General features: G+C 71.5%; 55 protein-coding genes and 2 riboswitches (1 of these 57 cut by a window edge). Of the genes, 21 read left to right on the forward strand and 34 right to left on the reverse strand.

Annotated features, from left to right (window positions below; all coding sequences use genetic code 11):
- Window positions 1-164, reverse strand: the 5' portion of a protein-coding gene (locus RBJ77_RS35275) for an SAV_6107 family HEPN domain-containing protein (protein WP_255972215.1). It extends 400 nt beyond the left edge of the window; the window shows 164 of its 564 coding nt (coding positions 1-164); the start codon lies at window positions 162-164; its stop codon lies beyond the left edge, outside the window.
- A 161-nt stretch (window positions 165-325) separates the two neighbouring features.
- Here RBJ77_RS35275 and RBJ77_RS35280 point away from each other — a divergent pair, with 161 nt between their 5' ends.
- From RBJ77_RS35280 to RBJ77_RS35300, 5 genes are all read left to right on the forward strand, one after another.
- The gene (locus tag RBJ77_RS35280) at window positions 326-1,144 is read left to right on the forward strand and encodes an ATP-binding cassette domain-containing protein (RefSeq protein WP_372348718.1); all 819 of its coding nucleotides are present in this window, start codon (window positions 326-328) and stop codon (window positions 1,142-1,144) included.
- On the forward strand, window positions 1,116-3,200 hold the full coding sequence (locus RBJ77_RS35285; protein WP_372348719.1) for a YhgE/Pip family protein: 2,085 nt from the start codon (window positions 1,116-1,118) through the stop codon (window positions 3,198-3,200). Before RBJ77_RS35280 ends, RBJ77_RS35285 begins: the two co-directional genes overlap by 29 nt.
- Before the next feature lie 35 nt (window positions 3,201-3,235).
- Window positions 3,236-3,862 (forward strand): TetR/AcrR family transcriptional regulator, encoded by a 627-nt coding sequence (locus RBJ77_RS35290; protein ID WP_372348720.1) that lies wholly within the window; start codon window positions 3,236-3,238, stop codon window positions 3,860-3,862.
- Between the two features lie 349 nt (window positions 3,863-4,211).
- Window positions 4,212-4,823: a DUF4126 domain-containing protein gene (locus RBJ77_RS35295; RefSeq protein ID WP_372348721.1), complete on the forward strand. Its 612-nt coding sequence runs from the start codon at window positions 4,212-4,214 to the stop codon at window positions 4,821-4,823.
- Between the two features lie 43 nt (window positions 4,824-4,866).
- A complete protein-coding gene (locus RBJ77_RS35300; protein WP_372348722.1) occupies window positions 4,867-6,363 on the forward strand; it encodes a phytoene desaturase family protein in 1,497 nt (498 codons plus the stop codon).
- Window positions 6,364-6,448: 85 nt separating this feature from the next.
- Here the strand turns inward: RBJ77_RS35300 and RBJ77_RS35305 are convergent, their stop codons facing one another.
- The 6 genes from RBJ77_RS35305 to RBJ77_RS35330 form a co-directional block, all read right to left on the reverse strand.
- Window positions 6,449-7,318, reverse strand: coding sequence for a hypothetical protein (locus tag RBJ77_RS35305; RefSeq protein WP_372348723.1), 870 nt, complete (start codon window positions 7,316-7,318; stop codon window positions 6,449-6,451).
- Between the two features lie 45 nt (window positions 7,319-7,363).
- Window positions 7,364-8,284 carry a methylenetetrahydrofolate reductase [NAD(P)H] gene (gene metF, locus RBJ77_RS35310; protein ID WP_372348724.1) on the reverse strand — a complete coding sequence of 307 codons (921 nt, stop codon included), beginning with the start codon at window positions 8,282-8,284 and terminating at the stop codon, window positions 7,364-7,366.
- Between the two features lie 85 nt (window positions 8,285-8,369).
- The gene (gene thiE, locus RBJ77_RS35315; protein WP_372348725.1) at window positions 8,370-9,017 is read right to left on the reverse strand and encodes a thiamine phosphate synthase; all 648 of its coding nucleotides are present in this window, start codon (window positions 9,015-9,017) and stop codon (window positions 8,370-8,372) included.
- Window positions 9,018-9,098: 81 nt separating this feature from the next.
- Window positions 9,099-9,464 carry an Rv2175c family DNA-binding protein gene (locus tag RBJ77_RS35320; protein WP_372348726.1) on the reverse strand — a complete coding sequence of 122 codons (366 nt, stop codon included), beginning with the start codon at window positions 9,462-9,464 and terminating at the stop codon, window positions 9,099-9,101.
- A 134-nt stretch (window positions 9,465-9,598) separates the two neighbouring features.
- Window positions 9,599-10,831 (reverse strand): NAD(P)/FAD-dependent oxidoreductase, encoded by a 1,233-nt coding sequence (locus RBJ77_RS35325; protein ID WP_372348727.1) that lies wholly within the window; start codon window positions 10,829-10,831, stop codon window positions 9,599-9,601.
- Window positions 10,832-10,923: 92 nt separating this feature from the next.
- Window positions 10,924-11,271 carry a hypothetical protein gene (locus RBJ77_RS35330; protein WP_372348728.1) on the reverse strand — a complete coding sequence of 116 codons (348 nt, stop codon included), beginning with the start codon at window positions 11,269-11,271 and terminating at the stop codon, window positions 10,924-10,926.
- 52 nt (window positions 11,272-11,323) lie between these two features.
- Window positions 11,324-11,437: riboswitch (TPP riboswitch) on the forward strand.
- Here RBJ77_RS35330 and thiO point away from each other — a divergent pair.
- The 5 genes from thiO (at window position 11,435) to RBJ77_RS35355 (ending at window position 16,545) form a co-directional block, all read left to right on the forward strand.
- The gene (gene thiO, locus RBJ77_RS35335; RefSeq protein ID WP_372348729.1) at window positions 11,435-12,604 is read left to right on the forward strand and encodes a glycine oxidase ThiO; all 1,170 of its coding nucleotides are present in this window, start codon (window positions 11,435-11,437) and stop codon (window positions 12,602-12,604) included. (Overlaps the previous riboswitch by 3 nt.)
- On the forward strand, window positions 12,601-12,801 hold the full coding sequence (thiS, locus tag RBJ77_RS35340; protein WP_372348730.1) for a sulfur carrier protein ThiS: 201 nt from the start codon (window positions 12,601-12,603) through the stop codon (window positions 12,799-12,801). Before thiO ends, thiS begins: the two co-directional genes overlap by 4 nt.
- Window positions 12,802-12,808: 7 nt before the next feature.
- Entirely contained in the window at window positions 12,809-13,603 is a 795-nt protein-coding gene (locus RBJ77_RS35345; RefSeq protein ID WP_372348731.1) for a thiazole synthase, read from the forward strand.
- An 89-nt stretch (window positions 13,604-13,692) separates the two neighbouring features.
- On the forward strand, window positions 13,693-15,630 hold the full coding sequence (gene pknB, locus RBJ77_RS35350) for a Stk1 family PASTA domain-containing Ser/Thr kinase (protein WP_372348732.1): 1,938 nt from the start codon (window positions 13,693-13,695) through the stop codon (window positions 15,628-15,630).
- Between the two features lie 51 nt (window positions 15,631-15,681).
- Window positions 15,682-16,545 carry a deoxyribonuclease IV gene (locus RBJ77_RS35355; protein WP_372348733.1) on the forward strand — a complete coding sequence of 288 codons (864 nt, stop codon included), beginning with the start codon at window positions 15,682-15,684 and terminating at the stop codon, window positions 16,543-16,545.
- Between the two features lie 25 nt (window positions 16,546-16,570).
- Here RBJ77_RS35355 and RBJ77_RS35360 read toward each other — a convergent pair whose 3' ends face one another.
- Complete coding sequence (locus RBJ77_RS35360) at window positions 16,571-17,203, reverse strand: sulfite oxidase-like oxidoreductase (protein WP_372348734.1); 633 nt, start codon at window positions 17,201-17,203, stop codon at window positions 16,571-16,573.
- 175 nt (window positions 17,204-17,378) lie between these two features.
- On the opposite strand from RBJ77_RS35360, the gene bfr reads away from it, so the two are divergent.
- Window positions 17,379-17,858, forward strand: coding sequence for a bacterioferritin (gene bfr / locus RBJ77_RS35365; RefSeq protein WP_372348735.1), 480 nt, complete (start codon window positions 17,379-17,381; stop codon window positions 17,856-17,858).
- Here bfr and RBJ77_RS35370 read toward each other — a convergent pair whose 3' ends face one another.
- Together RBJ77_RS35370 and RBJ77_RS35375 are read right to left on the reverse strand one after the other, a co-directional pair.
- On the reverse strand, window positions 17,859-18,098 hold the full coding sequence (locus RBJ77_RS35370) for a bacterioferritin-associated ferredoxin (protein ID WP_372348736.1): 240 nt from the start codon (window positions 18,096-18,098) through the stop codon (window positions 17,859-17,861).
- A gap of 157 nt (window positions 18,099-18,255) precedes the next feature.
- Entirely contained in the window at window positions 18,256-19,608 is a 1,353-nt protein-coding gene (locus tag RBJ77_RS35375) for a class II 3-deoxy-7-phosphoheptulonate synthase (RefSeq protein WP_255972182.1), read from the reverse strand.
- Between the two features lie 284 nt (window positions 19,609-19,892).
- Between RBJ77_RS35375 and RBJ77_RS35380 the strand changes: the two genes are divergently transcribed.
- On the forward strand, window positions 19,893-21,782 hold the full coding sequence (locus RBJ77_RS35380) for an anthranilate synthase family protein (protein WP_372348737.1): 1,890 nt from the start codon (window positions 19,893-19,895) through the stop codon (window positions 21,780-21,782).
- Here the strand turns inward: RBJ77_RS35380 and RBJ77_RS35385 are convergent.
- The 5 genes from RBJ77_RS35385 to RBJ77_RS35405 are packed head-to-tail and all read right to left on the reverse strand — an operon-like array spanning window position 21,725 to window position 26,637.
- Window positions 21,725-22,729 carry a 2-hydroxyacid dehydrogenase gene (locus RBJ77_RS35385; protein WP_372348738.1) on the reverse strand — a complete coding sequence of 335 codons (1,005 nt, stop codon included), beginning with the start codon at window positions 22,727-22,729 and terminating at the stop codon, window positions 21,725-21,727. The genes RBJ77_RS35380 and RBJ77_RS35385 overlap by 58 nt on opposite strands.
- Window positions 22,730-22,775: 46 nt before the next feature.
- Entirely contained in the window at window positions 22,776-23,804 is a 1,029-nt protein-coding gene (locus RBJ77_RS35390) for a 6-phosphofructokinase (protein ID WP_372348739.1), read from the reverse strand.
- Between the two features lie 52 nt (window positions 23,805-23,856).
- On the reverse strand, window positions 23,857-24,558 hold the full coding sequence (locus tag RBJ77_RS35395; protein WP_372348740.1) for a response regulator: 702 nt from the start codon (window positions 24,556-24,558) through the stop codon (window positions 23,857-23,859).
- A gap of 29 nt (window positions 24,559-24,587) precedes the next feature.
- Window positions 24,588-25,829 (reverse strand): MacS family sensor histidine kinase, encoded by a 1,242-nt coding sequence (macS, locus tag RBJ77_RS35400; protein WP_372348741.1) that lies wholly within the window; start codon window positions 25,827-25,829, stop codon window positions 24,588-24,590.
- A gap of 37 nt (window positions 25,830-25,866) precedes the next feature.
- Window positions 25,867-26,637 carry a lysophospholipid acyltransferase family protein gene (locus RBJ77_RS35405; RefSeq protein ID WP_372348779.1) on the reverse strand — a complete coding sequence of 257 codons (771 nt, stop codon included), beginning with the start codon at window positions 26,635-26,637 and terminating at the stop codon, window positions 25,867-25,869.
- A gap of 191 nt (window positions 26,638-26,828) precedes the next feature.
- Between RBJ77_RS35405 and RBJ77_RS35410 the strand changes: the two genes are divergently transcribed.
- The 4 genes from RBJ77_RS35410 (at window position 26,829) to RBJ77_RS35425 (ending at window position 30,062) form a co-directional block, all read left to right on the forward strand.
- Window positions 26,829-27,647, forward strand: a complete 819-nt coding sequence (locus RBJ77_RS35410; protein WP_372348780.1) for an alpha/beta hydrolase — start codon at window positions 26,829-26,831, stop codon at window positions 27,645-27,647.
- Window positions 27,648-27,711: 64 nt separating this feature from the next.
- Window positions 27,712-28,287 (forward strand): hypothetical protein, encoded by a 576-nt coding sequence (locus tag RBJ77_RS35415; RefSeq protein ID WP_372348781.1) that lies wholly within the window; start codon window positions 27,712-27,714, stop codon window positions 28,285-28,287.
- 148 nt (window positions 28,288-28,435) lie between these two features.
- Window positions 28,436-29,050: an RNA polymerase sigma factor gene (locus RBJ77_RS35420; protein ID WP_255972170.1), complete on the forward strand. Its 615-nt coding sequence runs from the start codon at window positions 28,436-28,438 to the stop codon at window positions 29,048-29,050.
- On the forward strand, window positions 29,043-30,062 hold the full coding sequence (locus tag RBJ77_RS35425) for a CU044_5270 family protein (protein WP_372348742.1): 1,020 nt from the start codon (window positions 29,043-29,045) through the stop codon (window positions 30,060-30,062). The genes RBJ77_RS35420 and RBJ77_RS35425 overlap by 8 nt, the downstream gene beginning before the upstream one ends.
- Here RBJ77_RS35425 and RBJ77_RS35430 read toward each other — a convergent pair.
- The 6 genes from RBJ77_RS35430 to RBJ77_RS35455 form a co-directional block, all read right to left on the reverse strand.
- Entirely contained in the window at window positions 30,059-30,829 is a 771-nt protein-coding gene (locus tag RBJ77_RS35430) for an endonuclease/exonuclease/phosphatase family protein (RefSeq protein ID WP_372348743.1), read from the reverse strand. The two genes, RBJ77_RS35425 and RBJ77_RS35430, sit on opposite strands and share 4 nt — an antisense overlap.
- A 68-nt stretch (window positions 30,830-30,897) precedes the next feature.
- On the reverse strand, window positions 30,898-31,851 hold the full coding sequence (locus tag RBJ77_RS35435; RefSeq protein ID WP_255972164.1) for an ROK family glucokinase: 954 nt from the start codon (window positions 31,849-31,851) through the stop codon (window positions 30,898-30,900).
- 53 nt (window positions 31,852-31,904) lie between these two features.
- A complete protein-coding gene (locus RBJ77_RS35440) occupies window positions 31,905-32,387 on the reverse strand; it encodes a DUF5304 domain-containing protein (RefSeq protein WP_372348744.1) in 483 nt (160 codons plus the stop codon).
- Window positions 32,388-32,466: 79 nt separating this feature from the next.
- Complete coding sequence (locus RBJ77_RS35445) at window positions 32,467-33,567, reverse strand: ArsA family ATPase (protein ID WP_372348745.1); 1,101 nt, start codon at window positions 33,565-33,567, stop codon at window positions 32,467-32,469.
- Window positions 33,568-33,649: 82 nt separating this feature from the next.
- Window positions 33,650-34,087 (reverse strand): SRPBCC family protein, encoded by a 438-nt coding sequence (locus RBJ77_RS35450; protein ID WP_372348746.1) that lies wholly within the window; start codon window positions 34,085-34,087, stop codon window positions 33,650-33,652.
- Between the two features lie 80 nt (window positions 34,088-34,167).
- Complete coding sequence (locus RBJ77_RS35455) at window positions 34,168-34,929, reverse strand: metallophosphoesterase (protein WP_255972156.1); 762 nt, start codon at window positions 34,927-34,929, stop codon at window positions 34,168-34,170.
- Between the two features lie 298 nt (window positions 34,930-35,227).
- Between RBJ77_RS35455 and RBJ77_RS35460 the strand changes: the two genes are divergently transcribed.
- Window positions 35,228-37,024 (forward strand): long-chain fatty acid--CoA ligase, encoded by a 1,797-nt coding sequence (locus tag RBJ77_RS35460; protein ID WP_372348747.1) that lies wholly within the window; start codon window positions 35,228-35,230, stop codon window positions 37,022-37,024.
- Between the two features lie 263 nt (window positions 37,025-37,287).
- On the opposite strand, the gene RBJ77_RS35465 is transcribed toward RBJ77_RS35460, so the two are convergent.
- Window positions 37,288-38,439, reverse strand: a complete 1,152-nt coding sequence (locus tag RBJ77_RS35465; protein ID WP_372348748.1) for a glycosyltransferase family 4 protein — start codon at window positions 38,437-38,439, stop codon at window positions 37,288-37,290.
- A 92-nt stretch (window positions 38,440-38,531) separates the two neighbouring features.
- Between RBJ77_RS35465 and RBJ77_RS35470 the strand changes: the two genes are divergently transcribed.
- A complete protein-coding gene (locus RBJ77_RS35470) occupies window positions 38,532-39,776 on the forward strand; it encodes a glycosyltransferase 87 family protein (protein WP_372348749.1) in 1,245 nt (414 codons plus the stop codon).
- On the opposite strand, the gene RBJ77_RS35475 is transcribed toward RBJ77_RS35470, so the two are convergent.
- Window positions 39,737-41,044: an MATE family efflux transporter gene (locus RBJ77_RS35475; RefSeq protein ID WP_372348750.1), complete on the reverse strand. Its 1,308-nt coding sequence runs from the start codon at window positions 41,042-41,044 to the stop codon at window positions 39,737-39,739. The two genes, RBJ77_RS35470 and RBJ77_RS35475, sit on opposite strands and share 40 nt — an antisense overlap.
- A 103-nt stretch (window positions 41,045-41,147) precedes the next feature.
- On the opposite strand from RBJ77_RS35475, the gene RBJ77_RS35480 reads away from it, so the two are divergent.
- Window positions 41,148-41,675, forward strand: coding sequence for a PadR family transcriptional regulator (locus tag RBJ77_RS35480; RefSeq protein WP_372348782.1), 528 nt, complete (start codon window positions 41,148-41,150; stop codon window positions 41,673-41,675).
- Window positions 41,676-41,678: 3 nt separating this feature from the next.
- Here the strand turns inward: RBJ77_RS35480 and RBJ77_RS35485 are convergent, their stop codons facing one another.
- From RBJ77_RS35485 to RBJ77_RS35505, 5 genes are all read right to left on the reverse strand, one after another.
- Window positions 41,679-42,884, reverse strand: coding sequence for a hypothetical protein (locus RBJ77_RS35485; protein ID WP_372348751.1), 1,206 nt, complete (start codon window positions 42,882-42,884; stop codon window positions 41,679-41,681).
- A gap of 35 nt (window positions 42,885-42,919) precedes the next feature.
- A complete protein-coding gene (locus tag RBJ77_RS35490; protein WP_372348752.1) occupies window positions 42,920-43,954 on the reverse strand; it encodes an NlpC/P60 family protein in 1,035 nt (344 codons plus the stop codon).
- Between the two features lie 214 nt (window positions 43,955-44,168).
- A complete protein-coding gene (locus RBJ77_RS35495) occupies window positions 44,169-45,194 on the reverse strand; it encodes an NlpC/P60 family protein (protein ID WP_372348753.1) in 1,026 nt (341 codons plus the stop codon).
- Window positions 45,195-45,489: 295 nt separating this feature from the next.
- On the reverse strand, window positions 45,490-46,851 hold the full coding sequence (locus tag RBJ77_RS35500) for an NYN domain-containing protein (protein WP_372348754.1): 1,362 nt from the start codon (window positions 46,849-46,851) through the stop codon (window positions 45,490-45,492).
- 32 nt (window positions 46,852-46,883) lie between these two features.
- Window positions 46,884-47,123 carry a hypothetical protein gene (locus tag RBJ77_RS35505; protein WP_338695757.1) on the reverse strand — a complete coding sequence of 80 codons (240 nt, stop codon included), beginning with the start codon at window positions 47,121-47,123 and terminating at the stop codon, window positions 46,884-46,886.
- A 134-nt stretch (window positions 47,124-47,257) separates the two neighbouring features.
- On the opposite strand from RBJ77_RS35505, the gene RBJ77_RS35510 reads away from it, so the two are divergent.
- Together RBJ77_RS35510 and RBJ77_RS35515 are read left to right on the forward strand one after the other, a co-directional pair.
- Entirely contained in the window at window positions 47,258-48,001 is a 744-nt protein-coding gene (locus tag RBJ77_RS35510) for a rhomboid family intramembrane serine protease (RefSeq protein WP_372348755.1), read from the forward strand.
- A complete protein-coding gene (locus RBJ77_RS35515) occupies window positions 47,998-48,279 on the forward strand; it encodes an Lrp/AsnC family transcriptional regulator (RefSeq protein WP_372348756.1) in 282 nt (93 codons plus the stop codon). The genes RBJ77_RS35510 and RBJ77_RS35515 overlap by 4 nt, the downstream gene beginning before the upstream one ends.
- A gap of 25 nt (window positions 48,280-48,304) precedes the next feature.
- On the opposite strand, the gene RBJ77_RS35520 is transcribed toward RBJ77_RS35515, so the two are convergent.
- The 6 genes from RBJ77_RS35520 to RBJ77_RS35545 form a co-directional block, all read right to left on the reverse strand.
- Window positions 48,305-49,714, reverse strand: a complete 1,410-nt coding sequence (locus RBJ77_RS35520) for an aminotransferase class V-fold PLP-dependent enzyme (protein WP_372348757.1) — start codon at window positions 49,712-49,714, stop codon at window positions 48,305-48,307.
- A 219-nt stretch (window positions 49,715-49,933) separates the two neighbouring features.
- Window positions 49,934-50,051, reverse strand: a riboswitch (SAM riboswitch).
- Between the two features lie 105 nt (window positions 50,052-50,156).
- A complete protein-coding gene (trpD, locus tag RBJ77_RS35525) occupies window positions 50,157-51,221 on the reverse strand; it encodes an anthranilate phosphoribosyltransferase (RefSeq protein WP_372348758.1) in 1,065 nt (354 codons plus the stop codon).
- A gap of 147 nt (window positions 51,222-51,368) precedes the next feature.
- Window positions 51,369-53,006, reverse strand: coding sequence for a cytochrome bc complex cytochrome b subunit (locus RBJ77_RS35530; protein ID WP_372348759.1), 1,638 nt, complete (start codon window positions 53,004-53,006; stop codon window positions 51,369-51,371).
- Window positions 53,003-54,064: a Rieske 2Fe-2S domain-containing protein gene (locus RBJ77_RS35535; protein ID WP_372348760.1), complete on the reverse strand. Its 1,062-nt coding sequence runs from the start codon at window positions 54,062-54,064 to the stop codon at window positions 53,003-53,005. The genes RBJ77_RS35530 and RBJ77_RS35535 overlap by 4 nt, the downstream gene beginning before the upstream one ends.
- Window positions 54,061-54,870 (reverse strand): c-type cytochrome, encoded by an 810-nt coding sequence (locus RBJ77_RS35540; RefSeq protein ID WP_372348761.1) that lies wholly within the window; start codon window positions 54,868-54,870, stop codon window positions 54,061-54,063. The genes RBJ77_RS35535 and RBJ77_RS35540 overlap by 4 nt, the downstream gene beginning before the upstream one ends.
- A gap of 81 nt (window positions 54,871-54,951) precedes the next feature.
- Complete coding sequence (locus tag RBJ77_RS35545) at window positions 54,952-55,572, reverse strand: heme-copper oxidase subunit III (RefSeq protein WP_372348762.1); 621 nt, start codon at window positions 55,570-55,572, stop codon at window positions 54,952-54,954.
- Window positions 55,573-55,644 lie beyond the last annotated feature (72 nt).

A 55,644-nucleotide genomic window follows, 5' to 3' on the forward strand; every position in this document is an offset into this window, starting at 1 on the left:
AGTCCGGCGCGGGCCTGGGCGAGCAGGTCGAGGGCGGCGGGTGGCGCGCCCGCCCGGCGCAGTACCGGGTGGACGTCACTCGCCGGTCCGGTCAGTGAGGGGGCAGGGCCGGTGGCGGCGCGGCGGCGTGCGGCTGCTGCGGTGGATGCCTGATGTCCAGCCATGACGAACCTCCTGTCGTCGTGTGACGGCGCAGTGGCCGTATGTGCCCATCGTGGAGTACGCCACTGACAATCGGCCCTGACCTGGGCTTTTGCCTCGATCGAAGGTTCGGGCTAGTTTTTGCACTGACCAGTCAGTTCAAAAAGAGGGGTCAGGGGGGGCCATGAACGGTCCGCAGGGCGGGGCCGCGCCAGGCGGCGCAGCCGTCACCGCCGAGGGGTTCGGGCTGAAGGGGCCGCGCGGCTGGGCGTTCCGCGGCGTCGACATCGACGCGCCCGCCGGGTCCCTGGTCGCGGTCGAGGGACCGTCCGGCAGCGGCCGCACCTGTCTGCTGCTCGCGCTGACCGGACGCATGCGCCCCGCGGAGGGCGCGGCCGAGGTCGCCGGGTTCCGGCTGCCGAAGCAGATGAGCGCCGTGCGCCGGGTGAGCGCACTCGCGCACGTGCCCGGGGTCACCGACCTGGATCCGGCCCTCACCGTGGCCGAGCACCTGCACGAACGGGCGCTGCTGCAGCGGCGGTTCGACGGCACGCTGCGCGGACTCCTCAGGCCGCGCGCGGAGCGGACCGCCGAGGCGAAGCTGCGGATCGACACCGCGCTGACCGCCGCCGGGCTCGACCGCGAGGCCCTGCCCAAGGGCTCCCGCACCGCCGTGCGCGACCTGGAGCGCGTCGAGGCGCTGCGCCTCTCCCTCGCCCTGGCCCTCGTCGGCCGCCCCCGCCTGATCGCCGTCGACGACACCGACCTGAAGCTGTCGGACGCCGAACGGGCCGAGGTCTGGGACGGGTTGCGAGCGATCGCCGACGCCGGCACCACCGTCGTGGCCGTGTGCAGCGAGGCCCCTCAGGGCGCGGTCGTCGTGTCGACCGCCGCCCCCGTCCGCACGACGGATCCCGAAGACAACCCCGAAGAGCGCTCCGAAGAGACGACCGACACCGACAAGGAGGCGGCCGATGCGCTCGCCGAAGCTGGCCGCGCTTGAGCTCAGGCGCTTCGGCAGGGGGAAGCTGCCGCGCGCCGCGCTCGTCGCCCTCCTGCTGCTGCCGCTGCTCTACGGGGCGCTGTACCTGTGGTCGTTCTGGGACCCGTACGGGAAGCTCGACAAGATCCCCGTCGCGCTCGTCAACGACGACCGGGGGGCGACCGCCGCGGGCCGGAAGATCAGCGCCGGCGACGAGATCACCAAGGGGCTGTACGACAGCGACACCTTCCAGTGGCACGAGGTCGGCGCCGCGCAGGCCGAGAAGGGCGTCGAGGACGGCACGTACTACCTGTCGCTGACCATGCCGCGGGACTTCAGCAAGCGCATCGCGTCGAGCTCCGGGAACTCTCCGGAGACCAGCGCCCTTCAGGTGCGTACGAACGACGCGAACAACTACATCGTCGGGCAGATCTCCCGGACGGTCTTCTCCGAGGTGCGCTCCGCGGCGTCCACGAAGGCGTCGCGCTCCTTCCTCGACAAGATCTTCATCTCCTTCTCGGACATCCACGACGCGACCAAGAAGGCCGCGGACGGCGCGGACCAGCTCAAGGGCGGCATCGGCAAGGCCAAGAAGGGGTCGAAGGACCTCGCCGACGGCCTGAAGGACGCCAAGAAGGGCAGCGGCGACCTGGCGAGCGGCCTGAAGAAGCTCGACAAGGGGGCCGGCGACCTGGAGACGGGGTCCCGTCAGGTCTCCGACGGCACCCAGGTGCTCGCCGACAAGGTCAACGGCGCCGCCGACAAGGTGCGCCCGTTCCTGAAGGACAACAAGAAGGCGATCGGTGACACGGCCCGGCTGGTCGCCGACTCCGCCGCGGGGGTCCGGCACAACCTGGACACCCTGGTGAAGCTCGCGCCCGCCGCGCACAAGGGAGCCCACGCGGGATCGGACGTCCTCACCGCGATCTACGAGCGGCGCTGCGAGAAGGCGCTGCTGGACGACCCGGCCTGTCCTGACCTGAAGAAGGCGAAGACGGCGGCCGAGGACGTCGCCACCGTCTCCGACGACCTGAACACCCTCATCCAGGACGAGCACGGCGACCTGGACCTCATGGACAGCCATCTGGCGACCCTCCAGAAGCAGTCCGAGGCGCTCGCCGAGCGCGCCCCGACGCTCGACCAGGACGTCGAGACCGCGGTCGCCCAGATCAACAAGCTCAACAAGGGCGCGGGCCGGGTCGCCACGGGCGCCGAGAAGCTGCACACGGGGCTCGGCACGGCGAAGACCGGATCCACCGAACTCGACTCCGGCGTCGGCAGGTTGAAGACCGGGGCGAACGATCTCAACGGCGGCATGTTCAAGCTGGCCGACGGCTCGGGGAAGCTGGCGGGCGGGCTGCACGACGGCGTCCAGAAGATCCCCGACTACGACAAGAAGGACCGCGACCAGCGCACCGGGGTGATGGCCGACCCGGTCCAGCTCGCCTCGCAGTCGCTGCACAAGGCGCCCAACTACGGGACGGGCTTCGCGCCCTACTTCATCCCGCTGTCCCTGTGGGTGGGCGCGATGGTCGCCTACATGCTGATCGCCCCGCTCAACCGGCGGGCGCTCGCCGTGGGCGCCTCCTCGTGGCGGGTGGCTCTCGCGGGCTGGCTGCCCGTCGCCGCCCTCGGCCTCCTCCAGGTGGCGGCCCTGATGTCCGTACTGCACTGGGCCCTGGGCCTCCAGATGCTGCACGCGGCGGGCACGGTCGGCTTCCTGTGCCTGGTCACGGCCTGCTTCGCGGCCATCGTCCAGTGGCTGAACGCACGGTTCGGGGCGGCGGGCCGGATCCTCGTGCTCGCGTTCCTGATGCTGCAGCTGACGTCGGCGGGCGGCACGTACCCGGTGCAGACGAGTCCCGGCTTCTTCAACGCGCTGCACCCGTTCCTGCCGATGAGCTACGTCGTCGAGGCCCTGCGGCGACTGATCTCCGGCGGCGGGCTCGGCCCCGTGTGGCAGGCGTGCGCGGTCCTCGCGGCGTTCACGGCCGGCGCGCTGGCGCTGACGGCCCTGACGGCCCGTCGCAAGCAGGTGTGGACGCTCGACCGGCTGCACCCCGAGCTGAGCCTGTGAGCGCGCCCGCGAGGCGGCCTGTGACAATCAGGGCCATGGAAAGCAGCACACGGCGCCAGGCCACCCGGCAGAAGCTCTATGAGGCCGCTGTCACGCTCATCGCGGAGCAGGGCTTCTCCGCGACGACGGTCGACGAGATCGCCGAGCGCGCCGGGGTCGCGAAGGGCACGGTCTACTACAACTTCGCCAGCAAGTCGGTCCTCTTCGAGGAGCTGCTGCGCCACGGCGTCGGGCTCCTCACCACCTCCTTGCGGGACGCGGCGCAGAAGACGGACGAGCGGGGCGGCAGCAAGGTCGACGCCCTGGACGCGATGATCCACGCGGGCCTGGTCTTCATCGACCGGTACCCGGCCTTCACGCAGCTCTACGTCGCGGAGCTGTGGCGCACCAACCGCGCCTGGCAGTCCACGCTCGCCGTGGTCCGCCAGGAGGCGGTGGCCGTCGTGGAGGACGTGCTGCGCGGCGCCGTGGAGAGCGGCGAGCTGAGCGAGGAGATCGACGTGCCGCTCACGGCGGCCGCCCTCGTGGGCATGGTCCTCGTGGCCGCCCTGGACTGGCAGGCGTTCCAGCCGGAGCGCTCCCTGGACGACGTGCACGCGGCGCTGTCGCTGCTGCTCCAGGGGCGGGTGGGCGGCGGTCAGCCGCTGACCGGCAGGGCCTGACCCGCACGTGAAGCGCCGGTCCGGCAGGGCCTGTGGTCATTCTCAGGCCTCACCGGACCGGCGCATCCCCCGTTGTTCCCCCGTCGGGCCCCGTCGGGTCTCCCCCGGGTCCCCCGTGCCTCGCTCCCACCCTGACGGGCGAGAGGAGCGGCCAGGAGCACCGCGCCCGTTCCGCCGCCCCGTGTCGGCGGTACCGGAACCGTGCCCCTCTCCGTGCCCACCACTCTCCCGTCCGCGCAGGTCGGACCCCATCCGTGTACCTACTCATCTCACCGACTAGGTACGGATACTCAGACCTGCGTGCTCATCCCCAGGCACGGAGAGTTCTCCACTGGTTACGATCTTGTCCGTGTCCGTACTCCCCCTGGTGTTCACCAGTGGCTGGGCGAGCGGCATCAACGCGTACGCGGTGGTCCTGCTGCTCGGCATCTTCGGCGCGACCGGGCTGACCGACGAGGTCCCCGAGTCGTTGCAGCGACCCGATGTGCTGATCGTGGCGGGAGTGCTCTTCCTGTGCGAGGCCGTCGCCGACAAGATCCCGTACGTGGACTCGGTGTGGGACACGGTGCACACCGTGATCCGGCCGGTGTCCGGGGCGGTCGTGGGGGCGCTGCTCGCCGGGCAGAGCGGGTCGCTGTCCGATCTCGCTGCGGGCGCGATCGGCGGGTCGACGGCGCTGGCCAGCCACACCGTGAAGGCCGGCACCCGGATGGCGATCAACACCTCGCCCGAGCCGGTGTCGAACTTCGTGATGAGCTCCGCCGAGGACCTCGGGGTCGGCGGCATCCTGACGTTCGCGATGTTCCATCCGGAGGCCGCGGCGATCATCGCGGCGGTGCTGCTGTTCCTCGGCCTGGTGCTGCTGTTCTTCCTGATCCGGCGCATCCGCAGGTTCCTGCGCAGACGGGCCCAGCGGCGCGAGGAGAAGCGGCTCGCCCGCGAGGCGCCACCGCCGCCCTGACCTGCGAGCGGCGTTGTCGGTGGCGGCCGATAAAGTCCCTGGCATGGCACGAATTGCGGTGATCGGCGCGGGCATGGGCGCCATGGCGGCCGCCGCTCGGCTGGCCGTCGCGGGCCACCGACCGGTGGTCTTCGAGCGCGCGTCGACGTACGGCGGGGCGGTCGGCAGGTTCGAGCGCGACGGCTTCGCGTTCGACACCGGCCCGGGCCTGCTCCACCTGCCCGCCGTGTACCGCGACCTGTTCGTGAAGACCGGCAAGGAGCCCCTGGAGGACCTCGTCGGCCTCACCCAGGTCGAGCCCGCCGTGCGGCACGTCTTCGCGGACGGCACGACGACGGACCTGCCGAACGCGCGGCGTGCGGGGGTCGCCGAGGCCCTGGACGCGGCGGTCGGCGCGGGCGCGGGCGCGCGCTGGTCGGCGTTCATGAACCGGGCGCGGGAGGCCTGGGACCGCTCCCGGCGCCCCCTCCTCGAAGAGCCCCTCTGGCCGAACTGGCAGGTGCTCGCCGACCGCGAGCCGTACCCGGCGGTGGTCCGGCGGCGCCTGCTGCGCAAGGACCGCGCGGCGACGACGCTCGCCGGCATCGGCACGCTCGAACTCGGCGGCGATCCCCGCCTGGTGGCGCTCCTGGAGCAGTACGCGCTGGCGTACGGCCTCGATCCCCGCACGGCACCGGCGAGCGCCGCCGTGCTGCCGTACATGGAGCAGACCTTCGGGACGTGGGCGGTGACCGGCGGCCTGCGCGCCCTGGCGGACGCCGTGTACGCGCGCTGCCTGAAGCGGAAGGTCGAGTTCAGATTCGGTTCGGCCGTCACCCGCGTCGTGGTCCGGGACGGCCGGGCGGCGGGCGTGGAGCTGGCCGACGGGTCGGTGGAGGACGCCGAGTTCGTGGTGGCGGGCGTCGCCCCGCGGGTGCTCGACGGACTGCTGGCCGGGCAGGGCGTCCGGGGCGAGGTCCCGGCCCAGTCCGAGACGTCGTGGCCCAGCCGGCTCACGGTGCACCTGGCGCTGCGCGGGGCCGCGCCGGAGGGCACCGCGCACCGGACCGTGGTGCACAGCCCCGACCGGGACGCCGAGTTGGCGTGGCTCTTCGACGGCGGGGCGCGACCGCCCAGGCCGACGGTCACGGTGCTGCGCGCCGCTGACCCGGCCCAGGTGCCGGACGCCGGGCACGAGGCGGTCACCGTGACCGCGACGGTGCCCGCGCACGCGCGCGTGGCCGAGGCCGAGGTGGAGTCCGTCATCGCGGCGGCCGAGCGGGCCGTGCCCGGGCTGCGCGAGCGCCTGCTCTGGCACGAGGTCGCGACGCCTCAGGACATCGCCGCGGCGACCGGCGCGGACGGCGGCGCCGTGCCCGCGCCCGCGCTGGCCGCGGCCCAGGGCCGGCTGCTGCACCCGGCGAACGGCACGGAGCTGGCCGGTCTGTTCGCGGTGGGCGGCTGGTCTCACCCCGGCGGCGGACTGCCGCACGCGGGCATGTCGGGGGCGCTGGTGGCGGGCCTGATCGTGGAGGGCCCGGAGTTCCGCGGCTCCCAGTGAGCCGCGGACGGCGGAGCGGACCGCGGCAGCGGGCCGCGGTCGGGATTCAGTACCGGTTGCTCAGTACCGGTTGCGCCCGGTTGCTTCAGTACCGGTACTGCTGCTCGTTGTAGCCCGTGTCGTACCCGGTGTTCGGGTCGTGCTGCGGATAGCCGGGATAGGGCTGCTCGGGCGGGAGTTCACCGCCGTAGTTCTGCTCCTGCCCGTCCCCGCTGCGCTGCTGCGGAACCCAGACGCCGCCGGGCGGGGTGTCCGAGCCGTAGCCCGCGGCCGTCGCGTACGGGTCGGCGTACTGCTGCTGCCCGGTGGCGTACGGATCGCCGTACTGGGGCTGCTGGGGGTAGGTCTGGGCGCCGATGTACGGGTCGGAGTACGGCGCGGCGTACGGCTGCTGGCCGGTGTCGTAGCCGTAGCCCTGCTGCTGGTCGTAGCCGTAGGACGCGGTGTCGTAGCCGTAGTTCTGGGCGCCCTGCGCCGACTGCGCGTACGCGGTGTCGCTGTAGACGCCGTACTGGCCGGTGTCGTCCGGCATCGGCTCGGCCGCGTACACCGTGGTCTGCTCGGCCGGGGACTCCGGGGCCTGTGCGTACGCCTCCTGCGGCGCCTGCTCGTACTCCAGGTCGGAGACCTCGAGCGTGGGGTCCTGGTGGATGTCCTTGCGACGGCGCTTGTCGGCGCCCGGCTTCTCGGCACCTTCGGGGCCGTGCTTGAGCGCCCAGCCCGCCGCGAAGCCCCGGCGGAACGACAGCGTGACGTACGTCTGGCCGATCGCGAAGGCGATGGCGCCCACGCCGATGACGACCACCGACGGCATCAGGACGCCGAGGACGACTCCGACGAAGCCCACGAAGGCCAGCAGCCGCCAGCGCAGCCTCGCCTTGTACTGCAGCAGCACCTCACCGAGGAGCCAGAGTGCCACCAGCCCGAATGCCGCATAGAGGACCGCCCAGCCCATGTACGCCCCTCTCGTACGGCCGTATCCCCCTACGGGTACGGCCCATCAGGCCCGCTGGTCGTGCAGGCCCAGGTTCTCGTAGATTTCCAGCGTCGCCGTGGAGTTGTTGAGCGTAATGAAGTGCAGACCCGGCACTCCCTCGTCAAGCAGCTTGGCGCAAAACTCCGTAGCGAACTCGATGCCAATGGAGCGTACAGCGGCTGGATCGTCTTTGGCTGTGAGGATCCGCTCTTTCAGCGCCGGAGGGAAGTCGGCGTTGCTGAGCTTGGGCAGGCGCTCGAGCATGCGCACACTCGTCACCGGCATGCATTCCGGGATGATCGGGGTGTCGCAGCCCGCGGCGGCGACCTTGTCGCGCAGCCGCAGGTACTCCTCCGGGTAGAAGAACATCTGGGTGATCGCGTAGTCGGCGCCGGCCCGGCACTTGTCGACGAAGTGCCGCACGTCGGAGTCCCAGTCCGCGGAGCGGGGGTGCATCGCGGGGAACGCGGCGACGCCGACGCAGAAGTCGCCGGACTCCTTGATCAGTTCGACGAGTTCGGCCGCGTACGTCAGGCCCTCCGGGTGCGAGACCCAGTCACCCATCGGGTCGCCCGGCGGGTCACCGCGGACCGCCAGCATGTTCCGGATCCCGGCGTCGGCGTACTGGCCGATGATGTTGCGCAGTTCGGCCACCGAGTGCTCGACGGCGGTGATGTGGGCGACCGGCGTCAGCGTCGTGTCCCCGACGATCTGCTGCGTCTCCTTGACGGTGCCCGCGCGCGTGGAACCGCCGGCGCCGTACGTGACGGAGACGAAGTCGGGCGCGACCGCCTCGACCCTGCGCAGCGCGTTCCACAGGTTGCGCTCGCCCTTCGCGGTCTTCGGCGCGGAGAACTCGAACGAATACGTCGTCTTGCCGGTCGCGAGCATGTCGCGCACGGTGCGAGCGCGATCAGTCCTGGTGGAAGCGGTGCCAAGGGCCATACGGGCAGGTTACTGACGGAATCCGGTTGCCCCTAATCCCCGTCCACCCTGCGGACAGCGGGCCGGAACGCCTGTTCCCCACGGGTCACACGGTGCGCAGGCGCTTCGCGAACTCGGCCGCCGCGGCACCCGGATCGTCGGCCTCGGTGATGGCCCGGACGACGACGACGCGGCGGGCGCCGGCGTCCAGCACCTCGTCCAGGTTCCCGAGGTCGATGCCGCCGATGGCGAACCAGGGACGGTCGGTGCCGAGGCCCGCCGTGTACCGCACCAGGTCGAGGCCCGGGGCGTACCGGCCGGGCTTCGTCGGCGTCGGCCAGCAGGGGCCGGTGCAGAAGTAGTCCACGCCCTCCTGGACCGCGGCCGCGGCGGCCTCCTCGTCGGCGTGCGTGGAGCGGCCGATCAGGACGTCCGCGCCGAGGACCGCGCGGGCCGCGGGGACCGGCAGGTCGCCCTGGCCCAGGTGCAGCACGTCCGAGCCCGTCGCGTGGGCGACGTCCGCCCGGTCGTTCACCGCGAAGAGCTTGCCGTGGCGGCGGGCCGCTTCGGCGAACACGGCGAGGTGCTCGAGCTCCTCGCCCGCCTCCATGCCCTTGTCGCGCAGCTGCACGATGTCGACGCCGCCGGACAGCACGGCGTCGAGGAACTCCGGCAGGTCGCCCTGGCGCTTGCGCGCGTCGGTGCACAGGTACAGCCGTGCGTCGGCGAGCAGCGCGCGCTTGGAGTCGGCCATGGAAGTCCCCCCGTATGTGGTGCGGTGTCGGTGGCGTGCGCACCACACAGCCCGTGGTGCGCACGCCGGACGGTCGTCAGGTCAGACGGCGAGCGCCTGGGCGCGGCGCTTCACCTCCGTGCCGCGATTCTCGCTCAGCGCCTGCGCGGGGGTGCCCGGCAGGGTGTCGTCGGGAGTGAAGAGCCACTCCAGCATCTCTTCGTCGGTGAAGCCGTCGTCCCGCAGGAGCGTCAGGGTCCCGGTGAGGCCCTTGACGATCTTGTCGCCGTCGATGAAGGCGGCGGGCACGTGCAGTGCCCTGTTCTCACCACGGCGTACGGCGATCAGCTGGCCTTCCTTCACCAGCTGTCGCACACGCGTCACCTCGACACCGAACTGCTCGGCGATGTCGGGGAGGGTGAGCCAGTCGGGGACGAGAGCATCCGTCTTTGCGTCAATCTCGGTCACAGGACAAGCCTGCCATCCCGGACTGACACTCGGAAGCCGGGCCCCGCTGACCAGGCGTTCCGTGCGCGCGAACGGGTCGGTCGGGTCGGTCGGACCGCTCAGATCGCTCAGGCCGCTCAGGCCGGTCGGACCGCTCAGGCCACCGCGGCCTTGAGCGGCCGGGCGGGGTCGGCCAGCCGGTCGGGGTCCAGGACGGTGCCCGCCTCGATGAGCTTGCGCCCCTGCGCGAGGTCGCGGGGCTTGCCGACGGCCAGGACGGCCACGAGGGCGCCGTCCCGCAGCCAGCACACCGACCACGCCGCGCCGGCCGGGTCGCCGCGCCAGACCGTCGTGTCGGCGACCTCGTGGTGGCCGGCGTACTGCACGAAGCGGCCGAACTGCTCGGACCAGAAGTAGGGCACCGGGTCGTAGGCGGCCGGGGTCTCGCCGATGATGTTCGCCGCGACCGTGCGGGGCCCCTGCAGCGCGTTGTCCCAGTGGTGGACCATCAGGCGCTTCGCGTAGCGCGTCGACGGGAAGGACGAGCAGTCCCCCACCGCGTACACGTCGGGTACGGAGGTGCGCAGCCGCTCGTCCGCCACCACCTCGCGGTGGGCGCCCAGCTCGATGCCGGAGCCGGCCAGCCAGCGGGTGGCGGGGCGGGCGCCGATGCCGACGACGACGGCGCCCGCGGGCAGCCGCGTGCCGTCGTCCAGGACCACGGCCCCCTCCTCGACGCTCGCCACGCGCGCGTGGGTGCGCAGCCGGGCTCCGGCGTCCGCGTACCAGGCCGTCATGGGGGCGGCGATCTCCGCGGGCAGCGCCCCGGCCAGCGGTCGCTCGGCCGCCTCCACGACGGTGACCCGGCAGCCCGCCTCGCGGGCCGCTGTGGCGAACTCGGCACCGATCCAGCCGGCCCCGACGACGACCACGTCGCGCTGCTCGGCGAGGACCGGGCGCAGCCGCTCGGCGTCGTCGAGGGTGCGCAGCAGGTGCGTGCCGGGCGTGGCCTGCGCGCCCGGCAGCCGGACCGGCTCGGCGCCGGTGGCGACGACCAGGACGTCGTACGGCACCGGGCCGTGGGCCGTGTCCAGCTCGTGGTCGGCGGGGCGCAGGCCGGTGACCTCGCGGCCGAGTTCCAGGGTGACGCCGAGCGCCTCGAAGTCGACGTCGAAGGCCGAGCCCTCGGCCTTGCCGAGCAGGACGGCCTTGGACAGCGGCGGGCGGTCGTAGGGCTGGTGGGGTTCGGCGCCGATGAGCGTGACGGTGCCGGGGAACCCCTGTTCGCGCAGGGCCACCGCCGTCTGCACACCGGCCATGCCCGCGCCGACGATGACGACGTTCCGCTGCCCCGTGGGCGTCCCGTTCCCGCTCCGCTGCTCACTCACGGGATCACCTTAGGCACCTGATCTTGTGTCAGTCAGCGGCGTGGGCCACTCCCGGCCCGTGACGTCCTGCACACGTGTCACCGGTTTAGTGATCAAACCGGTGCGGTGATCTCCTCGACGACGCTGGTCCCGCTGCCCTCCTGCGACTCCCAGGCCCAGGTCTCGTCGAGCCGCAGGCGCCCGTCGGGCCGTTCGGACACGACGGAGACGCAGTGCCCGGAGGACGTGCTGCCGTCGGTCTTCAACTGGACGTAGCGGAAGTCGAGCCGGTCGCCGGCGCGGGTCCCCACGAGGTGTCCCCGCACGACGTCGCCGCCTTCGTAGTCGGCCCAGATCCGGCCGTCCTGCTCGTGGTAGCGGAAGCGCGTCCTGGTGCCCACCTGCCCCGGCGCCTGGTCGGCTACGGGGGCGAGGACGAGACCGTCGAGGGATCGGGCCACGGGCGGAGGCTCCCTTACTGGGGCTGACGGCGAAGAGTTAGGGTGGCCAACGTAAAGCACTCGCGGGAGCCCGTACGCAGCGGGCTGAGAGGGAGGCTGGAGCGGCCTCCGACCGTACGAACCTGATCCGGGTCATGCCGGCGAAGGGAGGGGCTGGACGCCCATGTCGCGTACGCCGAGCACCACCACCGACGCAGTCGTCGTCGGGGGCGGCATCATCGGTCTGGTCACCGCGTGGAGGGCCGCGCAGCGCGGTCTGTCCGTCGCGGTCGTGGACCCCGCACCGGGCGGCGGGGCCGCCCAGGTGGCGGCCGGGATGCTGGCCGCCGTCACCGAACTCCACTACGGCGAGCAGACGTTGCTCGGTCTGAACGTCGAGTCGGCGCGGCGCTATCCGGAGTTCGCCGCGGAGCTGTCCGAGGCGTCGGGCCAGGACCTCGGCTACCGCGCGTGCGGCACGCTGGCCGTCGCCCTCGACGCGGACGACCGGGCGCACCTGCGGGAACTGCACGCCCTGCAGCGGAAGTCGGGCCTGGAGTCCGAGTGGCTGTCGGGCCGGGACTGCCGCCGCCTGGAGCCGATGCTCGCGCCGGGCGTGCGCGGGGGCCTGCGGGTCGACGGTGACCACCAGATCGACCCGAGAAGGCTCGCGGGCGCCCTCGTGACGGCCTGCGAGCGGTCCGGCGTGGTCTTCCACCGGACGTGGGCCGAACGGCTCTCCGTCGCACGGGGCCGGGCCCGCGGGGTCGTCCTCGCCGACGGCGGCGAGTTCGCGGCGGACCAGGTGGTGCTGGCGGGAGGCAGCCGCAGCGGTCAGCTCGCGGGGGTCCCCGACGAGGTGCTGCCGCCGGTCCGGCCGGTCAAGGGCCAGGTCCTGCGGCTGACGGTGCCGAAGCGGTACGCGCCGTTCCTGAGCCGCACGGTCCGCGCCGTGGTCCGCGGCAGCCACGTCTACCTGGTGCCGCGCGTCAACGGCGAACTGGTCGTCGGCGCCACCACCGAGGAGCTCGGCTGGGACACCGAGGTCACGGCGGGCGGCGTCTACGAACTGCTGCGGGACGCCCACGAACTCGTCCCCGGCATCACGGAGCTGCCGCTGACCGAGACCCGCGCGGGCCTGCGCCCCGGCTCCCCGGACAACGCGCCGCTGCTCGGCCCGACGGCGCTGCCCGGACTCCTCCTGGCCACCGGCCACTACCGCAACGGCGTGCTGCTCACGCCGGTCACCGGCGACGCCATGGCGCAGGTCCTGGCCACCGGTGAACTCCCGGAAGAGGCCCGCCCGTTCACCCCCAGGCGCTTCAGCGGCGCCTCCTTGGAGCAGCCCGCATGAACGTATCCCTCAACGGTGAGCCGCGCGCGGTGGCGTCCGGCACCACCCTGGACGCCCTCGTGGCCACCCTCACCGCCGCGCACTCCGGTGTCGCGGCCGCGCTCAACGAGACCGTCGTCCCGCGCACCCAGTGGCCCGTCACGGCGCTCTCCGAAGGAGACCGCGTCGAAGTGCTCACCGCCGTACAAGGAGGCTGACTCGATCATGGCTGACGACGCTTTCGTCCTCGGCGGCACCACCTACTCCTCGCGCCTGATCATGGGCACGGGAGGGGCGCCGAGCCTCGACGTCCTGGAACGCTCGCTGACCGCCTCCGGCACCGAGCTCACCACGGTGGCCATGCGCCGGGTGAACGCCGACGTCCACGGGTCGGTGCTCTCGGTCCTGGAGAAGCTCGGCATCGGGGTGCTGCCGAACACGGCGGGCTGCTTCACCGCGGGAGAGGCGGTCCTCACGGCCCGCCTCGCGCGCGAGGCGCTCGGCACGGACCTGATCAAGCTGGAGGTCATCGCCGACGAGCGCACCCTCCTGCCGGACCCGGTCGAGCTGCTCGACGCCGCCGAGACGCTGGTCGACGACGGGTTCACGGTCCTGCCCTACACGAACGACGACCCGGTCCTCGCCCGGAAGCTGGAGGACGTGGGCTGCGCGGCCGTCATGCCGCTCGGCTCCCCGATCGGCTCCGGGCTCGGCATCCGCAACCCGCACAACTTCCAGCTGATCGTCGAGCACGCGCGCGTGCCGGTGATCCTGGACGCGGGCGCGGGCACGGCCTCCGATGTGGCGCTCGCCATGGAACTGGGGTGCGCGGGTGTGATGCTCGCCTCGGCGGTGACCCGCGCGCAGGAGCCGGTCCTGATGGCCGAGGGCATGCGGCACGCGGTCGAGGCGGGCCGCCTCGCGTACCGTGCCGGACGCATCCCCAAGCGCCATTTCGCCGCGGCGTCGTCCCCTTCGGAGGGGCAGGCGCAGCTGGATCCCGAACGCCCCGCGTTCTGATCGCACGCCCGGTCACAGCTCTGCTGCAGTACGGATCCGGTCCCGCCGCACGGGACCGGCCTGTCGGTGGCTCCTCGTAGACTCGCTGCGTGGACACGACCCTTCAGGACCCGTTGCTCGGGCATGTGCTCGACGGCCGGTACCGCATCGACGCACGCATCGCGGTCGGCGGGATGGCCACGGTCTACCGGGCCGTGGACACCCGCCTCGACCGGGTGCTCGCGCTCAAGGTGATGCACCCCTCGCTCGCGGCCGACGCCTCGTTCGTCGACCGCTTCATCCGCGAGGCCAAGTCCGTCGCCCGCCTCTCGCACCCCAATGTGGTCGGCGTGTACGACCAGGGCACGGACGGCGCGTACGTGTACCTGGCGATGGAGTACATCGCGGGCTGCACGCTCCGTGACGTGCTGCGGGACCGGGGAGCGCTCAGGCCGCGCGCGGCGCTGGACATCCTGGAGCCGGTCCTCGCCGCGCTCGGGGCGGCGCACCGCGCGGGCTTCGTGCACCGCGACATGAAGCCGGAGAACGTCCTGATAGGGGACGACGGCCGGGTGAAGGTGGCGGACTTCGGTCTCGTCCGCGCGGTGGACTCGGTCACGAACACGACGGGTTCGGTCCTCGGCACGGTGTCGTACCTGGCGCCCGAGCAGATCGAGGACGGCACCGCGACCGCGAGCGTGGACGTGTACGCGTGCGGGGTCGTGCTCTACGAGATGCTGACCGGCGCCAAGCCGCACTCCGGGGAGACCCCCGCCCAGATCCTGTACAAGCACCTGAACGAGGACGTGCCGCCGCCCTCAGCGCTGGTCCCCGGCCTCCCGTTCGAGCTGGACGAGCTGGTCGCGTCGGCCACCGCCCGCACCCCCGCGGTCCGCCCGCACGACGCGGTGGCACTGCTCGGCGACGTCAGGAACGCCCGGTCGGCGCTCAGTGACGCCCAGTTGGACGCGGTGCCGCCGCAGGCGCGCGACGCCGAGCACGCGGGCGCCGACGACCGTACGAGCGTGATCCCGCGGGCGATCCGGACGAACGCGGTGCAGCTGCCGCTGCCCGCCCCGGAGGACGAGCTCAACCGCACGAGCCGCCTGGCGACCCCGCCGCCGGCGCCGCCCGCGCCCGCCCGGCGCCCGGGTGGCCGCGGCCCGCGCCGCGGCGTGTTCCTGGTCGTCGCCGCGGTGCTGCTGGCCCTCGGCGTGGGAGCGGGCGTCTGGTACATCAACTCGGGGCAGTTCACGAAGGTCCCCGCCCTGCTCACCAAGACCGAGGCGCAGGCGAAGCAGCGGCTCGACGAGGCCGGGCTGCAGACCGGCCGGATCTCGCGCGCGTACAGCGACGCGTACAAGCGCGGCACGGTGATGGCCACCGACCCCGAGTCGGGTGCCCGCATCCGGGACGACGGCACGGTGAACCTGACGGTGTCGAAGGGCCCGGAGACCGTGGAGGTCCCCGATCTGAAGGGCACCGCGCTCACCACGGCGAAGAGCGACCTCAAGGGCCGGGGCCTGGTACCCGGCATGATCACCAGGGCGTTCAGCGAGGAGATCCCGAAGGGCTCCGTGATCAGCACGGACCCGGTGGCGGGCACGACCCGCAAGTCCGGTTCCGCGGTGGCCCTGGTCGTCTCCAAGGGCACGCCGGTCGACGTCCCCGACGTCACGGGCGACTCCGAGGACGACGCCGTCGCCGAGCTGGAGGAGGCCGGTCTGAAGGTGGAGATCGCCACGGACCGGGTCAACTCGGAGGAGGACAAGGGCGATGTGGCCGAGCAGTCCCCCGGCGCGGGCAAGCAGCTCGCCGAGGGCGACACGGTGACGCTGACGATCTCCAAGGGCCCCGTGATGGTCGAGGTCCCGGACGTCACGGGCAAGAAGGTCGACGAGGCGCACGCCGAGCTGGAGGCCGCCGGCTTCAAGGTCGACGAGGACCGCGGTCTGCTCGGTCTCTTCGGTGACACGGTGAAGGACCAGTCCGTGGAGGGCGGGGACGAGGCGCCCAAGGGGTCGTCGATCACGATCACCATCCGGTAGGGCCATGGGGCCGGGCGGGTGGCGCTCCGGCCCCATGACACCCTTGACCGGGTGAACAGCAGCATCCGCAACCCGATCGGCGGTCACGTCCCCGTGGCCGGCGGCCTCGCCTCCGTGGGGCTCTCCTACGCCCAGGAGCTGAAGGCCGAGACCGTCCAGGTCTTCGTGGCCAACCCGCGCGGCTGGGCCACTCCCCCCGGCAACCCGAAGCAGGACGACGAGTTCCGTGCCCGGTGCGCCGCCGAGGGCGTACCGGCGTACGTGCACGCCCCGTACCTGATCAACTTCGGCTCGCACACCGAGGCCACCGTCGACAAGTCCGTGGAGTCCCTGCGGCACTCGCTGCGCAGGGCCCGGGCGATCGGCGCCCTCGGCGTCGTCGTGCACACCGGGTCCGCGACGGGCGGCCGTGAGCGCGGGGTCGCGCTCGCCCAGGTCCGGGAGCGGATGCTGCCGCTGCTCGACGAGCTGACCCACGACGACGACCCGTTCCTGCTGCTGGAGTCGACGGCCGGGCAGGGCGCGTCGCTGTGCTCGCGCACCTGGGACTTCGGCCCGTACTTCGACGCCCTCGACCACCACCCCAGGCTGGGCGTCTGCCTCGACACCTGTCACATCTTCGCGGCGGGCCACGACCTGACGGGCCCGGCCGGCATGACGCAGACGCTGGACCTGCTCGTGGAGACGGTCGGCGAGGGCCGCCTCAAGCTGATCCACGCCAACGACTCCAAGGACGTCGTGGGCGCCCACAAGGACCGTCACGAGAACATCGGCTCCGGCCACATCGGCGCGGACCCGTTCCGCGCGCTCATGGCGCACCCGGCGACCGAGAACGTCCCGCTGATCATCGAGACGCCCGGCGGCAAGGAGGGGCACGCGGCGGACGTCGCCCGTCTCAAGGAGCTGCGCGGCTGAGGATCCCCACGCGGCGGGACGGGCCCTAGAGCTCGGGGCCTTCCCCGGGCTCTTCCTGGTACGAGTACCGCTGCTCACGCCACGGGTCGCCCACGTTGTGGTACCCGCGCTCCTCCCAGAACCCGCGCCGGTCCGCGGTCATGTACTCGACGCCGCGCACCCACTTCGGCCCCTTCCAGGCGTACAGGTGCGGGACCACGAGGCGCAGTGGGAAGCCGTGCTCGGCGGTGAGCAGTTCGCCGCCCTTGTGGGTGGCGAAGACGGTGCGCTCGGAGGCGAAGTCGGCGAGCCGCAGGTTCGAGCTGAACCCGTACTCGGCCCAGACCATGACGTGCGTGACATCGGGGTGGGGCGGGGCCAGCTCCAGGATCGTGGCGGCCCGCACGCCGCCCCATTCGGCGCCGAGCATGCTGAACTTCGTCACGCAGTGCAGATCGCCCACGACGGTCGCGTACGGCAGTGCCGAGAACTCCTCGTGGTTCCAGCAGTGCTTCTCGCCGTCGGCGGTGGCGCCGAAGACCCTGAACTCCCAGCGCTCGGGCCGGAACTTGGGCACCGGGCCGTAGTGCGTGACCGGCCAGCCGCGCTGCAGGCGCTGCCCCGGCGGAAGCTCCGGCTGCACTGCTCCCCCAGACTCGCTACCCACCGGATGACCCATGCCTCCATCCTGACAGACCCCGGGCAGTGGACGTGACCACGCGGCGCCCGACGGCCCGCAGTCGATCATCGATTCGGGCAACTCCTACTAAGCGTGCACTTACTGGACGCTTTTCTGCACCGATGCAAGGATGCGCGGAACCTGCCCAGTCACCCTCTTGGAAGGAGCCTCTGCGATGCAGGGCGACCCCGAGGTCATCGAATTTCTCAACGAGCAGCTGACCGCCGAACTGACGGCGATCAACCAGTACTTCCTGCACGCCAAGATGCAGGAGAACTTCGGCTGGACGAAGCTCGCGAAGTACACGCGGCACGAGTCGTTCGACGAGATGAAGCACGCGGAGGTGCTGACCGACCGGATCCTGTTCCTGGACGGTCTGCCCAACTACCAGCGGCTCTTCCACGTCCGGGTCGGCCAGACGGTCACCGAGATGTTCCAGGCCGACCGGCAGATCGAGGTCGAGGCGATCGACCGGCTGAAGCGGGGCATCGAGGTGATGCGCGGCAAGGGTGACATCACGTCCGCAAACATCTTCGAGTCGATCCTCGAGGACGAGGAGCACCACATCGACTACCTGGACACGCAGCTGGAGCTGGTGGACAAGCTCGGTGAGGCGCTCTACATCGCGCAGCTCATCGAGCAGCCCGAGAGCTGATCAGGCGGCTTCCGGGAGCTCCGCCCGCGGCGCGAGGGCGACGGCCGCTTCACCCTGCTCGACCAGCTCCCGACGGGGGCACGCGCCGCGTCCGAGGAGGGCCTGGATCCGGCGCACGCACGAACCGCAGTCGGTGCCGGCCTTGCAGGCCGAGGCTATCTGGCGGGGGGTGCAGGCACCGTCCTCCGCGTGCTTCTTGACCTGCGCCTCGGTGACCCCGAAGCAGTTGCAGACGTACACGCGGTTCCACCTCCCGGTCGGGACTCATAGGTAGTGCCGTCCCGATTGATCGGTGAGGCTAACCTAACCTTACCCGCCGGGTCGGAAGCACAAAAGTGCCGTGGGGCGCGGATCCCTGTGATCCGCGCCCCACGGCGTTACGTACGGTCAGTGAACGTCACTGGTCGCGGTACATCTCCGCCACCAGGAAGGCCAGGTCGAGCGACTGGCTGCGGTTCAGACGCGGGTCGCAGGCCGTCTCGTAGCGCTGGTGCAGGTCGTCGACGAAGATCTCGTCGCCGCCGCCCACGCACTCGGTGACGTCGTCACCGGTGAGCTCGACGTGGATGCCGCCCGGGTGCGTGCCGAGCGCCTTGTGGACCTCGAAGAAGCCCTTGACCTCGTCGAGCACGTCGTCGAAGCGCCGGGTCTTGTGACCGGAGGCCGCCTCGTACGTGTTGCCGTGCATCGGGTCGGTGATCCAGGCGACGGTCGCGCCGGAGGCGGTGACCTTCTCGACCAGCTCGGGCAGCTTGTCCCGGACCTTGTCGGCGCCCATGCGGACGATGAAGGTCAGCCGGCCCGGCTCGCGGTCCGGGTCGAGGCGCTCGATGTACTGCAGCGCCTCCTCGGCCGTCGTCGTCGGGCCGAGCTTGATGCCGATCGGGTTGCGGATCTTCGAGGCGAACTCGATGTGCGCGCCGTCCAGCTGACGGGTGCGCTCGCCGATCCAGACCATGTGGCCCGAGACGTCGTACAGGTTGCCCGTCCGCGAGTCGACGCGGGTCAGCGCCGACTCGTAGTCGAGCAGCAGCGCCTCGTGGGACGCGTAGAACTCGACCGTCTGGAACTCGGCCGGGTCGGTGCCGCAGGCGCGCATGAAGTTCAGCGCGTTGTCGATCTCGCGGGCGAGCTGCTCGTAGCGCTGGCCGGACGGGGACGACTTCACGAAGTCCTGGTTCCAGGCGTGCACCTGGCGCAGGTCCGCGTAGCCGCCCGTGGTGAAGGCACGCACCAGGTTCAGCGTCGAGGCGGACGCGTGGTACATCCGCTTCAGGCGCTCGGGGTCCGGGATGCGGGCGGCCTCGGTGAACTCGAAGCCGTTGACGGAGTCGCCGCGGTAGGTCGGCAGGGTGACGCCGTCGCGGGTCTCGGTCGGCTTGGAGCGCGGCTTGGAGTACTGGCCGGCGATGCGGCCGACCTTCACGACCGGCACCGAGGCGGCGTACGTCAGCACGGCGCCCATCTGGAGCAGGGTCTTCAGCTTGTTCCGGATGTGATCTGCGGAGACGGCGTCGAAGGCCTCGGCGCAGTCGCCGCCCTGGAGGAGGAACGCCTCTCCCTTGGCGACGGCAGCCAGTCGGGCGCGCAGCTGATCGCACTCGCCCGCGAAGACGAGCGGCGGATACGACTCGAGCTCCGCGATCACGTCGCGCAGAGCCTCGGCATCGGGGTACTCGGGCTGCTGCGCCGCGGGCAGGTCTCGCCAGGTGTTGCCAGCGCTTGCGCTGGTCTTAGCGTTCACGGTCACCTCGCCAACATTACGGGTTCATGTCTCGCGTCCATTCCACCGCTCATCTTTTGAGACGGACCAGACACGTCTGAGCCGGACCCGCCGGCATCGGGTACGGTGACGCTCATGTTCGCGCAGCTTCTGAACCGCACCTGGTGGTGGACCGCACATCCGGCGGCCCACTGACTGCGCGTATCCGAATCCGCGAAGGCCGCCCGAGGGGCGGCCTTCAGTGTTTTCCGACACGACAGCGGCTGTTCCTCCTGAACCGACTCTCCGAAAGTCACCGGAAGGAACCAGCCGTGTCGCTGACCGACCTGCTCGCCGACGAACGTCCCTTCGCCCTGCTCCGCCGCCGCACCCCCGGCCGTGACCACGACACCGTCGAGGTCCTGATCGGCCGGGTCGGCGTGCACGAGAAGCTCGCCGACGTCCCGGAGGGCCTCGCCCTGGTCCCCTTCCGGCAGATCAGGGAGCGCGGCTTCGACGTCCGCGACGACGGCACCCCGCTCGCGGTCCTGGTGCCCGAGGAGTCGTACGAGCTGCCGCTCGCCGAGGCCCTTCAGCAGCTGCCGCGGCACGACGTCCGGGTCAGGGACGGCGGGTTCGACGTCGACGACGACACGTACGCCGGCATCGTCGGCCGGGTCCTGGACGAGGAGATCGGTCGGGGCGAGGGCGCCAACTTCGTGATCCGCCGGACGTACCGGGGCGAGATCCCCGGGTTCTCCCGGGCCGACGCCCTCGCCCTCTTCCGGCGGCTGCTCGACGGGGAGCGGGGCGCCTACTGGACGTTCGTCGTGCACACCGGGGACCGCACGCTCGTGGGCGCCAGCCCCGAGGTGCACGTGCGGATGTCGGGCGGGACGGTCGTCATGAACCCCATCAGCGGCACGTACCGCTACCCGGCCGCCGGGCCGACGCCGGACGACCTGCTCGGTTTCCTCGCCGACGGCAAGGAGATCGAGGAGCTGTCGATGGTCGTCGACGAGGAGCTCAAGATGATGTGCACGGTCGGCGACATGGGCGGGGTCGTCGTCGGGCCGCGGCTGAAGGAGATGGCCCACCTCGCGCACACCGAGTACGAGCTGCGCGGGAAGTCCACCCTGGACGTGCGGGACGTCCTCAGGGAGACGATGTTCGCGGCGACCGTCACCGGCTCCCCCGTGCAGAACGCCTGCCGGGTCATCGAGCGGCACGAGGTCGGCGGGCGCGGCTACTACGCGGGGGCGCTGGCCCTGATCGGCCGGGACTCGGGCGGCGCGCAGACCCTCGACTCGCCCATCCTGATCCGGACCGCCGACATCGACGCGGCCGGGCGGCTGCGGGTCCCGGTCGGCGCCACGCTCGTCCGTGGCTCGGACCCGGCGAGCGAGGTCGCCGAGACGCACGCCAAGGCCGCCGGGGTGCTGGCCGCGCTGGGCGTTCGGCCGTCCCGCCCGCGCGCGGACCACGCGCGGCCCGCCCTGGCCGACGACCCGCGGGTGCGGGCGGCGCTGGACGGGCGGCGGGCGGCGCTCGCGCCGTTCTGGCTGCGGATGCAGGAGCGGGCCGGCGAGCTGACCGGGCACGCGCTCGTCGTCGACGGCGAGGACACCTTCACCGCGATGCTGGCGCACGTGCTGCGCTCGTCGGGTCTGGAGGTCTCGGTGCGGCGCTACGACGAGCCGGGGCTGCGGGAGACGGTGCTCGCGCACGAGGGGCCGGTGGTGCTCGGCCCCGGGCCCGGTGACCCGTCCGATCCGGCCGACCCGAAGATGCGGTTCCTGCGGTCGCTGGCGGCGGAGCTGATCCGCGGGCACGAGCACGGGGTGCTCGGGGTCTGCCTCGGGCACGAGCTGATCGCGGCCGAGCTGGGTCTGGAGATCGTCCGCAAGGACGTGCCCTACCAGGGCGCGCAGACCGAGATCGACCTCTTCGGCCGCACCGAGACCGTCGGCTTCTACAACAGCTTCGTGGCGCGCTGCGACGACGAGGCGGCCGTGGAACTGGCCGCGCACCACGTGGAGGTCAGCCGCGACCGGGGGAACGGCGAGGTGCACGCGGTGCGCGGTCCCGGCTTCGCGGGCGTGCAGTTCCACCCGGAGTCGGTGCTGTCGCTGCGCGGGGCGGGCGTGGTGCGCGAGCTCCTCGGTCAGCTCTTGGGCGCCGCGGGCACCAGGACGTTCTCGGAGCGGCGGCCCGCCCGGTAGTCCACGACGTTCTGCACCGTGGTGTCGATGATCTGGCCGACCGCGTCCACGGTGTAGTACGCCTGGTGCGACGTGACCAGGACGTTCGGGAACGTGACGAGGCGGGCCAGGGTGTCGTCGTCGACGATCTCCAGGGACTTGTCGAGGAAGAACAGGCCCGCCTCGGCCTCGTACACGTCGAGGCCGACGCCCGTGAAGCGGCCCTCGCGCAGTTCGGCGACGAGGGCCTTGGTGTCGACGAGGCCGCCGCGGCTGGAGTTGATCAGGATCGCGTCGTCCTTCATCGTGCGCAGCGCGGCGGCGCCGACGATGTGCTCGGTGGCGGGCAGCAGCGGTACGTGCAGGCTGATCAGGTCGGCCTCGGCGAACAGCTGCTCCTTCTCGACGTACTTCATGCCGAGCTCGACGCAGTTCGGGTTCTCGGCGACGTCCCAGCCGAGCAGGTTCATGCCGAAGCCGTGGGCGATCCGGGTGAACGCCTCGCCGATCTTGCCGGTGCCGAGGACGCCGACGGTGCGGCCCCGCATGTCGCGGCCGAGGAGTCCGTCGAGGCGGAAGTCGAAGTCGCGGGTGCGGTTGCTGGCGCGGACGATGCGGCGGTTGACCGCCATCGCCAGGGCCCAGGCGAACTCGGCGACCGAGTACGGCGAGTAGTACGAGACCCTGGCGACGGTCAGTCCGAGGCGTTCGGCGACCTCCAGGTCGATGTTGTTGAAGCCGGTGGAGCGCTGGGCGATCATCTGCGTGCCGCCGGCAGCGAGGGTCTGGAGCACGCGGTTGTTGAGGGTCGCGTTCACGCTCGTGGAGATGATCTCGTAGCCCGCCGCGATGGGCGCGGTGTCCTCGTTGAGGAAGACGTCCAGGCAGCGGACGTCGTGGTGGCCCTCGAAGGCCTTCTCGATGAGGGGCTTTTCGTCGGATTGCACGCCAAATGCGAGGATCTCCATGAGCGCGAGTCTAGGCCGACCCGGCCCCTCCGGCAGCCCCGGAACGTCAGCCGAAGAAGACGCCCACCTCCCGGTACAGAGTGGGATCCACCGTCTTCAGGCGGGCCGTCGCCTCGGCGATGGGCACGCGCACGATGTCCGTGCCGCGCAGCGCGACCATCTTGCCCCAGTCCCCGTCCCGCACCGCGTCGATCGCGTGCAGCCCGAACCGGGTGGCCAGCCAGCGGTCGAAGGCCGACGGCGTGCCGCCGCGCTGGACGTGCCCGAGGACCGTGGTGCGGGCCTCCTTCCCGGTCCGCTTCTCGATCTGCTTCGCGAGCCACTCGCCGACGCCGGAGAGCCGGACGTGCCCGAAGGAGTCGAGCGACTCGTCCTTGAGGACCATGTCGCCGTCGCGGGGCATCGCCCCCTCGGCGACCACCACGATCGGTGCGTACGACGCCTTGAAGCGGGAGGTGACCCAGGCGCACACCTGGTCGAGGTCGAAGCGCTGCTCGGGGATGAGGATGACGTTGGCGCCGCCGGCCAGGCCCGAGTGCAGGGCGATCCAGCCCGCGTGCCGGCCCATGACCTCCACCACCAGGACCCGCATGTGCGACTCGGCCGTGGTGTGCAGGCGGTCGATGGCCTCGGTGGCGATGCCGACGGCGGTGTCGAAGCCGAAGGTGTAGTCGGTGGCGGAGAGGTCGTTGTCGATGGTCTTCGGCACGCCGACGGCCCGGATCCCGTACTCGTCGGTGAGGCGTGCCGCGACGCCGAGGGTGTCCTCGCCGCCGATCACGATGAGGGCGTCGACCTCCTGTTTGGCGAGGTTCTCCTTGACGCGGCGGATGCCGTGCTCCGCCTGGAGCGGGTTGGTGCGGGACGAGCCGAGGATGGTGCCGCCGCGGGGCAGGATGCCGCGCACGGCGGGGATGTCGAGACGGACGGTGTCGTTCTCCAGGGGACCGCGCCAGCCGTCCCGGAAGCCGACGAAGTCATAGCCGTACTCCTGCACGCCCTTGCGGACGATGCCCCGGATGACGGCGTTGAGCCCGGGGCAGTCGCCGCCTCCGGTCAGTACTCCGACCCGCATCGCGTAACTCCCTTGTCACGGTGAGCAGTTCGGAAAACTGTCCCGCGCGGAGTCACTCGTCGTCCAGACCCCGCTCTATCGCGTACCGCACGAGCTCCACGCGGTTGTGCAGCTGGAGCTTGCCGAGGGTGTTCTGCACGTGGTTCTGGACGGTGCGGTGCGAGATGACCAGCCGTTCGGCGATCTGCTTGTAGCTGAGGCCCTTGGCGACCAGGCGCAGCACCTCGGTCTCCCGGTCCGTGAGCTCGGGGGCCTTCGGCTCGTCGGCGTCGGCGGCGGCCGCGGGCTCGGAGGCGAGCCGGCGGTACTCGCCGAGGACGAGACCCGCGAGTCCTGGCGTGAACACCGGGTCGCCGACGGCCGTGCGGCCCACCGCGTCGATCAGTTCGGCCGTGGACGCCGACTTGAGGAGGTAGCCGGTCGCGCCCGACTTCACCGCCTCCAGGACGTCGGCGTGCTCGCCGCTCGCGGAGAGGACGAGGACGCGCAGCGCCGGATCGGCGCCGACGAGCTCCTTGCAGACCTGGACCCCGGGCTTGGCCGGCAGGTTCAGGTCGAGGACGAGGACGTCGGGGCCCACGGCCTGGGCGCGGCGCACCGCCTGCTCGCCGTCGCCCGCCGTGGCCACGACGTCGAAGCCGGCCTCGGCCAGGTCGCGGGCGACGGCGTCGCGCCACATCGGATGGTCGTCGACCACCATGACCCTGATCCCGGCCGCGCCGTCCCCCGCATCCGCGGTCTCCTGTGCGTTCATCGCTCCGGACCTGCCTTCCCCCGTGACGTTCATGGTGTTCTCTGCTTCTTCGGTACGTTCAGTTCCACCTCGGTGCCCTGGCCGGGGACCGAGATCAGTTCGGCGGTGCCGCCGATGTCGCGCAGCCGCCCGCGGATGGACTGGGCGACGCCGAGCCGCCCCTCGCCCTCCGCCTGGGCGAGCCGGCCGTCGGGGATGCCGGGCCCGTCGTCCCGCACGGTCACGATCACCGTGTCCGGCTCGTCCTCGACCAGGATCCACGCGTGCGCGTCCGCGCCCGCGTGCCGCCGCACGTTGTCCAGGGCGGCGCTGACCGCGGCGGCCAGCTCCCGGGCCGCGGCGGGCGGCATCAGGACCGGGGCGCCCGGCTCGGCGAAGGTGACCCGGGCACCGGCGTGCCCGGCGAGCAGGGACCGCAGGTCGCGGGGGGCGGCGTCGTCGTCCGGGTGATCGTCTGGGTCGTCAGGGGCGTCGGGATGGTCGAAGGCGCGCACCACCGCGCCCAGGGCCGTGTCCTCGGAGGCCCGGGACGTGGGGGTCAGTCCGCCGGCGACCAGGGTGCGCAGCGCGACCTCCTGCTCGCCCGCCATCCGGCCGAGCTCGGCGGCCTCGCCGCCCAGGGCGGTGCCGCGCCGCTGCACCATGGCGAGGACCTGGAGGACGCTGTCGTGGATGTCGCGGGCGAGCCGCTCCCGCTCGCGCGTGGCGGCCTCGATCTCCAGGGCGCGGGCGAGGGTCCGCTCGGAGGCGCGGGCCACCTCGACGACATAGCCGATCGCTATGCCCGCGATGCACACCAGCAGGACGTTGTGGATGATGCTGCGGCTGATGTCGCCGCGCTGCACGACGTTCGAGACGCCGATGGCCACGGACGCGGTGGCCGCCCAGCGCCAGCCGCCCTTGAGGGCCCAGGCGAGGACGGCGCCCGCCGTCCAGATCGACGGCAGCGTGGAGCCGCCGGTCACGGCCCGGTCGTGGCCCGCGACCGGTGAGAGCAGGATGCCGGCGACGGCGATGGTCAGGTCGGCGGTGAGGAACCGCTTGGTGCACCGGCGGCCGCCCGACACCTGCGGCAGCGTCGCCAGGGTCCACACCGCCAGGACCACGAAGTAGGCGATCCCGACCCAGGGCCGCTCGTACACCTCGTACGCGGAGGCGAAGAGCCCGATCGCGTACACCATCGTGAGCACGCGATAGCCCATGAGGGCGCGCCACAGCGGCTGCTCGACCGACATCCGGACGACCCGCTCGCGCCTGGCTGTGTTCCCCATGTCTCCCCCCGACCCCGGCACGTGAGGAACGACGCGACTAGGAGCCGCCCCGTTCCTTCTCCAGCGCCTTCTGCGTCTCCTTCAGCGCTTCTTTCTGCGCGTCCTTCTCGGCCTTCTCCGCCTTCGCGGCGTCCGCGATCTGCCGCTTCGCGGCGGTCGCGTACATGTCGACGTACTCCTGGCCGGAGAGCTTCATGATCTCGTACATGACCTCGTCGGTCACCGCGCGCAGCACGAACCGGTCGTGCTCCATCCCCTGGTAGCGGGTGAAGTCGAGCGGCTTGCCGATGCGGATGCCGGGGCGCATCAGCTTGGGGAGGACCTTGCCCGGGGGCTGGATCTTCTCCGTGTCGATCATGGCGACGGGGATCACGGGGGCGCCGGTGGCGAGCGCCACGCGGGCCAGGCCGCCGGGCTTGCCGCGGTAGAGGCGGCCGTCGGGCGAGCGCGTGCCCTCGGGGTAGATGCCGAACAGCTCGCCGCGCTCCAGGACCTCGATGCCGCTCTTGATGGCGGCCTCGCCGGCGCCGCGCGAACCCGACCGGTCCACCGGCAGCTGGCCGACGCCCTTGAAGAAGGCGGCCGTGAGCTTGCCCTTCACGCCCGGCGTGGTGAAGTACTCGGCCTTCGCGATGAAGGTGACCTTGCGGTCGAGGACGGCCGGCAGGAAGAACGAGTCCGAGAAGGACAGGTGGTTGCTGGCCAGGATCGCGGGTCCCTCGGCGGGGATGTTCTCGAGCCCCTCCACCCACGGACGGAAGCCGAGCTTCAGCGGCCCTCCGATGGCCACCTTCATTGCGCCGTAGATCAACCCACTGCCTTCCCTCGTGCCCGGACCCTCGTACCCGTATCAGTCCGAGGATCAGACCTTAACCCGCGGCGCCGCTCAGGGGCCCGATGACCCTGGTCGGTGTCAGTCCGGTCGCGTACCGTGAAGTTCTCGTCCCGATGCCTGATGCCCCTCTCTCCACCCCTACCTTCACGAACAGGAGACCGATGGTGCCGGTCCTTCCTGGAGCCGAGCCGTACCGCCACGAAGGCGGCGAGGTCGGTGTCCTCCTCTGTCACGGCTTCACCGGATCCCCCCAGTCGCTGCGGCCCTGGGCGGAGTATCTGGCCGAGCGCGGCCTGACCGTCTCGCTCCCGCTGCTGCCCGGCCACGGCACCCGCTGGGAGGACATGGCGGTCACCGCCTGGCAGGACTGGTACGCGGAGGTGGACCGCGCCCTGAGCGAGCTGACGGAGCGCTGCTCGCAGGTCTTCGTCTTCGGTCTGTCCATGGGCGGCGCCCTCGCGCTGCGCCTGGCGGCCCGGCACGGCGACCGGATCACGGGCCTCGTCCTGGTCAACCCGGGGAACAAGGTGCACGGCCTGTCCGCGTACGCGCTCCCGGTCGCCCGGCACCTCGTCCGCACCGTCAAGGGGATCGCCAGCGACATCGCCAAGGAGGGCGCGGTCGAGGTCGGCTACGACCGGGTGCCGCTGCACTCGGCGCACCAGCTGCGCACGTTCTTCCGGCTCGTCGACCGGGAACTGCCGCAGGTGACCCAGCCGTTGATGGTGCTGCACAGCGTCCAGGACCACGTGGTGCCGCCCGCCGACTCGGCCCGGGTGCTCGGCCGCGTGTCGTCCACGGACGTCACGGAGATCCTGCTGGAACAGAGCTACCACGTCGCGACGTTGGACCTGGACGCGGACCGGATCTTCGACGAGAGCTACGCGTTCGTCGACCGGCTCGCCCCCGGTGCAGGCAAGATTCCCAGCGAGGGCGTGACAAGCCCCGGCGAGGGCGCGGAAGGGACGGCCAGCGGTGGCTGAGCAGGAGCGGAGCGGGCCCGAGAGGCCCGAGAGCCCGGACGGCGGCGAGAGCCGGGAGCCCCAGCTGCCCGGCGGCGAGCAGCCGCAGGAGAGCGAGGAGCACGATCCCCTGCTGCCCGCCGACGAGGACGCCGCCTGGGCGCAGATCGTCGCCGGGTACGGGGAGGAGCCGCCGGACCCGCCGGGCGCGAAGCCGTTCAAGTCGGTGGAGGACCTGGCCCTGCTCGACCCGGAGACCAATCCGACGCCGGACCGCGACGAGCCCCCGCAGCAGGAGCCCCGGAGCCCGCTCGGCTCCTCGGTCTCCTTCGCGCCCGGTGTCGCCGCCACGCCCGGCCCGCGTGACTACAGCGCGCCGGAGGCGTCCGACGACGACCTGGACGAGGACGACGAGGGCCACTTCGTCCCGCCGGAGCCGCCGCCGCTCCCGGAGGCGGACGTCACGGCCAAGTTCGCCTGGCTGGCCGTGATCGGCGGCCCGGTGCTGCTGCTCCTGTCGGTGCTGCTCGGCTGGGACATGACGTGGTGGCTGGCGACGCTCTGCATCGGCGGCTTCCTCGGCGGCTTCGCCACGCTGATCGCGCGGATGCGGCCGAGCGACGAGGAGGACGACGACCCGGGACGCGGCGCCGTGGTCTGAGCCCGACCCGTACGTCCCGAGGGCCCGCCGGATCCGCTCCGGCGGGCCCTCGGCGTGTGCGGAGGGAACTCGTTCGCGGGCTGCGGCGAAGTACCTGTGAACACCAGCCCACGCCCTCGAGGCGTTCACACGGACGAGAGGAGCCCCGATGACCGTCGGCCCCCGGGTACCCGATGAGGACAGCGACGCCCGGTCGATCGCGCGGTCGCGGGACGAGCCCGAACAGTTCGCCGCGCTCTTCGACCGGTACGCCGACGCCGTGCACCACTACGCGGCGCGGCGGCTCGGTCCCGAGGCGGCGGAGGATCTGACGGCGGAGACCTTCACCACCGCCTTCCGGCAGCGCCACCGCTACGACCTGACCAGGCCCGACGCCCGCCCCTGGCTCTTCGGGATCGCCACCAACCTCGTCGGCCGGCACCGCAGGGCGGAGGCGCGCCGCTTCAAGGCGCTGTCCCGCATCCCGGAGCCGGTCGAGCACGAGGAGCCGGTGGCCGATCGCGCGGTGGCCAGGGCCGGGGCGCACGGGCTGCGCCGGGACCTGGCGGCCGCCCTCGCCGGGCTTCCGGCGCGGCAGCGGGACGTGCTGCTCCTGGTGGCCTGGGCCGACCTCGGGTACGAGGAGGCGGCGCAGGCGCTCGGGGTGCCGGTCGGCACCGTCAGATCACGGCTGCACCGGGCTCGCAGCACATTGCGCGAGGCACTGGGTGGTACCGATCCGACCGCTCCGACCGCCCTCCGGGAGGCACACGCCCATGACTGACACCGACCGCGAACTCGACCCCGCCCTGCGGGAGCTGAGCGACTGGGCGGGCGACGCCCCGCCGCTGTCCCCCGCCGCCCGCCACCGGGCCCGCACCCGTCTGCTCTCCGCGATGGAGGGCCGCCGCCCGCTGTGGCGTCGCCCCGGCCTGCGGATCGCGGTGTCGGGCCTGGCCACCGCGGCGGTCGCCGCGACCGTCCTGGTGGCGGTGCGTACCGATGACGGCTCGACCACGGCCCACCCCGGCACGGTGCGTCCGGTGACGGCCCGCACGGTGCTCGCCGGGGCGGCCGCCTACGAGCGCAAGCACCCGCGAACGGTTCCGTCGCCGCCGCGCGACGACCAGTTCATCTACACGAAGGAGATCATCAAGGAGACGAACCGGGCGACGGGCGAGACCAAGTCGTACGTCGACGAGACCTGGCGTTCCGTGGACAACACGCGGCCCTCGTGGGTGATGGAGATCGGCAAGGGCTGGTGGTCCAAGCCGTACAAGAAGCGACCCGGTGACCACGTCGAGTCCGTGTCCGTCTGGCCTCCGCAGGACTGGTCCCGTCTGGAGAAGCTGCCCACCGATCCGGAGCGGCTGATCCTCTCGCTGCTCCACAAGTCCGGCCCGAACGACAGGAACGACTCGATCGACGAGGTCAGGGACGACGAGTGGTGGGATGTCGAGTTCAGCCTCGCCGGGCTCCTCAAGCTCGTCCCGGTGATGCCGGACGGCCTGCGCGCGGCGGCCTACGAGGCGCTCGGCATGGTCCCGGGAGTGAAAGCGGTGCCGAACCAGAAGGACGCCAAGGGCCGCACGGGCGTGGCCATCACGTACGACGACCCGAACCGGCCCGGCAGGGGCGGCTTCGGTACGTACATGATCTTCGACCCGAAGACCTACGAGTTCCTCGGCTTCCGCGACATCCGCACCTCCGGTGACGGCGTGCGGAAGAAGATCTACACCCAGCTCTCCTACCTGGACAGCTGGGCGATCACCGACCGGGCGAAGCAGCGCCCCTAGGCGGCGGGCAGACGGAGGGCGGCCAGGACCGGAAGGTGGTCCGTGGCCGCCCTCAACTCGTCCTCGTCGAGGAAGCCGGGGACCCCGCAGCCGAGCACCTCGATGCCCTCGGTGGCGAGGATCGCGTCGATCCGCTGGTGCGGGTCGGCGGGCGTCGACGTGTACTCACGGCCCCAGGGCGCCACCGCCCAGCAGTCGTTGAGCGCCTTGGCGAGCCGCCGGAAGGTGCGCCCGTCGGGCCGCTCGTTGAGGTCGCCGCCCACGACGGCGAGCGGCACCCCCGAGGCCCGGAAGGCCTCGACCCGGTCGAGGAGCATGCCGCCCTGCGCGTACCGCTCGTCCTTCTGCAGGCTCAGATGACAGCTGACGACGCCCAGTCTGGGGCCCTGTGCGCCGCCGAACCGGACGACGGCGGTGGCGAAGCCGCGCCGGTGCAGTCCGGGGGTGAGCGGCAGCAGGACGTCCTCGGTCCGCTCGACGGTCGCCCGCAGGGAGCACAGCAGCGCGGGTCCGGCCGCGCTGCCGCCGCCGGAGAGGATCACCAGGTCGGCGGCGCGGGCGAGCCGGGCGAGCTGCTTGCGCCAGCGGAAGAACCGGGGCGCCTCCTGGATCAGTACGAGGTCGGGCGCGCAGGCCTTCATCACCCGGGCGAGCGCGACGGGGCTGTCGCGCATCGAGCGGATGTTGTAGCTGAGGACGCGGATGACGGCCGAACCGTCGGATTCGGTACGGGAGTTGGGGAGTTCGGTGAGCGAGCCGGAGTCCATGACGATCAAGATACGCCGGTGCCCGCCGCCCCCGAGGGGAACGACGGGCACCGTCACGCGTCCGGGTCTCACATGACCGGGTCGGGCTCCCGCGCCAGGTCGGCGGCGCCGACCATGCCCGCCTTGTTGCCCAGCTGGGCCGCGATGACGTCGGCGACCGGCCGCCAGTTCCCGCCGACCAGCCAGCGCTTGTACGACTTGCGGATCGGGTCGAGCACCAGCTCGCCCTCGTCCGACAGACCGCCGCCGACGATGAAGGCGGAGGGGTCGAAGAGCGAGGCCAGGTCGGCCAGACCGGCGCCGGCCCAACGGGCCAGCTCACGGTACGAGTCGACGGCCACGGCGTCGCCCTCGCGGGCGGCGCTGGAGATGTGCTTGCCCTCGATGCCGTCCGGGGTGCCGTCGCCGAGCGACAGCAGGTACTCGGCGTTCTCGGGCGTGGCGTTGGCGCGCTGCTTCGCGTACCGCACCAGCGCACGCCCGGAGGCGTACTGCTCCCAGCAGCCCTGCGAGCCGCAGCCGCACAGCAGGCCGTCCGGCACCATGCGGATGTGGCCGAACTCGGCGGCGACGCCGAAGTGACCGCGGCGCAGCTTGTTGCCGATGATGATGCCGCCGCCGAGGCCGGTGCCGAGCGTGATGCAGATGACGTTGCGGTGGCCCTTGCCCGCGCCGAACTTGTACTCGCCCCAGGCCGCCGCGTTCGCGTCGTTCTCGACGACGACCGGCAGACCGACGCGCGCCTCGACCTTCTCCTTCAGCGGCTCCTGGCGCCAGTCGATGTTGGGCGCGAAGTACACGGTGGAGCGCTGGCGGTTGACGTAACCGGCCGCACCGATGCCCACACCGACGATCTCGTGCCCGGCCCTGGCGCCCTCGACGGCGGAAGCGATCGCGTCCACGATGCCTTCGGGCGTGGAAGGCGTCGGCACCTTGAACGTCGAGAGGATGTTGCCTTCCTCGTCGACCACGCCGGCCGCGATCTTCGTGCCGCCGATATCGACGCCGATGGTGAGTCCCATGAATCCCTCAGTTCGGTCGAGCCCCGCTACGGCCCACCGTACCTGAGCGCTCTTCAGTCCAGGTCGATGTGCTCCCCGCCGGGGCCTTCGTCCTTGGGGTTCGTGGAGCCTTCGGCGTCCTTGGCGTCGCCGGTGGCCGTGGGTTCCGTGGAGCGCTGGGTCCAGCGGCGCTCCTGGCCCTCGACGGCCGACCGGTAGGCGGCGAGCAGCTCGGAGCCCGCGGCGGCGAGGTGGTCGAAGACGTCGGAGTTGCGCTCGATGACGGGCTCGACGACGGACCTGGCCTGCCGGACGACCTGCTTGGCGACCTGCTCGGCGGTGCCCTGCGCGACGGCGCCCAGGAACGGGGCCTGGACGGACGAGAGCTTCTCGGTGACGGCGTCGACGAGCCTGCGCAGCTCCTCGGCGGCCGAGCCGGGCGGCGCCCCGTGCTCGGCACGGCGGCGGGCCTGCTCCGCCGCGAGATCCTCGGCGCACGCCTTCTCCCAGGCGTCGGCGTCGACGTGGGGGGCGGGCTGCTCGGTGGCGTCGCTCATGGCGGCTGACTCCTGCGGAGAGCTGAAGAGATGCTGAAGCAGTGACGACTTCGACGTTACCCGAACGGGTGCACCGGCTTCACCGGGTCTGCGGCCACAGATCCGGATCCGGGGCGAACCGGACGCACAGCTCACCGTCGACGAGTCCGGCCCCGGCCACCGTGCAGCGGCGGGGCGCGGAGGGCAGCGGGACGATGCGGCGGAACGGTCCGGCGCCGACGACCAGCTCGTCGCCCCGCCGGATCAGCGTCAGCTCCTCGCGCACGGCGCCGGGCAGCGGTATCCGCCAGACCAGCACGCCGTCGGTCCCGAGCCGGTCCTCCACGGGCCAGGCCGCCGGTCCGGCCACGGTGCCGGGCAGCGGGACGTCGAGGTCGGCGGCGCGGGCGTCCCGGCCGAGGTGGGCGATCTCGTACGCGCCCGGCTCCCATCCGGCGATCACCTTGCGCTGCCGGGCGGCGGCGTCGGCGAGCCACGGGTCGGTGGAGCCGTCGGGCAGGACGCGGTTGGCGAGCACCGCTTCGAGGCGCAGGCCGTGCAGGGCGAGGCCGGTGCGGGTGGTGCGCAGCGTCTCGGCGGCGGCCAGGGTGGGTTCGGCGACGAAGCGTACGAGGGTGCTGTCGGCGTCGATCACGGCCTGGGCGGTGGCGAGTTCGGCGTCCCAGCGGGCCGCGGTCTCGTAGAGCCACTCCGCGGGCATCGGCACCCCGGCGAGGCGGCCGAGGACGGGGCGCAGCGCGCGGGCGGCCTGCCGCTCGGCGGGCAGCAGGCGGCGCAGGTAGCGGCGCAGCTGCTCGGGCAGGGCGAGGACCGAGACGGCTCGCGGGGCGGGCGGCAGGTCGACGACGACCAGGTCGTAGCGGTCGTCGGGGGCGTCCCGCAGGGCCCGCAGCAGCGCGAGTTCCTCGCTGCCGGGCAGCGGGGTGAGTTCGTCGGCGTCGAGCCGGGCGGCGCCCAGCAGGTCGAGCGCGGAACCGGCCCGCTCCTGCAGGGCGACGAGGTCGTCGCGGAAGTCGTCGGCAGGGGCGAGCCGGGTGACGGTGACGCCGGGGAGGTCCTCCACGGCGTCACCGGTGACGAGGCGGGTGCGCAGGCCCTGCCGGGCCGCCTTCAGGGCCATGGCCGAGGCGACGGTCGTTCGGCCGGAGCCGCCGGGGCCGGTGATGAGAAGGGTGCGCATGGAACGTGAGGCTACTGTGCCCGCGCCACGGGGCTCCGGCCCGGACCCCGCTCCGCAGTCGCCGGAGGGGCTTGAAAAACGTCTACTTGCCCGACTCGACGCGCTTCTTCAGGCCGGCCAGCGCCCGGTCGATGATGACCTTCTCCGCCTTGCGCTTGATCATCCCGAGCATGGGGATCTTCACGTCGACGGTGAGGGAGTACGTGACCTCCGTGCCGGCGCCGGCCGGCTTCAGCACGTACGAGCCGTCGAGCGAGCGCAGCATCTGCGACTTCACGAGCGTCCAGGACAACTCGTTCTCGCCCGCCCACGTGTACTGGAGGGTCTGGTCGTCCTTGATCGCGCCGGCGTCCATGACGAGGCGGACCTGCTCGGCGCGGCCGGAGTCGTCGGTCGCGAGCACCTCGGCCTCCTTCACCTCGCCCGTCCAGTCCGGGTAGCGGGCGAAGTCGGCGATCACGCCCATGACATCGGCCGGTGCCGCCTCGATCGTGATGCTCGAGCTGGTGTGTTCCGCCATCGCCGTGGCTCCTCCAGATGCGGTCCGCCGTGCGTACGTGTGTGTCGCGTGAAGGCTATCGCGCATGGGCGTCCCCGCCGTCACCACTCCAGGGCCCAGGGCCTTCCCGCGCTCGCGAAGTGGCCGACGTTGACGCACTCGGTGGCGCCGATCCGCATGCGCCGGGCGAGCGGCTGGTGGACGTGGCCGAAGAGCGAATAGCGGGGCCTGGTGCGGCGGATGACGTCGAGCAGCGCGCGGCTGCCGCGCTCGAAGCGCCGCGCGACGGTGTCGTAGACCAGGTCGGGCACTTCCGGCGGGATGTGGGTGCAGAGCACGTCCACCTCGCCCACGGCCTCGATCTTCGCGGCGTACTCCTCGTCGTCGATCTCGTACGGGGTCCGCATCGGGGTGCGCAGCCCGCCGCCGACGAACCCGAAGACCCAGCCCCCTATCTCCACGCGCTGTCCGTCGAGCACGGTCGTGCCCGGGCTCGCGTACTCGCTCCACAGCTGGGGCATGTCGACGTTGCCGTAGGTGGCGTACGTAGGACTGGGGAACGCGGCGAACAGCTCGGCGTACTGCTTGCGCACCGCTTTCTCGATGGCCGGGCCGCGGTCGACCCCGGCCCAGAGCTGGGCACCGAAGGCGCGGGCCTCCTCGAAGCGGCGGGCGGTGCGGAGCTCCACGAGACGCGAGGCGTTCGCAGAACCGAACAGATCGGGAAAAATGCCGCGCGAGTGATTGGCGTAGTCGAGAAAGAGGACCAGGTCACCGAGGCAGAGCAGGGCGTCGGCGCCGTCTCCGGCTCGTGCGAGGTCGGTGGAGTTTCCGTGCACATCGCTGACTACGTGTACGCGCATGCGATCACCCTAGGACGATGGGTCGAAGGTGGGTAGAGGCCGCCGGACCTGCGGTTACTTCCTAGTCGGGAAGCACGTGGACTACTGTGCGCACAGCACCGCCATGTCGTGTGACGCAGCGAACATCTGGCCTGGACCCCCTACCGAAAGACCAGTACTGGTGGGTAACGTCCGGGCAGTCCAGTCGTGCTCAGTTCAAATACCTGAGTATCTGAGCTCCGAGCACCTGCCCGATCTTGGACCGCACCGACGCAGCACACAGAGTCGTGGCGCCGGCGCCCTATGAGGAGCAGCAGTCTTGCGCGAGTTCAGCCTTCCGGCTTTGTACGAGGTCCCTGCGGACGGCAACCTGACCGACATCGTCCGCAGAAACGCCGCGCAGCATCCGGACGTCGCCGTCATCGGCCGCAAGGTCGACGGCACCTGGCAGGACGTCACGTCCGTCCGGTTCCTGGCCGAGGTGCAGTCCGCGGCGAAGGGTCTGATCGCCTCCGGCGTGCAGCCGGGCGACCGGGTCGGCCTGATGTCGCGCACGCGGTACGAGTGGACGCTGCTCGACTTCGCGATCTGGAGTGCGGGCGCGGTCACCGTCCCGGTCTACGAGACCAGCTCGGCGGAGCAGATCCAGTGGATCCTCGGCGACTCCGGCGCCGTCGCGATCCTCGTCGAGTCGGACGCGCACGCCGCGGCCGTCGCCTCCGTGCGCGACCACCTGCCCGCCCTGAAGCACGTCTGGCAGATCGACGCGGGCGGTGTGGAGGAGCTGAACCGCTCCGGCGCCGAGGTCTCCGACGCGACGGTCGACGAGCGCAGCGCGGCGGCGAAGGCCGACGACCCGGCCACGATCGTCTACACGTCCGGCACGACGGGCCGCCCCAAGGGCTGCGTCCTCACGCACCGCAGCTTCTTCGCGGAGTGCGGCAACGTCGTCGAGCGGCTGAAGCCCCTGTTCCGTACGGGCGAGTGCTCGGTCCTCCTCTTCCTGCCGGTGGCCCACGTCTTCGGCCGCCTGGTCGAGGTGGCCTCCCTGATGGCCCCGATCAAGCTGGGCCACGCCCCGGACATCAAGAACCTCACGGACGAACTGGCCGCGTTCCGGCCCACGTTGATCCTGGGTGTCCCGCGCGTCTTCGAGAAGGTCTACAACTCGGCCCGGGCCAAGGCGCAGGCCGACGGCAAGGGCAAGATCTTCGACAAGGCGGCGGACACGGCGATCGAGTACAGCCGCGCCCTGGACACCCCGAAGGGCCCCTCGCTGGCCCTGAAGCTCAAGTACAAGACGTTCGACAAGCTGGTCTACAGCAAGCTGCGGGCCGTGCTCGGCGGGCGCGGCGAGTACGCGATCTCCGGCGGCGCGCCGCTGGGCGAGCGCCTCGGCCACTTCTTCCGCGGCATCGGCTTCACGGTCCTGGAGGGCTACGGCCTCACCGAGTCCTGCGCGGCCACCGCCTTCAACCCGTGGGACCGCCAGAAGATCGGCACGGTCGGCCAGCCGCTGCCCGGCTCGGTCGTCCGGATCGCCGACGACGGCGAGGTCCTGCTGCACGGCGAGCACCTGTTCACCGGCTACTGGAACAACCAGGGCGCCACGGAGGAGGCCCTGGCCGACGGCTGGTTCCACACGGGTGACATCGGCACGCTCGACGAGGACGGCTACCTGCGGATCACCGGCCGCAAGAAGGAGATCATCGTGACGGCGGGCGGCAAGAACGTCGCCCCGGCCGTCATCGAGGACCGGATCCGTGCGCACGCGCTGGTCGCCGAGTGCATGGTGGTCGGTGACGGCCGCCCGTTCGTCGGCGCCCTGGTCACCATCGACGAGGAGTTCCTCGGCAAGTGGGCCACGGACCACGGCAAGCCGGCCGACGCGACGGTCGCGTCGCTGGCGGGCGACGCGGATCTGCTGGCCGCGATCCAGTCGGCCGTGGACGACGGCAACGCGGCGGTCTCCAAGGCGGAGTCGGTCCGCAAGTTCCGGATCCTGGGCACCCAGTTCACCGAGGACTCGGGTCACCTGACGCCGTCGCTGAAGCTGAAGCGGAACGTGGTGGCGAAGGACTACGCGGACGAGATCGAGGCGATCTACCGCGGGTGACCGGGTGACATCCGCCGCGGCGAGGCACGTCGCGGCGGGCGCCCGCTCACCGTAGGACTTGCTCGTCGCCAGGCGTCCGCGGCTCTCGTCGTGGTTGCTCGCGCAGTTCCCCGCGCCCCTGAAGCAAGCGGCTCCGCCGCAGCCCCAGGGGCGCCCCATGAGATGGCGCACGCAGTGCGCATCTCAGGGGCGCGGGGAACTGCGCGAGAAGCCCCACCGGCCCGCACCCGCGCACAACCCGACACCCGGCAGAAGCGGAAGCGCTAGAGCAGCTCCCGCAACCGCTCCGCCAACAGATCCCACCGCCACCGCTCCTCCACCCACGCGCGGCCACGCTCCCCCATCCGCCGCCGCAACTCCGGATCCAGCAGCAACGCGACGACCCGGTCCGCCGCATCCTCCACGGACCCGCCCCGCACGACCCACCCGGTCTCCCCGTCGAGCACCGCGTCCGGCGCCCCACCGGAATCACCGGCCACGACCGGCAGCCCGGTCGCGGACGCCTCCAGGTAGACGATGCCGAGCCCCTCCACGTCGAGCCCGCCGCGCCGCGTCCGGCACGGCATCGCGAACACGTCCCCCGCCCCGTAGTGCGCGGGCAGCTCCGCCCACGGCACGGCCCCGGTGAAGCGCACGGAGTCCGCGACCCCGGTCTCCACGGCCAGCTTGCGCAGCTCCTTCTCGTACGGCCCGCCGCCCACCACGAGCAGCACCGCGTCCGGCACCGCCGCCAGGATCCGCGGCATCGCCAGGATCAGCGTGTCCTGGCCCTTGCGCGGCACGAGCCGCGAGACGCAGACGACCACCGGCCGCTCCGAGAGCCCGAGCCGCGCCCGGGCCAGGTCGCCGCCCGACCCGGGGTGGAACGTCTTCTCGTCGACCCCCGGCGGGAGTTGGGCCATGCGCTCCGCCGCGGCGGGCGTCAGCGCCGCCGCGATCCGGGAGCGCGTGTACTCGCCCAGGTACGTGATGGTGTCGGTCGACTCGCCGATCCGGCGCAGCAGTTGGCGGGAGGCGGGCAGCTGCGCCCACCCCGCCTCGTGTCCGTGCGTCGTCGCGACGATCCGCCGGGCGCCCGCCTTGCGCAGCGCGCCCCCCATCAGCCCCAGCGGGGCGGCCGCCCCGAACCACACCGACGTACAGCCGTGCTCCTTCAGGAGGCCCACCGCGCGCCGGGTCACGCGCGGTGTCGGCAGCAGCATCGTCGTACGGTCGCGTACGACCGTGAACGGCTGCTCGGCGTCGAAGGCGGCGGTCGCCTCGATGCCCTCCTTGCTCCGCTTCCACGTGGACGCGTAGACGACGAGCCGCTCGGGGTCCAGGCGCAGCGCCATGTTGTGCAGGAACGCCTGGATGCCACCGGGGCGGGGCGGAAAGTCGTTCGTGACGAGCAGGGTCTTCGGTGTCGTGTGCATCGCCGCAGACAGTACCGAACCGACTCCCCGGAACGCGCCACGCCGCTTGGCTCCATGGCCACCGCACAGTACTCCCAGGCATGATGGCTCGAATGAAGACGCGAAATCCCGCAGCGCTCCTGATCACCTGGGCCCTGACCAGGACCCTGCTCCTGCTGTGCGTCTTCCGGGTCGTCGTGGTCCCGGGCCCCGACGTGACCAGCGACGTGTCCGTGATCTACCACGGCTGGTTCGACGTGCTGCGCACCGGAACGTTCCCTCTGGACGACGTGACGTGGCAGTACCCGCCGGCCGCCGCGGTCGCGATCCTCTCCCCCGTGCTGCTGCCGTTCCTGTCGTACGCGCACGCGTTCTTCCTGCTGGCCTTCCTCGCCGACGCCGCCGTCTTCCTGATGCTGCTGTACGTCGCCGACCGGCAGCACAAGTCGCGGCGCGGCGTGTGGGTCTGGGTGGCCGGACTGCCGCTGCTGGGGCAGACGGTGTACGCCCGCTACGACGTGATGGTCACCGCCGTCGCGGTCGCCGCGCTGCTCGCCGCCGCCCGGCATCCGAGGGCGGCGGGCGTGCTGGCCGCGATCGGCGCGATGCTCAAGGTGTGGCCGGCGCTGCTGCTCGTCGGGATGCGGCGGGGCCGGGCCACCCGGGAGTCGTGGGGCGCGGCGGCGCTGACGGCCGGCGGGCTCCTGGTCGCCTTCACGATCGCGATGCCGGGCGCCATGGCCTTCCTGACGTTCCAGAAGGACCGGGGCACGGAGGTCGAGTCCCTTGGGTCGCTGGTCTTCCACGTGGCGCGGCAGTTCGGCTGGTCGGGCACGGTGCAGCTGAACTACGGCTCGGTCGAGTTCCTCGGTCCGTACGTCGACCTGGTCAGCGCCCTCGCGCAGGGGCTCACGGCGCTGGCGTTCGGCTGGCTGGTGCTGTGGCGGCTCAGGGCGCGCGCCTGGGGGGCCGGCACGCCGGCCGACGCGGCGCTGACGGCGGTGCTGCTGTTCACGACGACGAGCCGGGTGATCAGTCCGCAGTACATGCTGTGGCTGGTCGGGCTCGCCGCCGTGTGCCTGCTGTTCCGGGAGAGCCGGATGACGCTGCCGGTGTGGCTGGTGCTCGCGGCGACGTTCGTGACGTTCCTGGAGTTCCCCGTCTGGTTCTCGCACGTCGTCGCCAGCGACTGGCTCGGTGTGACGCTGCTCCTGGTGCGCAACGGCCTGCTGGTCGTGGCGACGCTGAGCGCCTGCCGCCGGCTGTGGCGGGCGACGGTGACCGAGCCGCGGCGCGCGGAGCGCACCCCGGTGCCCCCTCAGGCGGCCCGTGACCAGTCGGTGGGCGCCGCTTCCTGAGCGGCCGCCCGCCGGGCCATGACCAGCAGGCATCCGCACTGCACGGCCATCGCCGCCCCCATCGCCGCGCACACCCCGGCGAGCCCCCAGAGCCCGGACAGCCAAGCGGCGCACGGGAGTTGGAGGAGCGTCCCGAGCAGTGTCACCCGCAGCACCTTCGGCGCTCCCCCGCTGCCCTCGAAGACGCCGCCCAGCGCGATGAACCCGGCCAGGAGCACCAGGTAGGGGCCGACGCAGCGCAGGAACAGGGCGCCCTCCACGGTCACCTCGTGCGGCGCCCCGAACGCCCGCATCAGCCACGGCGCGAGCGCCAGGAACAGCAGGGCGGCCACCAGTCCCACGGCCCCCGACACCACGACCGCCTGCCGGCCGACGGCGCCGCGCTCGTCGTGGCCCGCGCCCCGCCGGTGGGCGGTGTGGATGGAGGCGGCCTGGCGCACCGCGTAGAACGCCATCGTCGCGACGTAGAGGATCTTGTACGCGACGGCGTACGCGGCGACGGCCGTCACCCCGAGCCTGGCCACCACCGCGACGAGCACCAGCGCACCCGTCTGCCGCACCGTGAAGTCGGCGGCCATGGGCAGCCCGGTGCGCGCCACGGCCCAGGGGCTCCCCACCCCGGCCGCGCCGTGCAGCAGCGGGTCGCGCCGCAGCACCCGGAGCCCCGCCGCGAGCGCGACGAGCCGGGCCGCCACGGTCGAGACGGCCGCGCCCACCACCCCGTACCCCTGGATGAGCAGCGGGTCCAGGACGAGGATCAGGCCGTTCGTGAGGAGGGCGAGCCGCATCGGGGTGCGGGTGTCGCCCGCGCCCTTGAGGATGCCGTCGACGAGCTGCTGCGCGTAGAAGACGGCCATGCCCGGCAGGGAGACGCCGAAGTACGCGACGGCGAGCCGCACCGCGCCGCCGCCGTCCCCGAGCGCGAGCCGTGCGACGTCCTCGCGCAGCAGCCAGCCGCCGCCCGCGACGACGGGCACGAGCAGGGCGCACAGCCCCACGCCGCCGCGCACCGCGGCCCGCAGCGCGCCGGGGTCCTGCGCGCCCCTGGCGTGCGCGACCAGGACCGTCGTGCCGGAGCCGAAGACCAGGGCGACGCCGAGCAGCACGTTCTCGACGTTCGTCGCGACGGCGACCGCGGCGACGGCCTCCCCGCCGAGCCGGGCCACCCAGAGGGTGTTGATGATCCCTGCCGCCACGTTGGCGAGCAGCGAGAAGTACACGGGCCGCGCGAGCTCGACGAGTGTCCTGCGGTGTTCGACGGCCTCCACGGCCACCATCCCTTCCCCTGCCGGTACCTCGATTCGAGGTACCGGATACCTCGAAAAGAGGTAGCATGCCGTGACCGGCCACCGCAACCACTCCGGAGCGCCCATGCTGGAGCTGCCGATCCTCGGCTTTCTCTACGAACAGCCGCTGCACGGCTACGAGTTGAAGGAGCGCATCAAGTCCCTGAGCGGACACGTCCGCCCGGTCAGCGACGGCGCGCTCTATCCGGCGATCACCCGGCTCGTGAAGGCGGGCCGGCTCGACGAGCACACGGCCCCCGGCTCGGGCGCCGCCCCCCGCCGCGTCCTGACCCTCACGGACGCGGGCCGCACCGCCCTGCTCGACCACCTCCGCACGCCGAAGGACATCGAGATCACGGACCAGGTGCGCTTCAACACGCTGCTCGCGTTCCTGCGCCACCTCACCGACCCGGCCGAGCAGGCCGCGGTGCTCCGCCGCCGCCTCGACTTCCTGGAGACCCCGGCGAGCTTCTTCTACGACGAGGAGGGCAGGCCGGTGCGCGCGGAGGAGCCCGACGACCTGTTCCGGCAGGGGATGCTGCGGGTGGCGCGGGCGACGGGGAAGGCGGAGCGGGCGTGGCTGCGGGAGGCCATCACGCAGTTGGGGGCGTGAGCGTCAGCCCAGCTCGGAGCGCACGTACTCCCGCCAGCGCGCCACGAAGTCCTTCTCCTCGACGCCGAGCACGCTCGCCAGCGCCCCCTCCACGGCGCCGGCCCGCTGCCGGTGCCCGCCGACCGCCCGGTAGAAGGCCTTGAGCTTCTCCTCGCCCCACCGGTCCGCGATCATCCGGCAGGCCATCCAGCCGGACTCGTAGGCGCGGGCGAGCTCGGCCGCGTCACCGCTGAACCCGAAGGCGGCGTCGTCCGGGAGTTCGGCGGGCGCGCCGCCGTCCCGCACGGCCCGCTGGAGTTCGGGCGCCGCCTGCCCCGCCGTGCGCCCGGTGCCGCGGTAGCCCACCCAGTCCGCGTACCCCTCCGACAGCCACAGCGGCGTCGCCGCCGAGGTCACGGCGCGGGTGGCCACGTGCGTGGTCTCGTGGGTGAGGACGACCTGCTTGCCGAAGGTGCCGAGCACGCCGTACGCCTCGGGGTTGAGGATCACCCGGTCCGCCGGGGCCGTGCGCGAGCCGCCCGCCTCACCCGTCGTGACGGCCGCGATCCCCTGATAGCCGGAGGCGGGCGCCCCCAGCAACTCCCCCATGCCGTCCAGCGACTCGGGCACGAGCACGACGACGCCGCGGGCCCAGTCCGAGCCCCAGGCGTCCACGACGGCGGGCACCGCGTCGTCGGCGATCCGCGCGTACGACCGCAGCACGGACCGCTGCTGCCCCACCCCGAGCACCAGGCTGTGGTCTCCCTGCACGGCGGTCACCCTGCCCTGCTCCCACAGCTGCCGCCCCGACTTCTTCACCGGCTCGTCCTCGACGACGCGCCAGCGGCCGTCCTTGCGTTCGAGCGTCAGCCTGCGGGCGGCGACGACGGGCGCCCCGTCGTACCCGTCGACGCGATAGCGCAGTTCGGCCTCCGCCCCGATCCGGGAGCCACTGCCGTCAAGGCGCGTGAGCGCGTACGCCCACGACTTCAGCGGGACCTCGGCCAGGTCGGAGAGCAGATACGGGTCGGCGCCGCCGGTCGCCCGGTACGCGCCGGCGTCGCCGTCCAGGACCGCGTCCGCCCGCCGGTCGAGCACCCGCTGCACGGCGGCCGTGCGGGAGTCGACCGGCGTCTCGGCGCCGCGCTCGCACCCGGAAAGCCCGACGAGCAGGGCGACCGGCACCACGAAGGAGCCCGCCCTGCTCATCGCACGCCGTCGACCAGCCATCTTTCCGATCGTACGGCGTATCCCCGCGGGGAGCCTCAGACCCGGGTCACGGATGAGACGGGCATCATGCCGACCGGGTCGTAGCGCACCGGCGCGCCCGGGTACGGCGCGTGGATCACCTGGCCGTTGCCCGCGTAGATGCCGATGTGGTGGGCGTCCGAGCCGTACGCGACGAGATCGCCCGGCTGCGCCTGCGACAGGGAGACCTGGCGGCCCGCGTACCGCTGGGCCTGCGAGGTGCGCGGCAGACCGACCCCGGCCTGCCCGTACGACCACTGCATCAGGCCCGAACAGTCGAACCCGGACGGCCCGTTGGCGCCCCAGACGTACGGCTTGCCGAGCGCCGACTGGGCGGCGGCGAGGGCCGCGGCGGCGCGGTCCGACGAGGCGGCGCCCGCCCCGGACAGATCAGGGCGGTCCCCGCCGCGCGAGGCCCGGTCGTAGGCCGCGCGATCGGCGCTGGGCAGCGAGTTGAGCAGCCTGCGTGCCTTGGCGAGCTTCGCCTCGACGCTGCGCTTGTGCCGGGCGACGGCCTTGCGGCTCGCGTCCAGCTCGGTGAGCTTGCGCTGCGCCTCGGCCCGCTCCTGCGCCAGTTCCCGCTGCGCGTCCTGCAGTTCGCTGAGCTCGCCGGCCTGCCGGGCGCTGAGCCGGTTGAGGGTGCTGGCCCGGTCCAGGTAGGCGTCCGGGTCGGAGGAGAGCATCAGGGCGAGCGAGGGATCGACGCCGCCCGAGCGGTACTGGGCGCCGGCCACCATGCCGAGCGCCTGCCGCATCCTGTTGATGCGCTCCTGCCCCCGGGCCACTTCGTCCTGCGACGTCGCCAGCTCCTCGCGGAGCCGGTCGGCGCGCTCGTCGGCCTTGTTGAACGCCTCGGTGGCCTTCTCCGCCTGCTCGTACAGGCGGTCCACCTCGGCCTTGGTGTCGGCCGGCCTGTCCTGCGGGGCTGCGCCCGCGGGCACGGCACCGAGTGCGGCCGCCGTTCCCGCTACGGCCACGGTCAGGACGATTGCGCGCGTGCTCCGGTCGGATCCTGCTGACCCGGAGTGCGCGGTACGGCGATGGGACCCCACGGGTGGCCGCTCTCCCTTCCGCTGACGTGCCCCGGTGATCCGGGGAATGCGCGCCGACAGTAGCCGCGCGACTACCGCACGGCCAACGACCGTTCGGGGCACACAAAACCGCGCGCCCCGCCTATGACGCAGGTCACGGGCGGGGCGCGGGGTCAGCGACGGGGTCCGGAATTCGCCCGAACGGGCGCGTTTCCGGATGCCGTTGGTAAGAGGATCAGATGCGGACGCCGAACTGGAACGATCCGATGGTGCTCATCGACTCGTAGCGGACGACGGCGCCGGGGTGCGGGGCGTGCAGCACCTGGCCGTTCCCGGCGTACAGGCCCACGTGCGCGAGGCTGTTGAAGAAGACGAGGTCGCCCGGCTTGAGCTGGCTCATGCCGATCTTCGGGCCGTCGTTCTGCTGCGTGTAGGTGGTGCGGGTGATCCCGACACCGGCCTGGTTGTAGGCCCACTGCGTCAGACCGGAGCAGTCGTAGGAGTTGGGGCCCGTGCCGCCGGAGACGTAGGGCTTGCCGAGCTGGGTGGCGGCGGCGCTCAGGGCGGCGGCGCCGCGCTTGGAGGCGGGCACCTCGTTGCCGAGGTCGACGCGGCCGGCGGAGTCGCGGCTGGCGCGCTCCTCGGCGGCGGCCATCTTGGCGCGCTCCTGGGCGGTCAGCGTGTTGAGCAGCTTCTGCGCCTCGCCCAGCTTCTTCTGGACTTCCTTCTTCTTCTTGCCCAGTTGGGTGCGGGTGTCCGCGAGGTCCTGGAGCTTCTCGGACGCCTCGGCGCGCTCCTGGGCCAGCGTGCGCTGCTTCGCCTGGACCTTCTTGAGCGACTCCAGCTGCTGGGCGCTCAGCGAGTCGAGGGTGGACGCCTTGTCGAGATAGCTGTCCGGGTCGGCGGAGAGGAAGAGCTGGACGGAGGGGTCGATGCCACCGGAGCGGTACTGCTGGCTGGCGAGCGAACCGAGGCCGGTGCGGAGCGTGTTGAGCTCCTCCTGCTCCCGGGCGACCTTGTCCTGGAGCTCGCCGATCTCCTTCTCGAGCTTCTTCTGCTTCTCCTTGGCCCCGTTGTAGAGGTCGGTGGCCTTGCCCGCCTCTTCGTAGAGCTTGTCGACCTTGGCCTTGACCTCGCTCTTGTCGGGCTTGGGCGCGGCGTTGGCCGCCTGCGAGGTGAGTGCCACGGCAGCGGCGGCGGTCGCGGTGAGCACGGTCACACGGGTGCGGCTCGGCTGCTTGGGTCGACGGTGGGACGCCACGAAGGCGAGCTCCTTCTTCCTCCAGCCGCCCACAGAACACCCGGTGGGCGGTGCCCTCCACCGTCACTCACCTCATGTGAGTGATCACCCGAGCGGAGGTTCGAAGCCCGACCCTAGTGACCTTCTTGTGATCAGTTCAAATCCTGACGAGAAAAATCTCGGTCACCCACCGCATTCTTTGCACTCAACTCACATGCAGTGATGTCGCTTTGACGCTACGTTGCGTGAAGGTTTCGCCAATTCGGGCAACTGGAGCGGAGGTTACGCTTCCGGACGCAATCGGACGGAAACGGGCTCAGCCCCGCGAAAGCCGCTTCAGCAGCATGACGGACGCGACCGGTCGCGCACCCGCCTTCGCGACGCCGTCGGCGACCTCCCGGTCCGTCGAGACGACGATCACGGGCCGGCCCGGCGGTTCGGCGCGGACCAGCTGGCGAATCAATTCATCAGCGGTGACACCGGCCTTCGAGAACAGCACCCGCACGCCGCGCGGCGGCGCGAGGAGCACCGGAGCGGCGAGCTCGGCCCCGTCGAAGACGCAGGTCACCTCGGCCCCGGTCTGCGCGGCGAGCTGGGACAGCGAGCCGAGCAGCCGCAGCCGCTGCTTCTCCAGCGGCATCGTCGGATACCCGGTCTTCGTCACGTTGTACCCGTCGACCACGAGATGGGCCTGCGGCAGGGCGAGCAACTGGTCGAGGATCGCGGGATCGTGCTCGTGCAGCGCGCGCGTCGCGATGTCCTTCGGGGTCATCTTCCCCGGCTCGACCGCGTCCACGGAGTCGGCGGGCCGCGCCGACACGGGCGGCAGCGCCAGCTCCCTGCGCAGCCCCTGGGCCGCCTCCAGGACCGTGTCGAGCAGCAGCCGCACCCTCATGTCCTCGACGCTGCGCCCCTCGCGGGCCGCCCGGCGCGACGCCTCCAGGGCCGCCTCGGTCTCCCCGAGCCGCGCCTTGAGCCGCCGCGACTCGCTCTCGGCGGCCGACACCTGCGCCTGCCCCTCGGCCCGGACGGCCTCGGTCTCGGCCTGCGCCTTGCGGGCGGCGGCCTCGCCGCGCTTCACGTCGCTGAGCGCCGCCCGCAGCTTGCGCTGCGCCGCGTCGGCCTCCCGCTTGGCCGCGTCGAGCTCGGCGCGCAACCGTTCCGTCTCGGCCTTGCCGTGCGCATGGGCCTGCTCCAGCTGCTCGCGCAGCCGGTCCAGTTCGGCACGGGTCTCCTCGTCGGCGCGCTCGGCGTCCGCCCGCTGGGCCTCCTCGCCCGCGGCGGCGACCAGCTTCACCCAGCCGGTGGGCCGCAGCACGTACGCGGCGGCGGCCACGTCGAGGGGGTCGGCGGCGGGCGGCGGCGCACCGGCGTCGAGGGCGCCCGCCAGCTCGGGCTGGGCGTCCCTGAACCGCTCCCCGATCCGCTGCCGGAACAGGGTGTCGCTCTCCAGGGCGGCCGCCATGGCGTTACCCGCGAACTTCACCCGTCGCGTCGGGGTGAACCGGGCGTACTGCCTCAATTGGGGCGGAACTTCGCCTACCGTCAGACCGCCGAAACCGTCCGAGACGATCTGCACGACCCGCCGCCGTACGCCTTCGGGCAACGGCCGGTCGAGCACCTCGGCGGCGGCGGCCTGCTCGGCGTTCCCGGCCTCCCCGCCCGTGCTCTCCACCATCCGTCACCCCAAGTCGCTGTGGGGCCGCTCCGTCAGGAGTCGGCGCCCGGCCTGTCCACCAGTTCCACCTGATCCACGGCGTTGCACCAGCGGCAGCGGACCGACTCGATGGTCTCACTCACCACGTTGCGTTCCTCGACGTTCGGCTCTCCGGCCAGGTCGAGGTGCACGTACTCGACGACCTTCGAGGAGCGGGTCACGTCGAACCGCGTCAGGTTGCCGCAGAGCGTGCAGCGCCAGCGGGTGGTGGCGGTCGGCAGGGGAACCGTCATCGGACTGCGCCTTCTTTCGTGCACGGTCCCGCGGGACGTGCGCTTTCCGTGGTGCGTGGTGCTTGCTGTATTGGCTGTCACCCTACGGCCTGCCGTACGCCGCCCGCTCCCCGCCTTGCGTCATGCTCTCTCCCATGATCGGCAATGGGCGCGACGCGATCGGCAAGGTGACCGCTTTCCTCAGGGGGCATCCCGCTCCGGTCACGTACGGAATCATCGCCGTGTGCTGCGCGGTCTTCGTGATCTCCCCGGCCTCCGGCCTCAACCCCGCCTACGGCACCGGTGACGGCCTGCTCGCCGCGCAGAGCGCCTACTTCGAGCGCTGGGGCGTGATCCCCACCGAACTCTTCACCGGATCGCCCCGGGCCGCCCTCACCCCGCTCACGGCCCTGTTCGTGCACGGCAGCTGGCTGCACCTGCTGGGCAACATGCTCTTCCTCTACGTCTTCGGGGCGATGGTCGAAGAGCGCATGGGTCACGTCCAGTACGCGCTCTTCTACCTGACCAGCGGATATCTCGCGCTGCTCGGGTACGCGGCCGCGCACGCCGACTCCGACCAGACCCTGGTCGGCGCCTCCGGGGCGATCTCGGCCGTCCTCGGCGCGTTCCTGTACCTCTTCCCCGAAGCGCGCGTGACGAGCCTGTTCCCGTTCCTCTTCTTCCTGCCGCTGCGCTTTCCGGCGTGGGTGGTGCTGCCGTTCTGGGTGGCGCTGCAGTGGGCGGCGGCGGGCCAGGCGAGCCAGGGGCCGGGGGTGGCGTACCTGGCGCACCTGGTGGGCTTCTCCGTCGGGTTCCTCTACGCGTGGGTGAGATATAGAGGCCGGGCTAGAGTGAAGGCGACCCACACCACGGCCACCGAGGGAGACAGCCAGCCGTGATCACCGCGATCGTGCTCATCAAGACCAGCGTGGACCGGATCCCCGAGATCGCCGAGTCGATCGCGGCTCTGGACAACGTGAGCGAGGTCTTCTCCGTCACCGGCACCTACGACCTGATCGCCATGGTCCGGGTCGCGAGCCACGACGATCTGGCGGACGTCATCCCCGGCCGGATCAGCAAGATCCCCGGCGTCGAGGGCACGGACACGCACGTCGCGTTCCGGACGTACTCGCAGCACGACCTGGAGGCGGCGTTCGCGATCGGCCTCGACTCCTAGGACCCGGCTCCCGGGACCCAGAGCCTCAGACGGTCGTGGTGTCGGGCACGCAGCGGCCGTCCTGCGTGCGGTAGTTCCACTGCGCGCCGTCGCGCACGAGCTCCGTCACGGCGGCCACGAATCGCTCGACGTGCTCGTCGGGCGTGCCGGCGCCGAAGCTGACCCGGATGGCGTTGAGCGACTTCTCGCCGGGCGCGGCCTCCGGCGCCCCGCACTCGCCCTGCGTCTGCGGGTCGGAGCCGAGCAGGGTCCGCACCAGCGGGTGGGCGCAGAACAGTCCGTCGCGAACCCCGATCCCGTACTCGGCGGAGAGCGCGGCGGCGAAGTGCGAGGAGTTCCAGCCCTCCACCACGAACGAGATGACGCCGACGCGCGGCGCGTCGTCGCCGAACAGCGAGAGCACCTTCACCTCGGGCACCGCGGCGAGCCCGTCCCGCACCTTCCTGATCAGGAACTGCTCCCGCTCGACCAGGCTGTCGAAGCCGGCCTCGGTGAGCGCCTTGCAGGCCGAGGCGATCGAGTACACCCCGATGACGTTCGGCGAACCGGCCTCGTGCCGGGCGGCGGTGGTGTGCCACTCGACGTCCACGCCCCCGTCCGTGCGCCGGGCCACCTTGCGCGAGGCGCCGCCGCCGGCCAGGTACGGCTCGGCCTCGCTCAGCCAGTCGGAGCGGCCCGCGAGCACGCCCGAGCCGAACGGCGCGTACAGCTTGTGGCCGGAGAAGGCGACCCAGTCCACGTCCAACTCCTGTACGGAGACCGGGTGGTGGGGCGCGAGCTGGGCGGCGTCGAGGACGATGCGGGCGCCGTGCGCGTGCGCCGCGGCCGCGAGTTCGCGCACCGGCCAGAGCTCACCGGTCACGTTCGAGGCACCGGTGACGCAGACGAGGGCCGGAGCCCCATGTCCCGACGGGGTGTCGCGGTCGGCGAGGGCCCGCTCCAGGGTGGCGACCGCCTCGTCCGGGGTGCGCGGCGCGTTCAGGTAGGTCACCCGGGCGTCCCGCCACGGCAGCAGCGAGGCGTGGTGCTCGGTCTCGAAGACGAACACCTCGCAGTCGGCGGGGAGCGTGGCGGCGAGCAGGTTGAGCGAGTCGGTGGTGGACCGGGTGAAGACGACCTGGTCGCCGTCCCGGCAGTCGAGGAACTCGGCGACGGCGACGCGGGAGTTCTCGAACAGGTCGGTGGACAGCTGCGAGAGGTACCCGGCGCCGCGGTGCACGCTGCCGTAGTACGGCGCGTAGGCGGCGACGTCGTCCCAGACGCGCTGCAGGGCCGGCGCGCTGGCCGCGTAGTCGAGGGCTGCGTACGTCACTTCGCCACCGGTGACGAGCGGCACGGTGACGTCCCGGCCGAGCACCGGCAGCGGGGCGCCGCAGGACGGGTCGGCGGAGTCGGCGGAAGCGGCGGCGACGGCGGTGGAGGCGTGAGCGGACATGGCGGTATCTCCCGGCAGGTCAAGGCGAATCGGCTGTGAAGGCCCGCACGGCAGCACTCAACCGGCTGACGGCGTACGGGTGTTGACCTCGACGCGCGGGAACGACGGAAAGCACCGCACGGAGGGTGGTGGTGGAGATGGGGCCGAAGGCCCTAGCGCATTCGCTTGCTCACGAGACAGCTCCCTCGAACGACCCAGGACCCCTGGAAGTTCGCGAGGGGTCCGCGCTTGCCATGCGCCTTGCTGCGCACGGCCTGGTCTTCACCCAGGGCACCCCGCCACGGACGGAGGGTTGCCGGACAGCGGGCTGGGGCCTCGATCGCTGTCACTCATGACCTTGGACAGCATCCTGCCACACGTCCGGCATACGGCAAGGGCGCAGTCCAACTCCTGAGACGGATCCCACGTCGGACTGCGCCCTTGCGGCACACCTGCACGGCATTCAGCGGTTGCTGGCGACCACCCAGCGCTCCAGCGTCGCCTTCGCCGCCCCGGAGTCGATCGACTCGGCGGCCCGGTCCATGCCGGCCCTGATCTGCTCGACGAGCGTCCCGGTGCCCGGCCGGACGGCGACGAGCGCGGCGGCCGAGTTCAGCAGCACGGCGTCGCGCACGGGACCGCGCTCGCCGTCGAGGAGCCGGCGGGCCACCTCGGCGTTGAACGACGGGTCGCCGCCGCGCAGCGCGTCGATCGGCACCGTCTCGATGCCCACGTCGCGCGGGTCGAAGGTCTCCTCGTGCACGACCCCGTCGCGGACGACCCAGACCCGGGAGGTGCCGGTGACGGTCAGTTCGTCGAGTCCGTCGTCGCCGCGGAACACCAGGGAGGAGTTGCCGCGCTCGGCGAAGACGCCGGCCACGATGGGCGCCATCCGCGGGTCGGCGACACCGACGGCCTGCGCCTTGACCCGGGCCGGGTTGGTGAGCGGGCCCAGGAGGTTGAAGACGGTGCGGATGCCGATCTGGCCGCGCGCCGCGCCCGCGTACCGCAGCGCCGGGTGGAACTTCACGGCGAAGCAGAAGGTGATGCCCGCCTCCTCGGCCACCTCGGGCACCCGCCGCGGCGGCAGATCGAGGTTGACGCCCAGCTTCTCCAGCACGTCCGAGGAACCGGACGCCGAGGAGGCGGCCCGGTTGCCGTGCTTGACGACCTTGGCGCCGGCGCCCGCGATGACGATGGCGGACATGGTCGAGATGTTGACGGTCTTCGCGCCGTCCCCGCCGGTCCCCACGATGTCGACGGTCTCGCCGGGCACGTCGATCACGTTGGCGTGCTCGTACATGGCGCGGACCAGACCGGAGATCTCCTCCACGGTCTCGCCCTTGGCCCGCAGCGCCACCACGAAGGCCGCGATCTGCGCGTCGGTCGCCTCGCCCCGCATGATCCGGTCCATCGCCCACGCCGTGTCGTCGGCGCTCTGGTCCCGGCCCTCCAGCAGGCCGTTCAGGACGGAGGGCCAGGAACGGCCCGCCGCGGTGTTGCCTCCTGCGGGGGTCAAAGCGCTCATGGCCGCTCCTGAGTCGTGTACGACGAGACGTCGGGAAGAGAAGGATCGGGAGAATCCCCGCCCCCACCTTATCGAGGTGCGGGGACGGCAAAGAGCCCCCGTCCAGGCACTGGACGAGGGCTCCTGCCGTGGCGAACAGGTCGGAGATCAGTGGTGGCCGTGGCCGCTGGTGATCTCCTTGTACTCCTCGGCGGTGGGCTTGGGGATCTGGTTGTGCTCCCCGTAGTAGCCCTTCGAGAGCTTGGCGCGCAGCTTCTGCGTGCGCGACACCTTGCGCTCCACGCCGTTCTCGTCGACCGCGGGGCCGACCTCGAGCGGCTCGTACTGCTCGTGCGCCGTGAGCGTGTGCAGGGCCTCCTGGTCCAGCGGCTCGTGCACCTCGATGAACTCACCGTGCGGCAGGCGCTTGATGATGCCGGACTCGCGTCCGTGCAGCACCTTGTCCTTGTCGCGGCGCTGGAGGCCGAGGCAGATCCGCTTGGTGGCGATGAACACCAGGACCGGCACGACGAAGAAGCCGATGCGGACGAACCAGGTGATCGCGTTGATCGACAGGTGGAAGTGCGTGGCCCAGAGGTCGTTTCCACCACCCACGAGGAGCACGAAGTACCAGGAGATCCACGCGGCACCGAAGGCCGTGCGCGTCGGGGCGTTGCGCGGGCGGTCCAGGATGTGGTGCTCGCGCTTGTCGCCGGTGACCCAGGACTCGATGAACGGGTAGACCGCGATCGCGACCAGGACCAGCGGGAAGATGATCAGCGGGACGAACACACCCAGGACGAGGGTGTGGCCCCAGATGTTGATCTCCCAGCCCGGCATCGTACGGATCAGGCCCTCGGAGAAGCCCATGTACCAGTCGGGCTGCGCACCGGTGGACACCTGGTCGATGCGGTACGGGCCGATGGCCCAGATCGGGTTGATCGAGGCGATCGCCGCGATGATCGCGATGACACCGAAGACCAGGAAGAAGAAGCCTCCGGCCTTGGCCATGTAGACCGGCAGCAGCGGCATGCCGACGACGTTCTTCTCGGTCTTGCCGGCACCCGCGAACTGCGTGTGCTTGTGGTAGAAGACCAGGATCAGGTGCGCCGCCATCAGGCCGAGCATGATGCCCGGCAGCAGCAGGATGTGCACCGAGTAGAACCGCGCGACGAAGTCGCCGCCCGGGAACTCTCCGCCGAACAGGAAGAACGAGAGGTACGTGCCGACGACCGGCACGGACAGGACCGCGCCCTCCATGAAGCGGACACCGGTGCCGGAGAGCAGGTCGTCCGGGAGCGAGTAACCGGTGAAGCCGGTGAACATGCCCAGGACGAACAGCAGGAATCCGAAGACCCAGTTGACCTCACGCGGCTTGCGGAACGCACCCGTGAAGAACACGCGCATCATGTGCACGAACATGCCGGCGAGGAAGATCAGCGCCGCCCAGTGGTGGATCTGCCGGATCAGCAGACCACCGCGCACATCGAAGGAGATGTGCATGGTCGAGTTGAACGCCTCCGACATCAGCTGCCCCTGGAGCGGGACGTAGCTGCCGTCGTAGGTCACCTCGTTCATCGACGGGTGGAAGAACAGCGTCAGGTACACACCCGTGAGGATGATGATGATGAAGCTGTACATGCAGATCTCGCCGAGCATGAAGGACCAGTGGTCCGGAAAGATCTTGCGCATGTTGGCCTTGGCCAGGGAGTAGATCCCCAGACGGCCGTCGGCCCAGTCGGCAACCCGCTCGCCGGCCGGTGCCTTTTCGCGCGCAGGCGCGTCGTTGGTGGTCGTAGTACTCATCCGCGCTCCCAGAAGGCAGGACCGACGGGCTCTGCGAAGTCGCCCTGCGCCACGAGGAAGCCCTCGTCATCGACGGCGATGTGCAGCTGCGGCAGCGCGTGCCCGGCGGGACCGAAGATCACTCGCGCACCGTCGGAGAGGTCGAAGGTGGACTGGTGACAGGGGCAGAGCACGTGGTGCGTCTGCTGCTCGTACAGGGAGATCGGGCAACCGACGTGGGTGCAGATCTTCGAGTACGCGACGACGCCCTCGTGGGACCACTCGAGCTCTTGCTTGTCCTTGATGTTGTCCGGCTGGATACGGACCAGCATCAGGGCGGCCTTGCCCATGACCTGCTGGAAGTCCTCGTCGTGCTCCTCCACGCCCTCGGGCTTGGCGAAGGTGAGCGAACCGACCGTGATGTCCGACGCACGGAGCGGCTCGTTCGTGTTCATGTTGACGAGCTTCTTGCCCTCCTTCCACGCCGTGTGGCGCAGCTTCGTCCCGGGCAGCGGCCCGAGGTCACGAAGAAGGACGACGCCGGAGAGCGGCACCAGGGCCAGCGCTCCGAACAGGGTGTTGCGGATCAGCTTGCGGCGCCCGAACTGGGACTCGCGCGCACCGTCCTTGAAGTCCTGCAGGACCTTGGCCTTGACCTCGGGCTCGGCCTCGATCGGGTGGCGCTCCTGCGCGACCTCGACGTCGGACATCAGGGTGCGGGCCCAGTGGACCGCGCCCGCGCCGATGCAGAACAGCGCCACGCCCAGCGTCGTGCCCAGCGCGAAGTTCAGCGCGTTGATGTGGCCGATCGGGAAGACGTAGATGCTCTTGTCGACGTCGATGGCGACGTACGAGGCGATGAAGGCGACGGTGGCCAGCATCGACAGCACGAACAGGAAGGCGACCGCACGCTCGGACCGCCGTGCGGCCCGCTCGTCGATGTCCTGGATCCGGTGCTCGTGCGGCGGCAGGCCCGGGTCGGCGAAGGGTTCGTCCTTCACCGCGACCGCACCGTGCGCAGCTTCTTCGGTGGCCCGCTCAGCAGGCACGTTCTCTTCTGGAATGTCTTGGCTACTCATGACTTCTTGGCCTTTGCGGTCCGAGCGGCGACCCAGATGGCGACGGCGACCAGGGCGCCGAGACCGAAGATCCAGGCGAACAGACCCTCACTGACCGGGCCGAGCCCGCCCAGCTTGAGACCACCAGGGCTCTCCGTCTGGTCACCGTTGACCGCGTCGAGGTACGCGATGATGTCCCTCTTGTTCTGGCTGGTCATCGTCGTGTCCGGGAAGGACGGCATGTTCTGCGGGCCGGTCTGCATGGCCTCGTAGATGTGCTTGGGCGAGACGCCCTCGAGGCTCGGCGCGAACTTGCCGTGCGTCAGCGCGCCACCTTCACCGGTGAAGTTGTGGCACTGCGCGCAGTTGGTGCGGAACAGCTCGCCACCCTTGGCGATGTCCGCGCCTTCCGGGCTGTAGTCCTTCTCGGTCGGCACGACCGGGCCGGCACCCAGAGAGGCGATGTACGCCGCGAGCTGGTCGATCTCGGCCTGCGAGTAGATGACCTTCTTGCGGGGGACCTGCGCGCCCGGCTGCTGCGCGGGCATCCGGCCGGTGCCGACCTGGAAGTCGACGGCGGCGGAGCCGACGCCCACGAGGCTCGGCCCGTCGGTGGTGCCCTGACCGCCGGTTCCGTGGCAGCTGGCGCAGCCGACGGAGTAGAGCTTCTTGCCCTCGTCGATGGCGAGGGACTGGGCGGTTTCATCGGCCTGCGCCTTGCTCGCGGGCGCGAACGCGGCGTACAGCCCCCCGGTGGCCGCCAGCGCGAGGAGTAGGACGACGACCGCCGCCAGCGGATGGCGTCGTCGTGCGGAGAGCTTTTTCACGGATTACCCCGGTGTCAGGATCTTCTGCGTCGGTGCTGCGGGAATGTGTCGGGTACTACGCCCGATGCTGTGATCTTTGAACTACTTGATCAGGTAGATCGTGGCGAAGAGGCCGATCCAGACGACGTCGACGAAGTGCCAGTAGTAGGACACGACGATGGCGGCGGTCGCCTGCTCGTGGGTGAACCTCCGGGCCGCATACGTCCTGCCGAGGACGAACAGGAAGGCGATGAGGCCACCTGTCACGTGCATGCCGTGGAAGCCGGTGGTCAGGTAGAAGACCGAGCCGTACGGGTCGGAGGAGAGCGAGAGCCCGTCCTTCTTGACCAGCTCGGTGTACTCGTACACCTGACCGCCGATGAAGATCGCACCCATGATGAAGGTGACGATGAACCACATCCGGAGCTTCTTCACGTCACCGCGCTCGGCGGCGAACACGCCGAGCTGACAGGTGAGTGAGGAGAGCACCAGGATCGTGGTGTTCGTCGCCGAGAACGGAAGGTTCAGGCTCGAGGCCATTTCCTTCCAGTGCTCCGGTCCCGTCACCGATCGCAGGGTGAAGTACATCGCGAAGAGGGCCGCGAAGAACATCAGCTCGGAACTCAGCCAGATGATGGTTCCGACGCTGGTGAGGTTCGGTCGATTGACCGACGGGTGCGCGTGCCCGGTTTCTACTGTCGTTGCTGTCGCCACGACCGACATTATGTCGGTCGCTTATCTCGCCCTCACTCCGGGGGGTGCCGTTCGGAGTGTCTGGGGGGTGTGTCCAGCCCA

The organism is Streptomyces sp. KL116D (assembly GCF_030766975.1).
GTDB lineage: Bacteria > Actinomycetota > Actinomycetes > Streptomycetales > Streptomycetaceae > Streptomyces > Streptomyces longispororuber_A.

Excerpts from the sequence above, each read along its gene's own strand:
- RBJ77_RS35280 (WP_372348718.1), top strand. The coding sequence starts at position 326 with ATGAACGGTCCGCAGGGCGGGGCCGCGCCAGGCGGCGCAGCCGTCACC.
- RBJ77_RS35470 (WP_372348749.1), top strand. The coding sequence starts at position 38,532 with ATGAAGACGCGAAATCCCGCAGCGCTCCTGATCACCTGGGCCCTGACC.
- RBJ77_RS35385 (WP_372348738.1), bottom strand. The coding sequence starts at position 22,729 with ATGGAGATCCTCGCATTTGGCGTGCAATCCGACGAAAAGCCCCTCATC.
- RBJ77_RS35505 (WP_338695757.1), bottom strand. The coding sequence starts at position 47,123 with ATGACGGTTCCCCTGCCGACCGCCACCACCCGCTGGCGCTGCACGCTC.
- RBJ77_RS35300 (WP_372348722.1), top strand. The coding sequence starts at position 4,867 with ATGGCACGAATTGCGGTGATCGGCGCGGGCATGGGCGCCATGGCGGCC.
- RBJ77_RS35435 (WP_255972164.1), bottom strand. The coding sequence starts at position 31,851 with ATGGGACTCACCATCGGCGTCGATATCGGCGGCACGAAGATCGCGGCC.
- RBJ77_RS35305 (WP_372348723.1), bottom strand. The coding sequence starts at position 7,318 with ATGGGCTGGGCGGTCCTCTATGCGGCATTCGGGCTGGTGGCACTCTGG.
- RBJ77_RS35290 (WP_372348720.1), top strand. The coding sequence starts at position 3,236 with ATGGAAAGCAGCACACGGCGCCAGGCCACCCGGCAGAAGCTCTATGAG.
- RBJ77_RS35530 (WP_372348759.1), bottom strand. The coding sequence starts at position 53,006 with ATGAGTACTACGACCACCAACGACGCGCCTGCGCGCGAAAAGGCACCG.
- RBJ77_RS35535 (WP_372348760.1), bottom strand. The coding sequence starts at position 54,064 with ATGAGTAGCCAAGACATTCCAGAAGAGAACGTGCCTGCTGAGCGGGCC.
- RBJ77_RS35485 (WP_372348751.1), bottom strand. The coding sequence starts at position 42,884 with ATGGCTGGTCGACGGCGTGCGATGAGCAGGGCGGGCTCCTTCGTGGTG.
- RBJ77_RS35360 (WP_372348734.1), bottom strand. The coding sequence starts at position 17,203 with ATGGGTCATCCGGTGGGTAGCGAGTCTGGGGGAGCAGTGCAGCCGGAG.
- RBJ77_RS35545 (WP_372348762.1), bottom strand. The coding sequence starts at position 55,572 with ATGTCGGTCGTGGCGACAGCAACGACAGTAGAAACCGGGCACGCGCAC.
- RBJ77_RS35345 (WP_372348731.1), top strand. The coding sequence starts at position 12,809 with ATGGCTGACGACGCTTTCGTCCTCGGCGGCACCACCTACTCCTCGCGC.
- RBJ77_RS35445 (WP_372348745.1), bottom strand. The coding sequence starts at position 33,567 with ATGCGCACCCTTCTCATCACCGGCCCCGGCGGCTCCGGCCGAACGACC.
- RBJ77_RS35440 (WP_372348744.1), bottom strand. The coding sequence starts at position 32,387 with ATGAGCGACGCCACCGAGCAGCCCGCCCCCCACGTCGACGCCGACGCC.
- RBJ77_RS35395 (WP_372348740.1), bottom strand. The coding sequence starts at position 24,558 with ATGAACGCACAGGAGACCGCGGATGCGGGGGACGGCGCGGCCGGGATC.
- RBJ77_RS35520 (WP_372348757.1), bottom strand. The coding sequence starts at position 49,714 with ATGTCCGCTCACGCCTCCACCGCCGTCGCCGCCGCTTCCGCCGACTCC.
- RBJ77_RS35425 (WP_372348742.1), top strand. The coding sequence starts at position 29,043 with ATGACTGACACCGACCGCGAACTCGACCCCGCCCTGCGGGAGCTGAGC.
- macS (WP_372348741.1), bottom strand. The coding sequence starts at position 25,829 with ATGGGGAACACAGCCAGGCGCGAGCGGGTCGTCCGGATGTCGGTCGAG.
- RBJ77_RS35455 (WP_255972156.1), bottom strand. The coding sequence starts at position 34,929 with ATGCGCGTACACGTAGTCAGCGATGTGCACGGAAACTCCACCGACCTC.
- RBJ77_RS35390 (WP_372348739.1), bottom strand. The coding sequence starts at position 23,804 with ATGCGGGTCGGAGTACTGACCGGAGGCGGCGACTGCCCCGGGCTCAAC.
- RBJ77_RS35450 (WP_372348746.1), bottom strand. The coding sequence starts at position 34,087 with ATGGCGGAACACACCAGCTCGAGCATCACGATCGAGGCGGCACCGGCC.
- RBJ77_RS35465 (WP_372348748.1), bottom strand. The coding sequence starts at position 38,439 with ATGCACACGACACCGAAGACCCTGCTCGTCACGAACGACTTTCCGCCC.
- RBJ77_RS35510 (WP_372348755.1), top strand. The coding sequence starts at position 47,258 with ATGATCGGCAATGGGCGCGACGCGATCGGCAAGGTGACCGCTTTCCTC.
- RBJ77_RS35430 (WP_372348743.1), bottom strand. The coding sequence starts at position 30,829 with ATGGACTCCGGCTCGCTCACCGAACTCCCCAACTCCCGTACCGAATCC.
- metF (WP_372348724.1), bottom strand. The coding sequence starts at position 8,284 with ATGGCCCTTGGCACCGCTTCCACCAGGACTGATCGCGCTCGCACCGTG.
- RBJ77_RS35285 (WP_372348719.1), top strand. The coding sequence starts at position 1,116 with ATGCGCTCGCCGAAGCTGGCCGCGCTTGAGCTCAGGCGCTTCGGCAGG.
- RBJ77_RS35500 (WP_372348754.1), bottom strand. The coding sequence starts at position 46,851 with ATGGTGGAGAGCACGGGCGGGGAGGCCGGGAACGCCGAGCAGGCCGCC.
- thiE (WP_372348725.1), bottom strand. The coding sequence starts at position 9,017 with ATGGCCGACTCCAAGCGCGCGCTGCTCGCCGACGCACGGCTGTACCTG.
- RBJ77_RS35480 (WP_372348782.1), top strand. The coding sequence starts at position 41,148 with ATGCTGGAGCTGCCGATCCTCGGCTTTCTCTACGAACAGCCGCTGCAC.
- RBJ77_RS35420 (WP_255972170.1), top strand. The coding sequence starts at position 28,436 with ATGACCGTCGGCCCCCGGGTACCCGATGAGGACAGCGACGCCCGGTCG.
- bfr (WP_372348735.1), top strand. The coding sequence starts at position 17,379 with ATGCAGGGCGACCCCGAGGTCATCGAATTTCTCAACGAGCAGCTGACC.
- trpD (WP_372348758.1), bottom strand. The coding sequence starts at position 51,221 with ATGAGCGCTTTGACCCCCGCAGGAGGCAACACCGCGGCGGGCCGTTCC.
- thiO (WP_372348729.1), top strand. The coding sequence starts at position 11,435 with ATGTCGCGTACGCCGAGCACCACCACCGACGCAGTCGTCGTCGGGGGC.
- thiS (WP_372348730.1), top strand. The coding sequence starts at position 12,601 with ATGAACGTATCCCTCAACGGTGAGCCGCGCGCGGTGGCGTCCGGCACC.